62 protein-coding genes and 2 pseudogenes (2 of these 64 running past the window's edge) are annotated in these 54,826 nt (G+C 53.9%); 53 read left to right on the plus strand and 11 right to left on the minus strand.

The annotated features are described in order from the left end of the window. Window positions 1-356: the end of a dihydrolipoyl dehydrogenase gene (gene lpdA / locus NSQ51_RS05130; RefSeq protein ID WP_049624544.1), read on the plus strand. Its footprint begins 1,057 nt before the window's first position; the window shows 356 of its 1,413 coding nt (coding positions 1,058-1,413); the start codon falls outside the window, past its left edge; it ends in the stop codon at window positions 354-356. Window positions 357-490: 134 nt separating this feature from the next. Further along, window positions 491-733 (plus strand): hypothetical protein, encoded by a 243-nt coding sequence (locus tag NSQ51_RS05135; RefSeq protein WP_049624556.1) that lies wholly within the window; start codon window positions 491-493, stop codon window positions 731-733. Between the two features lie 65 nt (window positions 734-798). On the opposite strand, the pseudogene NSQ51_RS05140 reads toward NSQ51_RS05135, so the two are convergent. Then, a pseudogene (locus tag NSQ51_RS05140) lies at window positions 799-1,179 on the minus strand (DUF1885 family protein). 202 nt (window positions 1,180-1,381) lie between these two features. On the opposite strand from NSQ51_RS05140, the gene NSQ51_RS05145 reads away from it, so the two are divergent. Further along, a complete protein-coding gene (locus NSQ51_RS05145) occupies window positions 1,382-1,510 on the plus strand; it encodes a GapA-binding peptide SR1P (protein ID WP_033016209.1) in 129 nt (42 codons plus the stop codon). A 111-nt stretch (window positions 1,511-1,621) separates the two neighbouring features. Here the strand turns inward: NSQ51_RS05145 and NSQ51_RS05150 are convergent, their stop codons facing one another. Then, a complete protein-coding gene (locus tag NSQ51_RS05150) occupies window positions 1,622-3,094 on the minus strand; it encodes an aminotransferase class I/II-fold pyridoxal phosphate-dependent enzyme (RefSeq protein ID WP_033016207.1) in 1,473 nt (490 codons plus the stop codon). A gap of 229 nt (window positions 3,095-3,323) precedes the next feature. Here NSQ51_RS05150 and NSQ51_RS05155 point away from each other — a divergent pair. The 5 genes and pseudogenes from NSQ51_RS05155 to NSQ51_RS05175 all read left to right on the plus strand — a co-directional run. Continuing rightward, window positions 3,324-3,515: pseudogene (locus tag NSQ51_RS05155) on the plus strand (nitronate monooxygenase); the annotation flags it as partial. Further along, window positions 3,457-3,627, plus strand: coding sequence for a hypothetical protein (locus NSQ51_RS05160; protein WP_183083996.1), 171 nt, complete (start codon window positions 3,457-3,459; stop codon window positions 3,625-3,627). The pseudogene NSQ51_RS05155 and the gene NSQ51_RS05160, both read left to right, overlap by 59 nt. Before the next feature lie 16 nt (window positions 3,628-3,643). After that, on the plus strand, window positions 3,644-3,952 hold the full coding sequence (locus tag NSQ51_RS05165; RefSeq protein WP_033008499.1) for a UPF0223 family protein: 309 nt from the start codon (window positions 3,644-3,646) through the stop codon (window positions 3,950-3,952). Window positions 3,953-4,039: 87 nt separating this feature from the next. Continuing rightward, window positions 4,040-4,255: a hypothetical protein gene (locus tag NSQ51_RS05170; RefSeq protein WP_171697956.1), complete on the plus strand. Its 216-nt coding sequence runs from the start codon at window positions 4,040-4,042 to the stop codon at window positions 4,253-4,255. Window positions 4,256-4,355: 100 nt separating this feature from the next. Continuing rightward, window positions 4,356-5,150, plus strand: a complete 795-nt coding sequence (locus tag NSQ51_RS05175; protein ID WP_033016203.1) for an inositol monophosphatase family protein — start codon at window positions 4,356-4,358, stop codon at window positions 5,148-5,150. A gap of 72 nt (window positions 5,151-5,222) precedes the next feature. Here NSQ51_RS05175 and NSQ51_RS05180 read toward each other — a convergent pair whose 3' ends face one another. Next, the gene (locus NSQ51_RS05180) at window positions 5,223-5,396 is read right to left on the minus strand and encodes a DUF5325 family protein (protein ID WP_160315647.1); all 174 of its coding nucleotides are present in this window, start codon (window positions 5,394-5,396) and stop codon (window positions 5,223-5,225) included. A 155-nt stretch (window positions 5,397-5,551) separates the two neighbouring features. Here NSQ51_RS05180 and typA point away from each other — a divergent pair, with 155 nt between their 5' ends. From typA to NSQ51_RS05195, 3 genes are all read left to right on the plus strand, one after another. Then, window positions 5,552-7,396, plus strand: a complete 1,845-nt coding sequence (gene typA / locus NSQ51_RS05185) for a translational GTPase TypA (RefSeq protein WP_049624546.1) — start codon at window positions 5,552-5,554, stop codon at window positions 7,394-7,396. 134 nt (window positions 7,397-7,530) lie between these two features. Beyond that, window positions 7,531-7,839 (plus strand): YlaH-like family protein, encoded by a 309-nt coding sequence (locus NSQ51_RS05190; protein WP_033008502.1) that lies wholly within the window; start codon window positions 7,531-7,533, stop codon window positions 7,837-7,839. Beyond that, the gene (locus NSQ51_RS05195) at window positions 7,836-8,120 is read left to right on the plus strand and encodes a hypothetical protein (RefSeq protein WP_033008503.1); all 285 of its coding nucleotides are present in this window, start codon (window positions 7,836-7,838) and stop codon (window positions 8,118-8,120) included. The genes NSQ51_RS05190 and NSQ51_RS05195 overlap by 4 nt, the downstream gene beginning before the upstream one ends. Before the next feature lie 57 nt (window positions 8,121-8,177). Here NSQ51_RS05195 and NSQ51_RS05200 read toward each other — a convergent pair whose 3' ends face one another. Next, window positions 8,178-8,378: a YlaI family protein gene (locus tag NSQ51_RS05200; RefSeq protein WP_033016199.1), complete on the minus strand. Its 201-nt coding sequence runs from the start codon at window positions 8,376-8,378 to the stop codon at window positions 8,178-8,180. A gap of 215 nt (window positions 8,379-8,593) precedes the next feature. After that, the gene (locus NSQ51_RS05205; RefSeq protein ID WP_033016198.1) at window positions 8,594-9,190 is read right to left on the minus strand and encodes a YhcN/YlaJ family sporulation lipoprotein; all 597 of its coding nucleotides are present in this window, start codon (window positions 9,188-9,190) and stop codon (window positions 8,594-8,596) included. Window positions 9,191-9,324: 134 nt separating this feature from the next. Here NSQ51_RS05205 and NSQ51_RS05210 point away from each other — a divergent pair, with 134 nt between their 5' ends. Next, window positions 9,325-10,656, plus strand: a complete 1,332-nt coding sequence (locus NSQ51_RS05210) for a PhoH family protein (RefSeq protein WP_049624547.1) — start codon at window positions 9,325-9,327, stop codon at window positions 10,654-10,656. A 118-nt stretch (window positions 10,657-10,774) separates the two neighbouring features. Here NSQ51_RS05210 and NSQ51_RS05215 read toward each other — a convergent pair whose 3' ends face one another. Continuing rightward, entirely contained in the window at window positions 10,775-11,281 is a 507-nt protein-coding gene (locus tag NSQ51_RS05215; protein WP_049624548.1) for a hypothetical protein, read from the minus strand. 169 nt (window positions 11,282-11,450) lie between these two features. On the opposite strand from NSQ51_RS05215, the gene NSQ51_RS05220 reads away from it, so the two are divergent. From NSQ51_RS05220 to pyc, 3 genes are all read left to right on the plus strand, one after another. Continuing rightward, entirely contained in the window at window positions 11,451-11,738 is a 288-nt protein-coding gene (locus tag NSQ51_RS05220; protein ID WP_033008511.1) for a YlaN family protein, read from the plus strand. 121 nt (window positions 11,739-11,859) lie between these two features. Continuing rightward, a complete protein-coding gene (locus tag NSQ51_RS05225) occupies window positions 11,860-13,071 on the plus strand; it encodes an FtsW/RodA/SpoVE family cell cycle protein (RefSeq protein ID WP_033016195.1) in 1,212 nt (403 codons plus the stop codon). A gap of 59 nt (window positions 13,072-13,130) precedes the next feature. Continuing rightward, entirely contained in the window at window positions 13,131-16,574 is a 3,444-nt protein-coding gene (gene pyc, locus NSQ51_RS05230) for a pyruvate carboxylase (RefSeq protein ID WP_049624549.1), read from the plus strand. Window positions 16,575-16,626: 52 nt separating this feature from the next. On the opposite strand, the gene NSQ51_RS05235 is transcribed toward pyc, so the two are convergent. Continuing rightward, window positions 16,627-17,586, minus strand: coding sequence for a heme A synthase (locus tag NSQ51_RS05235; protein ID WP_049624550.1), 960 nt, complete (start codon window positions 17,584-17,586; stop codon window positions 16,627-16,629). Between the two features lie 391 nt (window positions 17,587-17,977). Here NSQ51_RS05235 and cyoE point away from each other — a divergent pair, with 391 nt between their 5' ends. From cyoE to NSQ51_RS05275, 8 genes are all read left to right on the plus strand, one after another. After that, window positions 17,978-18,907, plus strand: coding sequence for a heme o synthase (gene cyoE / locus NSQ51_RS05240; RefSeq protein ID WP_033016191.1), 930 nt, complete (start codon window positions 17,978-17,980; stop codon window positions 18,905-18,907). A gap of 83 nt (window positions 18,908-18,990) precedes the next feature. Beyond that, window positions 18,991-20,061: a cytochrome c oxidase subunit II gene (coxB, locus tag NSQ51_RS05245; protein ID WP_033016190.1), complete on the plus strand. Its 1,071-nt coding sequence runs from the start codon at window positions 18,991-18,993 to the stop codon at window positions 20,059-20,061. A gap of 22 nt (window positions 20,062-20,083) precedes the next feature. After that, entirely contained in the window at window positions 20,084-21,955 is a 1,872-nt protein-coding gene (ctaD, locus tag NSQ51_RS05250) for a cytochrome c oxidase subunit I (protein WP_033016189.1), read from the plus strand. Further along, window positions 21,955-22,575: a cytochrome c oxidase subunit III gene (ctaE, locus tag NSQ51_RS05255; RefSeq protein WP_033016188.1), complete on the plus strand. Its 621-nt coding sequence runs from the start codon at window positions 21,955-21,957 to the stop codon at window positions 22,573-22,575. Before ctaD ends, ctaE begins: the two co-directional genes overlap by 1 nt. Window positions 22,576-22,579: 4 nt before the next feature. Continuing rightward, a complete protein-coding gene (gene ctaF / locus NSQ51_RS05260; protein ID WP_033016187.1) occupies window positions 22,580-22,912 on the plus strand; it encodes a cytochrome c oxidase subunit IVB in 333 nt (110 codons plus the stop codon). A gap of 101 nt (window positions 22,913-23,013) precedes the next feature. Next, window positions 23,014-23,916 carry a cytochrome c oxidase assembly factor CtaG gene (ctaG, locus tag NSQ51_RS05265; protein ID WP_033016186.1) on the plus strand — a complete coding sequence of 301 codons (903 nt, stop codon included), beginning with the start codon at window positions 23,014-23,016 and terminating at the stop codon, window positions 23,914-23,916. Between the two features lie 49 nt (window positions 23,917-23,965). Beyond that, a complete protein-coding gene (locus tag NSQ51_RS05270) occupies window positions 23,966-24,421 on the plus strand; it encodes a DUF420 domain-containing protein (RefSeq protein WP_033010275.1) in 456 nt (151 codons plus the stop codon). Window positions 24,422-24,496: 75 nt separating this feature from the next. Beyond that, a complete protein-coding gene (locus NSQ51_RS05275; RefSeq protein WP_033016185.1) occupies window positions 24,497-24,790 on the plus strand; it encodes an Asp23/Gls24 family envelope stress response protein in 294 nt (97 codons plus the stop codon). Window positions 24,791-24,826: 36 nt separating this feature from the next. On the opposite strand, the gene NSQ51_RS05280 is transcribed toward NSQ51_RS05275, so the two are convergent. Further along, window positions 24,827-25,186 carry a YugN family protein gene (locus tag NSQ51_RS05280; protein ID WP_033016183.1) on the minus strand — a complete coding sequence of 120 codons (360 nt, stop codon included), beginning with the start codon at window positions 25,184-25,186 and terminating at the stop codon, window positions 24,827-24,829. Between the two features lie 175 nt (window positions 25,187-25,361). Here NSQ51_RS05280 and NSQ51_RS05285 point away from each other — a divergent pair, with 175 nt between their 5' ends. The 7 genes from NSQ51_RS05285 (at window position 25,362) to NSQ51_RS05315 (ending at window position 28,922) form a co-directional block, all read left to right on the plus strand. Next, window positions 25,362-25,787: a CBS domain-containing protein gene (locus NSQ51_RS05285; protein WP_033010272.1), complete on the plus strand. Its 426-nt coding sequence runs from the start codon at window positions 25,362-25,364 to the stop codon at window positions 25,785-25,787. Window positions 25,788-25,912: 125 nt separating this feature from the next. Then, entirely contained in the window at window positions 25,913-26,920 is a 1,008-nt protein-coding gene (locus NSQ51_RS05290; protein ID WP_033016182.1) for a CAP domain-containing protein, read from the plus strand. An 81-nt stretch (window positions 26,921-27,001) separates the two neighbouring features. Continuing rightward, the gene (locus NSQ51_RS05295) at window positions 27,002-27,385 is read left to right on the plus strand and encodes a YlbD family protein (protein ID WP_033010270.1); all 384 of its coding nucleotides are present in this window, start codon (window positions 27,002-27,004) and stop codon (window positions 27,383-27,385) included. Between the two features lie 12 nt (window positions 27,386-27,397). Beyond that, a complete protein-coding gene (locus tag NSQ51_RS05300) occupies window positions 27,398-27,631 on the plus strand; it encodes a YlbE-like family protein (protein WP_033010269.1) in 234 nt (77 codons plus the stop codon). A gap of 40 nt (window positions 27,632-27,671) precedes the next feature. Continuing rightward, window positions 27,672-28,043: a hypothetical protein gene (locus NSQ51_RS05305; protein ID WP_033010268.1), complete on the plus strand. Its 372-nt coding sequence runs from the start codon at window positions 27,672-27,674 to the stop codon at window positions 28,041-28,043. Between the two features lie 145 nt (window positions 28,044-28,188). Further along, window positions 28,189-28,635, plus strand: coding sequence for a YlbF family regulator (locus tag NSQ51_RS05310; RefSeq protein ID WP_049624347.1), 447 nt, complete (start codon window positions 28,189-28,191; stop codon window positions 28,633-28,635). Window positions 28,636-28,652: 17 nt separating this feature from the next. After that, window positions 28,653-28,922: a YlbG family protein gene (locus tag NSQ51_RS05315; protein WP_033016181.1), complete on the plus strand. Its 270-nt coding sequence runs from the start codon at window positions 28,653-28,655 to the stop codon at window positions 28,920-28,922. A 37-nt stretch (window positions 28,923-28,959) separates the two neighbouring features. On the opposite strand, the gene NSQ51_RS05320 is transcribed toward NSQ51_RS05315, so the two are convergent. Then, the gene (locus NSQ51_RS05320) at window positions 28,960-29,349 is read right to left on the minus strand and encodes a methylthioribose kinase (RefSeq protein WP_121649920.1); all 390 of its coding nucleotides are present in this window, start codon (window positions 29,347-29,349) and stop codon (window positions 28,960-28,962) included. A gap of 358 nt (window positions 29,350-29,707) precedes the next feature. On the opposite strand from NSQ51_RS05320, the gene rsmD reads away from it, so the two are divergent. Next, entirely contained in the window at window positions 29,708-30,316 is a 609-nt protein-coding gene (gene rsmD, locus NSQ51_RS05325; protein WP_033016180.1) for a 16S rRNA (guanine(966)-N(2))-methyltransferase RsmD, read from the plus strand. Continuing rightward, entirely contained in the window at window positions 30,282-30,776 is a 495-nt protein-coding gene (gene coaD / locus NSQ51_RS05330) for a pantetheine-phosphate adenylyltransferase (RefSeq protein WP_033010262.1), read from the plus strand. Before rsmD ends, coaD begins: the two co-directional genes overlap by 35 nt. A gap of 139 nt (window positions 30,777-30,915) precedes the next feature. Here coaD and ylbJ read toward each other — a convergent pair whose 3' ends face one another. Beyond that, complete coding sequence (ylbJ, locus tag NSQ51_RS05335) at window positions 30,916-32,151, minus strand: sporulation integral membrane protein YlbJ (protein WP_033016179.1); 1,236 nt, start codon at window positions 32,149-32,151, stop codon at window positions 30,916-30,918. 133 nt (window positions 32,152-32,284) lie between these two features. On the opposite strand from ylbJ, the gene NSQ51_RS05340 reads away from it, so the two are divergent. Beyond that, window positions 32,285-33,073: a patatin-like phospholipase family protein gene (locus tag NSQ51_RS05340; protein ID WP_049624348.1), complete on the plus strand. Its 789-nt coding sequence runs from the start codon at window positions 32,285-32,287 to the stop codon at window positions 33,071-33,073. Continuing rightward, window positions 33,070-34,089, plus strand: a complete 1,020-nt coding sequence (locus NSQ51_RS05345; protein WP_033016176.1) for a SepM family pheromone-processing serine protease — start codon at window positions 33,070-33,072, stop codon at window positions 34,087-34,089. The genes NSQ51_RS05340 and NSQ51_RS05345 overlap by 4 nt, the downstream gene beginning before the upstream one ends. Here NSQ51_RS05345 and NSQ51_RS05350 read toward each other — a convergent pair. Further along, complete coding sequence (locus tag NSQ51_RS05350; RefSeq protein ID WP_033016174.1) at window positions 34,062-35,282, minus strand: nucleotidyltransferase; 1,221 nt, start codon at window positions 35,280-35,282, stop codon at window positions 34,062-34,064. The two genes, NSQ51_RS05345 and NSQ51_RS05350, sit on opposite strands and share 28 nt — an antisense overlap. A 327-nt stretch (window positions 35,283-35,609) precedes the next feature. Here NSQ51_RS05350 and NSQ51_RS05355 point away from each other — a divergent pair, with 327 nt between their 5' ends. The 19 genes from NSQ51_RS05355 to NSQ51_RS05445 all read left to right on the plus strand — a co-directional run. Beyond that, window positions 35,610-36,158, plus strand: coding sequence for a YceD family protein (locus NSQ51_RS05355; RefSeq protein ID WP_033016171.1), 549 nt, complete (start codon window positions 35,610-35,612; stop codon window positions 36,156-36,158). Window positions 36,159-36,296: 138 nt separating this feature from the next. After that, window positions 36,297-36,470, plus strand: a complete 174-nt coding sequence (gene rpmF / locus NSQ51_RS05360; RefSeq protein WP_011230605.1) for a 50S ribosomal protein L32 — start codon at window positions 36,297-36,299, stop codon at window positions 36,468-36,470. A 158-nt stretch (window positions 36,471-36,628) separates the two neighbouring features. Beyond that, complete coding sequence (locus tag NSQ51_RS05365; protein WP_053532298.1) at window positions 36,629-37,384, plus strand: enoyl-CoA hydratase/isomerase family protein; 756 nt, start codon at window positions 36,629-36,631, stop codon at window positions 37,382-37,384. 70 nt (window positions 37,385-37,454) lie between these two features. Next, window positions 37,455-38,030, plus strand: a complete 576-nt coding sequence (locus NSQ51_RS05370) for an RsfA family transcriptional regulator (protein WP_033016169.1) — start codon at window positions 37,455-37,457, stop codon at window positions 38,028-38,030. A gap of 99 nt (window positions 38,031-38,129) precedes the next feature. Beyond that, the gene (locus NSQ51_RS05375; RefSeq protein WP_049624350.1) at window positions 38,130-39,020 is read left to right on the plus strand and encodes a 2-dehydropantoate 2-reductase; all 891 of its coding nucleotides are present in this window, start codon (window positions 38,130-38,132) and stop codon (window positions 39,018-39,020) included. Then, complete coding sequence (locus NSQ51_RS05380) at window positions 39,013-39,399, plus strand: DUF3397 domain-containing protein (RefSeq protein WP_033010250.1); 387 nt, start codon at window positions 39,013-39,015, stop codon at window positions 39,397-39,399. The genes NSQ51_RS05375 and NSQ51_RS05380 overlap by 8 nt, the downstream gene beginning before the upstream one ends. Window positions 39,400-39,472: 73 nt before the next feature. Then, a complete protein-coding gene (gene bshC, locus NSQ51_RS05385) occupies window positions 39,473-41,101 on the plus strand; it encodes a bacillithiol biosynthesis cysteine-adding enzyme BshC (protein WP_049624351.1) in 1,629 nt (542 codons plus the stop codon). A gap of 261 nt (window positions 41,102-41,362) precedes the next feature. Continuing rightward, complete coding sequence (gene rsmH / locus NSQ51_RS05390) at window positions 41,363-42,304, plus strand: 16S rRNA (cytosine(1402)-N(4))-methyltransferase RsmH (RefSeq protein WP_033016164.1); 942 nt, start codon at window positions 41,363-41,365, stop codon at window positions 42,302-42,304. A gap of 35 nt (window positions 42,305-42,339) precedes the next feature. After that, complete coding sequence (ftsL, locus tag NSQ51_RS05395; RefSeq protein ID WP_049624352.1) at window positions 42,340-42,696, plus strand: cell division protein FtsL; 357 nt, start codon at window positions 42,340-42,342, stop codon at window positions 42,694-42,696. Between the two features lie 6 nt (window positions 42,697-42,702). Next, window positions 42,703-44,898, plus strand: a complete 2,196-nt coding sequence (locus tag NSQ51_RS05400; protein WP_049624353.1) for a PASTA domain-containing penicillin-binding protein — start codon at window positions 42,703-42,705, stop codon at window positions 44,896-44,898. A 72-nt stretch (window positions 44,899-44,970) separates the two neighbouring features. Then, window positions 44,971-46,905 carry a stage V sporulation protein D gene (locus tag NSQ51_RS05405; protein ID WP_033016155.1) on the plus strand — a complete coding sequence of 645 codons (1,935 nt, stop codon included), beginning with the start codon at window positions 44,971-44,973 and terminating at the stop codon, window positions 46,903-46,905. 110 nt (window positions 46,906-47,015) lie between these two features. Then, window positions 47,016-48,485, plus strand: a complete 1,470-nt coding sequence (locus NSQ51_RS05410; protein ID WP_033011329.1) for a UDP-N-acetylmuramoyl-L-alanyl-D-glutamate--2,6-diaminopimelate ligase — start codon at window positions 47,016-47,018, stop codon at window positions 48,483-48,485. Further along, window positions 48,482-48,943, plus strand: a complete 462-nt coding sequence (locus tag NSQ51_RS05415) for a hypothetical protein (protein ID WP_033016154.1) — start codon at window positions 48,482-48,484, stop codon at window positions 48,941-48,943. The genes NSQ51_RS05410 and NSQ51_RS05415 overlap by 4 nt, the downstream gene beginning before the upstream one ends. After that, on the plus strand, window positions 48,928-49,902 hold the full coding sequence (mraY, locus tag NSQ51_RS05420; protein WP_033016152.1) for a phospho-N-acetylmuramoyl-pentapeptide-transferase: 975 nt from the start codon (window positions 48,928-48,930) through the stop codon (window positions 49,900-49,902). Before NSQ51_RS05415 ends, mraY begins: the two co-directional genes overlap by 16 nt. Next, the gene (murD, locus tag NSQ51_RS05425) at window positions 49,903-51,258 is read left to right on the plus strand and encodes a UDP-N-acetylmuramoyl-L-alanine--D-glutamate ligase (RefSeq protein WP_121649919.1); all 1,356 of its coding nucleotides are present in this window, start codon (window positions 49,903-49,905) and stop codon (window positions 51,256-51,258) included. Between the two features lie 52 nt (window positions 51,259-51,310). After that, a complete protein-coding gene (spoVE, locus tag NSQ51_RS05430) occupies window positions 51,311-52,411 on the plus strand; it encodes a stage V sporulation protein E (protein WP_033016150.1) in 1,101 nt (366 codons plus the stop codon). A 208-nt stretch (window positions 52,412-52,619) separates the two neighbouring features. Further along, window positions 52,620-53,405 (plus strand): cell division protein DivIB, encoded by a 786-nt coding sequence (divIB, locus tag NSQ51_RS05435; protein WP_080985645.1) that lies wholly within the window; start codon window positions 52,620-52,622, stop codon window positions 53,403-53,405. Continuing rightward, window positions 53,386-54,090, plus strand: coding sequence for a DUF881 domain-containing protein (locus NSQ51_RS05440; RefSeq protein WP_049624354.1), 705 nt, complete (start codon window positions 53,386-53,388; stop codon window positions 54,088-54,090). The genes divIB and NSQ51_RS05440 overlap by 20 nt, the downstream gene beginning before the upstream one ends. Before the next feature lie 28 nt (window positions 54,091-54,118). Then, a protein-coding gene (locus tag NSQ51_RS05445; RefSeq protein ID WP_033016142.1) for a DUF881 domain-containing protein crosses the window boundary here: on the plus strand, window positions 54,119-54,826 show its 5' portion. 9 nt of this gene lie beyond the right edge of the window; only the first 708 of its 717 coding nucleotides appear in the window; its start codon is at window positions 54,119-54,121; its stop codon lies beyond the right edge, outside the window.

The following is a 54,826-nucleotide window of genomic DNA, read 5'->3' on the forward strand; positions in this document are numbered from 1 at the left end:
TCTCCGATCCGGAATGCGCGTCGGTCGGCTATTTTGAGCAGCAGGCGAAAGACGAGGGCATTGACGTCATTGCCGCGAAATTCCCGTTTGCTGCCAACGGCCGCGCCTTGGCGCTGAACGATACGGACGGCTTCTTGAAGCTCGTTGTCCGCAAAGAGGACGGCGTCGTCATTGGTGCGCAAATCATCGGTCCAAATGCTTCTGACATGATCGCCGAGCTTGGGCTCGCCATTGAAGCCGGCATGACGGCAGAAGACATCGCTTTGACGATCCATGCCCATCCGACGCTTGGCGAAATCGCCATGGAAGCGGCGGAAGTGGCGCTTGGCACACCGATTCATATCATTACGAAGTAACTGTGAAACGACCGGGCTTGGCCCGGTCGTTTTTCTTATCATGCGGGAATGGCGCATTTCTTGTCCTGTTTTTCATACTATTTTCCGCTTTCGTTTCATATCGTTATGGTAAAGAAAAGCGGGAGATGGAAATGATGAAAGCGTATGTCGCCTTTTTGCTGCAAATGATGATTTGGAGCAGTTTTTCCTTGATCGAGTGGCTGTCGGGGCGGGACCGGCCGTTTTTCCGCGGCTTGATGTTGTGCGTCTTCATGTACATAGCGTTTTTACTGGCGCGCCAGCTCGGCTTGGCGACGCGCAAAGCGCTCCTTACAACAGCTGCCACGGCGGCGGTGTATTTTACCGGCCAGCATTTCATATGGCAATATATTCCATGATCTGCCCCTTGGGTGCGGAAGCGGCGCGGTTCGGCGAACAAAAAACAGCGGTCCCATGCCGCTGTTTACGCGCGGCCGAACGACATCGTCCGGCCGCTGAATAAACGCAGTTCGCCGCCAAGCGTTTTGGCCATCCATTTGCTGAATTCGTTTGCTTTTCCTTTGTCCCCGTGCGTTGCTCCCGGCGCCAATGCCAGCTCAATCCTTGTTTCTTCTCCGGTTGTCCGCACGGCAATGGCCATCCCTTTGTATAAGCGGCCGTCGCCTTGCAAATAAAGAACGTGGTCGCGTTCATGCACCGTGTATGGAAAGGCTGCCTGCTCGTACGCCCATCCAAGCTACTCCCCCGTTTTGCGCAGCGCGGCTCGGTAACGTTCGAGCAACTGTTTGATTTCCTCGATGCTGATCGATTTTCCCCTCCCCGGCAGCTTTAGGCTTGCATTCAACGCCCTTCTCTCCTTTCGCCATCTTTTTGTCTCTCTCGTCTTCTTTGTACCATGTTTTTCCGGACTGCGGTGAAAAAGTTTGGTGTCATAAAAGAGCCGTCATAATCCTAAATGTGACATACAAATTTAGATTTACAATCTAAATATGATATATTATTATAAAACCAACAACAACATTTATCATCATAAAGGGGGTTTGGGGATGGGCACGATCGTATGCCAAACGTGTGAAGCGACAATTGCGTATTTTGAAGATGAAAAAGTGACAACGCTTTACGGGAAATGCGATTGCTGCGGTCATGACCGCGAGGACGGAGAAGAAAAAGAATAAGGCGGGCAAACAAACGGGGGAAGGAACGGATAGGCGCGCATGTGGGGCAAAGCACATGCGCGCCGTTGATTTTGGCCCAAAAAAACAAGCCGGGAAAACCGGCTTGTGCATTCAACGAATCGGCTTATATTCTTTGATGACGCGCAACGTCTGCAGCGTATCGTCCTCAGGGCCTTGCACCGGCAGGCCGGCGGCCAAGTTTGTCTCGATATACTTCAAATTTTCCTCCGTAATGATTTCACCGGGAATAAAAATCGGGATGCCCGGCGGATACACCATCACAAATTCCGCGATGATCCGTCCGGCTGACTCGTGAAACGGCACGACTTCTGTTTCTGCATAAAAGGCGTCGCGCGGCGTCAAGGCTAAGGCCGGGATATCCGGAAGCAGCACTTTCGGTTTGACTCCTTTTTCCGCCTGATGGCTGAACTCGTCCGACAGGCGGCGGAGGGCCGAAACGAGCAGCCCGGCTTCCCGCTCGCTGTCGCCTGGAGTGATGATGCACAAAATGTTATACAAATCCGAAAGCTCCACTTCGATGTTATACGTTTCGCGGAGCCATTGTTCGACATCATGGCCGGTCAAGCCGAGCTCCTTGACAGAGATGATCAGCTTCGTTGGATCGTAGTCGTACGTCGCTTCCGTGCCTAAAATTTCTTCACCGACGCAGTACAAATATGGAATTTCGTTGATTTGCCGCCGTGTCCATTCCGCGAGGCGGATCGCCTTGTCAATGAGCTCCCGCCCTTTCGTCGCCAGCTGTTTGCGGGCGACATCGAGCGAAGCGAGCAACAAATACGACGTCGACGTCGTCGTCAACATGCTTAAGATCGCTTGCACGTGCTTCGCGGAGACGAGCCCTTCGCGCACATTTAAAATCGAGCTTTGCGTCAGCGATCCGCCGAGCTTATGGACGCTTGTCGCCGCCATATCGGCCCCGGCTTGCATCGCGGAGAGCGGCAAGTCCTCATGAAAATGAATGTGCACGCCGTGCGCTTCGTCGACAAGCACCGGAACGTTGTACGAGTGGGCGATCTCGACGATTTTTTTCAAATCGCCGGCAATGCCAAAATACGTCGGGTTGATGACGAGCACCCCTTTGGCATCCGGGTGTTGGTGGAGCGCTTTTTCCACTGCCTGTGGCGTAATGCCGTGGGAAATACCGAGCTCCTTGTCAATTTCTGGATGGATGAAAATCGGCGTCGCCCCAGAAAAGACGATTGCAGACATGACCGATTTATGGACGTTGCGCGGCACAATAATTTTATCGCCCGGTCCGGCGACCGACATGACCATCGTCATGATCGCCCCGCTCGTCCCTTGCACTGAGAAAAACGTGTAATCGGCGCCGAACGCTTCGGCGGCGAGCTCCTGTGCACGTTTGATCATCCCTTTCGGATGATGCAAATCGTCGAGCGGACTGATGTTGATTAAATCGATCGCCAAGGCGTTTTCTCCGATGAAGGAGCGAAACTCCGGATCCATGCCGGCCCCTTTTTTATGGCCGGGGATGTGAAATTGAACCGGATTTTTTTTCATATGCTCCAACAGTCCGGTAAACAATGGTGTTTCGAGTTGTGACAATGGTTCCCCACACCTCTTTACCTTAAAAATAAAACAAATGCATTATAGCATTTATTTGTTCGTTTGCAAAGAAGAAAAGAATGTTGCACCAAAAAAGGAGAATGGCGATCAAAACAAGAAGTAAAAGAAGGATAACATCAAAAAGGGGAATGAATCGATGGAATGGAACACGAGAGTGACCGAGTTGCTCGGCATTACATATCCAATCATTCAAGGGGGATGAGCCTATCTGGCGTACGCCGACTTGGACGCCGCCGTCTCCAACGCCGGCGGGCTCGGCCAAATTACGGCGATGTCGCTTGAAAGCCCGGAGCGCTTGCGCGAGGAAATCCGCAAAGTGAAAGAAAAGACGGACTGGCCGTTTGGAGTTAATTTTGCCATCGGCCAGCACGGCCGCCCGTTCGCTCATATGCTTGAGGCTCGCTTGGGCCGGACAGGCGATTGGGCTCATTCACGACATTCCGTCGGTCGCTGAACTGTTTGCCCGCATGATCGGCGAGGCGGAACAAATTCGGCGCCGTTGGGCAAACTAACAGCGGAGGTGAAACAATGGGCTATTCGTACCCGTTTTCGTATGATTGGTCGACGCAAGAAATCATCGATGTCATTAAATTTTTTACGGCGGTCGAAACGGCGTATGAGCGGGGGATGAAACGCGAAGAATTAATGGAGATATACCGCCGTTTCAAAGAGATCGTCCCGTCCAAAAGCGAGGAAAACCGGTTGTACGCCGAGTTTGAAAAGGAAAGCGGCTATTCATCGTACGCGGTCATCAAGCAGGTGAAAGAGGCAAAAAACGGCGACTGGATTCACATCGGGCCAAGCGGGCGAAACGCGGTAGGTAAACGCACAAATTAGTTGCATACACCCCTTTTTCCACATAATATTAAAATATAAAACAAAACGAAGCAGTACATTCCGTGAGGGGCGCCGGAAGTTTAGCTGATGATCGAGAAAGGGGTGCGGACGAAGATGAAAAAAACCGCCAATTCGCTGAAACGGCCAGACGGAGACAAACGCATGGCGGTGTTGCGGCTCGAACTTGATTATGAATTGGCGACGCTGTATGAAGCCATGATGGAAAACGATGAAGAAAAGAAAAGAGAATGCAAACGGCGGCTTGAAAAGCTGCGCCAAGAACTGATGCGCCTTCAAGTATGACCATTTTTAAGGCGAACCATCTTTGCGGTTCGTTTTTTTCTTGAGCGGTGCCCACCCCTTTCCGGCTGCTGCGTACATAATAAAAGCGGGAGGAATAGACATGGAAGGAAAATGGGAAGAGATCGACCAGTATGCCCGGCAATGGATTGCAGAAGCGGGACAGCGCATCCGCGCCTCGTTTGCGGAGCCGCTGACTGTGGAAACGAAGGAAAACCGCAACGACTTGGTGACGAACGTCGACCGCGGCATTGAGCAGTTTTTCGCCGAGCACATCCGCCGCCAATTTCCCGGCCATCGCCTGTTGGGCGAAGAAGGGTTCGGCGATGAGCTGGCCGCATTGGACGGCGTTGTATGGGTCATTGACCCGATTGACGGAACGATGAACTTTGTCCATCAGCGGCGCCACTTTGCCGTGTCGGTCGGCATTTTCGAAGATGGCGTCGGCCAGCTTGGCTATGTGTATGACGTTGTCTTTGACGAGCTGTATACCGCGCAAAAAGGGAAGGGGCTGTTTTTGAACGGCGAGCCGCTCGGCCGCTTGCAGCCGGCACCGGTGGCGGAATCGATCATCGCCATTAATGGCACATGGCTCATGGAAAATAAACGTCTCGACCATCGTCCACTCGTGAGGCTGGCCAAAGATGCGCGCGGCACGCGTTCGTACGGGTCGGCGGCGCTCGAGCTCGCCTATGTCGCAGCCGGCCGCTTGGACGCCTACATTTCGCCGCGCCTGTCGCCGTGGGATTTTGCCGGCGGGATGATTTTAATTGAAGAGGCGGGCGGAATCATGACGAACCTCGACGGAAAGCCGATCGATCTGCTCAACCGCAGCTCTGTGCTTGCCGCCAAGCCGGGCGTGCATGAGGAAATTTTGTATCGCTACCTTCGGGGCTGACGAGAAGGAGGCTGCGGCAAGAAAAGGGGCTGATCCAAAATGCGAGTGCGTTTTCGGATCAGTCCCGTTTTTTTATTCGCGCATCCGCTTTTTGCGAACGAACCCGGCGCCCATAATGGTGATAAACGTGAGCGTCGAGACGGCGATGCCGGTTGCGCTTTGCCTAGCGATGAAAACGCCGATCGCCATGACGGCGGCGACAGCGAGGATGGCGAGTAGCAGCGGCACAGGTTCGATGCGTTTCATCCGCTTGACTCCTTTCTCGGAAAATGAGGCGTCTTTTTCTAGTGTACCGGAAAATACGGCTCTTCACCAAACGTTATGTTGCATCTATATATGCTTGATTTTCTATGTTTTGTGATATAATAGACGAGCAGCTTGTCTAACAGGAGTGACCAACATTGACCAAGAAACGAATGGATCTTCGCAATATTGCGATTATCGCCCACGTCGACCATGGAAAAACGACGCTCGTCGACCAACTGCTCCGGCAGTCGGGGACATTCCGCGAAAACGAACAAGTCGAGGAGCGGGCGCTTGATCGCAACGATTTGGAGCGTGAGCGCGGCATTACGATTTTAGCCAAAAATACTGCTGTGTTGTATAAAGGGACGCGCATCAACATTTTGGATACACCGGGGCACGCCGATTTCGGCGGGGAAGTGGAGCGGATCATGCGCCTTGTTGACGGCGTCTTGCTTGTCGTCGATGCGTACGAAGGCTGTATGCCGCAAACGCGGTTTGTGCTCAAAAAAGCGCTTGAGCAGCAGCTTGTGCCGATTGTCGTCGTCAACAAAATCGACCGCGAGTTTGCCCGTCCGGCGGAAGTCGTCGATGAAGTGATCGACTTGTTTATTGAACTCGGCGCTTCGGAGGAGCAGCTTGAGTTTCCGGTCGTGTACACATCGGCGCTGCGCGGAACATCAAGCCTTGACCCGGACCGGCAAGGCGGGGACATGACCGCCTTGTTTGAGACGATCATCGAGCATATTCCGGCGCCGGCGGACAATCACGATGAACCGTTGCAATTCCAGGTGGCCCTGCTCGATTATAACGAATACGTGGGCCGCATCGGCATCGGGCGCATTTTCCGCGGCACGATGAAAACCGGCCAGCAAGTCGCCTTATTGAAGCGCGACGGCACCGTGAGACAGTTCCGCGTCACAAAGTTGTTCGGCTTTATTGGCTTAAAGCGGATCGAGATTGAAGAAGCCCACGCCGGCGACATCGTGGCTGTTGCGGGAATGGAAGACATTAACGTCGGCGAGACCGTTTGTCCGCCGGACCGCCAGGAACCGTTGCCGCCGCTTCATATTGATGAGCCGACGCTGAAAATGACCTTTCTTGTCAACAACAGCCCGTTTGCCGGGCGCGAAGGCAAATATGTGACGGCACGGAAGTTGGAAGAGCGGCTGCTCACCCAGCTTGAGACCGATGTCAGCCTGCGCGTCGAGCCGACCGATTCGCCGGATGCATGGATCGTTTCCGGACGCGGCGAGCTTCATTTAGCCATTCTAATTGAAAGCATGCGCCGAGAAGGGTATGAACTGCAAGTATCGAAGCCGGAAGTCATTGTCAAAGAGATCGATGGCGTTTTGTGCGAACCGATTGAACGAGTCGTGATCGACGTTCCGGAAGAGTATACCGGCGCCGTTATGGAATCGCTTGGCAGCCGCAAAGGCGAACTCGCCGATATGGTGCATGGAGACAACGGACAAGTGCGTCTCGTCTTTCTTGTGCCGTCGCGCGGGTTGATCGGCTATCGAAGCGAATTTATGTCGCTGACGCGTGGGTATGGCATTTTAAACCATTCATTTGACCATTACGCTCCCATGCAGCCTGGCGCGATCGGAGGCCGCCGCCAAGGGGTGCTCGTCTCGATGGAAACCGGCAAGGCGACAGCGTACAGCATTATGCAGCTTGAGGACCGCGGCACGATTTTTGTCGAGCCGGGCACAGAAGTGTACGAAGGAATGATCGTCGGCGAGCACAACCGGGAAAACGACCTTGTCGTCAACATTTGCCGCGAGAAGCATGTTACGAATGTGCGCTCATCGACGAAAGAGCAGACGGTGACGATGAAAAAGCCGCGCCTGCTGACGTTGGAAGAGGCGCTTGAGTATTTGAACGACGATGAATATTGCGAAGTGACGCCGGTTTCCATTCGTTTGCGCAAAAAAATCTTAAGCAAAAGCGAGCGCGAAAAAGCGGAGAAGAGAAAGAAAGCGGCGCAACAGGCAAAATAGAAGCGGCATGCCTTTGGCTAACCGGGAAAGCCCTGGATGCGCCGGCGTGTGCATGCTTCTGCCGCGCGGCGCTTGAGAGGAAACAAAACAAGGCTGCGTTTTGGCGGGCATTCGGGTGGACGGGAGGGAACAATATGAACGTGCTGGAACGGCTGACGTTTTTCGCCTCTCTTTATGACGTTGACGGCAATCCCGAGCGCGGCATGTGGCTGCTGTACGCCACGGTTTTGCTGCTGGCGGCGCTTGTTTACCGTCTCGGTTTTGCCCGCCGGCTGCCGCTGTTGAAAAGCGCCGTCATTTACGTCTTGCTGGCGCTCGGCTGCACAGTGTTAACGTTTTTCGCTGTTTTTTTGCCTGTGGCGGAAGGATTGGCGGTCGCCGCGCTCGTATTGCTCATTTATAAAATCCGCCTCAGGCAGGCGAAAGAGGGAGAAAAGCCATGAAATCGGTGCAAGACGCTCTTTACAACTGGCTGACAATCGAAATTGTCGCCGCCGCCCGCCCGCACGATGAGGCGGCGCGCGACACGGCGTCGTTTTTTCTGGCTATCTTGGAAAACAACTTCGGCGTGACGGCGGTGAAGGCCGCCAAAGACGAAGCGAGCGGGCGGTACGTTGTTGAATATAGGTGCGGCGGGGAAACAAAGACGGCTCATTTCCCTGTGGAGCTGGCGGAAGCGATATGGCGGCAGATCGAAGCCGAGCCTGAGAAGTACGGATCATAAAGAAAAAGAAGCAAAACCGGCACTGGAAAGCGGCCGCTTCTCAGTGCCGGTTTTTGGTTACCAATCCTCATCGGTGCGGTTGCCGCGATAGAAGCGGAATTTTCCTGTCGCCAGCCGCATCCGTGTTTTTTCCGCAATGCGGTCATGACATTGACGGCACATGTACGTATGGATCGGACGGTTGCGAAGCCGTTTGGCGAGCGGCGATTCATCGTCGATCGTGTCAATTTGTTCGCAAAGCACGCATTTGATTCTCATGGTTCACCTCAACAACTATATCAATGCACGTTGAAGCTTTAACGTTTTTTATTTTTCGACTGGCGGGCGGCCGAACAACACCGCCTTCTAGACAAATTGATTTGTCCGGAAGGCGGCTCGTTGTTCGGTTCTCTGTCACGCTAAAGCTTCTCCGGCTGTCATTAAGATCGAAAATGCCCCTCCCGATCCATTATACCACAGCGCAGCAGAATCGTTTAGCGGTTTAAGTGGTGGTTGGACTGCTTTTCTTGATGTTCGTTCAACTGCCGTTCCTCTTGGTTGTTCAACTGCCCGTCGTTTTCTTCGGTCGGATTTGGCGTCGTTTCAAACAGGTCGCTTGGCACTTCCGGCATCACCCGTCCAACGATGTCGGCGATTTCGTTCATGAATGCCTGCACAGGCCGCCCCTCATCAATTTGCCGGCCGATGTTGCGCACGCGCGTGTAAAGGTCCGGATCGGCGATAATAATTGCGTTGGCGCCGTACGGGTCTTTTTGTAGCGCTTCTGCAACGGAATATTTGATCGTGCCGACGCGTGAGGCGTCGACATTGGCGCCGACGTCAATGCCGACGATGGCGTACTTGCCCACAACGATCGCGGTAGCATCGTGAACGTTCGGCACACGGTTCGCGATCTCCGCAATCCGGCGGGCGATCTCCTGGCCCGATTTATTTTCTACCTGCTCATCAACCGTATTTCTGACGCGCACAAGCGAACGGTCCCCATCGTTTGCTTCATTGCTGTTTCCAACATTGCATCCGCCTAAAAGAAGAAGGGAGAAGGCGGCCAGCCATCCGAGTGTTTTCTTCATCTTTGTCCACCTCTGCTTTTTTGACTTTATTTTGCAAAAATCCTTCTATCTTTATACATTTTTTCATATGCTATACCACAGCCATTCCCATCCGGTATACAAGGCGGAAAACGGACGCTAGGGGGAAGCGGAATTTGGGAAAGAAAATCTATGTGCTTGATACAAACGTCCTCTTGCAAGACCCGTATTCAATTTTTTCGTTCGAGGACAACGAGGTCGTCATTCCGGCTGTCGTCCTGGAGGAAGTGGATTCGAAAAAGCGGTATATGGATGAGGTCGGGAGAAACGCCCGCCAGGTGTCGAAGCTGATCGACCGCCTGCGCGAGAACGGCAAGCTGCACGAGAAAATTCCGCTTGAAAACGGAGGGGTGCTGCGCATTGAACTGAACCACCGTTCATTCCATCAGCTTCAGGAAATTTTTGTCGAAAAAACGAACGACAACCGCATTTTGGCGGTGGCGAAAAACTTATCGCTTGAGGAACAAGCGAAAGAGGACGGACGTTCGGTCATTTTGGTGAGCAAAGATGCGCTCGTGCGCGTGAAAGCGGATGCCATCGGGCTGCAGGCCGAAGACTTCTTAAGCGACCGCGTCGTTGACATCGACCATATTTACACCGGGTTTTTGGAACTGTACATAGGGAGAGATCACCTGCAACGGTTTTATGATAAAGGGGAGCTCGTGTTGGCCGATATCGCTGATCACCCGTTTTACCCGAATCAGTTTATTATTATGAAAGACGCATTCGGCAGTTCCGCTTCGGCGATTGGCATCGTCGACCAAAACGGCAAAAAGGTGAAGAAGCTGATTTTTCATCATGAGCATATATGGGGCATTCGCCCGCGCAACGTGCAGCAAACGATGGCGTTTGAGCTGCTTATGCGCGACGATATTCCGCTCGTGACGTTAATCGGCAAGGCTGGAACCGGGAAAACGCTGCTCGCGCTTGCTGCCGGGCTCATGCAGACTGAAGACTTGCGCACGTACAAAAAGCTGCTTGTCGCGCGCCCGATCGTGCCGATGGGGAAAGACCTCGGCTTTTTGCCCGGGGAAAAGGAAGAAAAGCTGCGCCCGTGGATGCAGCCGATTTTTGACAACCTTGAGTATTTGTTCAACACGAAAAAGCCGGGGGAATTGGACGCCATTTTAGCCGGCATGAGCTCGATTGAAGTCGAGGCGCTCACCTACATTCGCGGCCGCAGCCTGCCGGAGCAGTTCATCATTATTGATGAGGCGCAAAACTTGACAAAGCATGAAGTGAAGACGATTTTGACGCGTGTCGGCGAAAAAAGCAAAATCATTTTAATGGGCGATCCGGAACAGATCGACCATCCATATTTGGATGAATACAACAACGGCTTGACGTATGTGGTCGAGAAATTCAAAGACCAAAAAATCGCCGGTCATATCCGCCTTGTCAAAGGAGAGCGTTCCGAGCTCGCCCAGCTCGCTGCCGACTTGCTTTAGCCCTCGTCTTCCAACCGGCCGCTTGGGAGGCTGCCAATCCTGCGTCACGCGAACGAACAGGAATGGCGGCCCCTCACGGCCGACCGAAAACCGGACGTCCTCTTGACGGAGCGTCTGGTCAGCGGACGATGAGCTGGCGCACATGGGTAATCGGCGCTTCGCGGTTCGAGCCGTCGCCGAAATAAATGTGCACCGGACCGTCATCGCGCAGCGGCTTTCCGTTTTTAGAAAAAGCAAAAATCAAATCGTGTGCTTTGTCGAGCGGGATCACCGTTTCCCCGCTTTCCGTCACGACGACAAGTTCAGAAGCGTCTTCGTGCGGTTCAGCGTTTTGCAAAAACGGAGCAAACGGCATGCCGAACGAACCGGTGATGATTTTCTCCTTCAAAAAACGCCGCTCGGTTTTCAATGTGGGCGGAAAGACGGCCCCCTCCTGAATTTCCCGGTCCCAAAACACCGACCGCTTTTTGATTTCTTCTTCCTCTTGCCCTGCCCCGGCTTGATCCGGTTTCGGATGCGAAAAATACGTGTCCAAATCGACTTTTCGGTCATCGAAAATCCAGACGCCAGGGTCGAGCGTAATCGTAAAGTTGACCTTTCCCGTCAGCATGATAATATCGCTCATCAAGACACCCTCTCCTCTGCATGTTGCCGCTGTTTTTAGTTTAGTATAATAATAAATAAAGCGTTTGTCATGTTCCAAGCCGGATTGCTGTCAATGGTTTCAACTTGCAAAATGGCTTGTTTCACGTTAAGATTTAAAGAAGGATAGGGGAGAGAACGGAGGGATCGATGTGACGGACGAATCGATGGGCTATCGCGAAAAGGCGTACGCGCTGCTGCAAGCCGATGCGGAAAAAATTATTCAGCTCATCCGCGTGCAAATGGATCATTTGACGATGCCGCAATGTCCGCTCTATGAGGAAGTGTTGGACACGCAAATGTTCGGCTTGTCGCGGGAAATCGACTTTGCGGTGCGCCTCGGGCTTGTGGAGGCCAAAGACGGAAAGGCGCTCCTTGACCGGCTTGAGCGCGAGCTTTCCGCGTTGCATGAAGCAGTGACAAAAAAGCGCGTACGATAACGATACATGGCAACTCAAACGATTGGCCTGCCGTCGTTTGAGTTTTTCTGTTTTTGGGCAGGAAATCGGCGCGCTGCTGCGAATGATTTATGTACATACGTGCAAACAGGGAAGAGGGACGATGGATCGACAATTATGGAAGAAAGTGTTGAAATGTTACGATTATCCGCTCATGGCCGCGGTCATTATGCTGTCGTTGTTCGGCCTGATTATGGTGTACAGCGCGAGCATGGTGACGGCCGTCATCCGTTTTGAGGTGCCGAGCGACTATTTTTATGAGCGGCAAAAGCATTGGCTCATCGCCGCGCTCGCTGCCTTTGCCATGATGGCTATTATTCCGTATAAAGTGTGGCGAAAAGAACGATTCGTGAAATTCGTTTTCTTCGCTTCCCCGCTGATGCTGATCGCGGTTGCGTTCCTTGGCCATACGGCCAACAATGCGACAAGCTGGTTTCGCGTTGGGGCGCTTTCCATCCAGCCGGCGGAGCTGGCCAAGCTCGGCCTGATTTTGTACTTGTCGGCGGCGTTTGCCAACAAGCGGAAACGGCTGGCTGAGCCGGTGAAAAGCAATTTATTCCCCATTTACTATACGCTGTTTATTTGTGCGTTGATCGCCATTCAGCCGGACTTCGGCACGGCGTTTATCGTTTTTGTCATCGCGGTGTGCATCATTCTTTCGTCTGGACTGCGCCTTACGTTGCTTTTCAAGCAGCTGCTCTTTTTCGCTTTGATCGCCGTGATGCTGTCGCCGCTTTGGCTTCCGTTCATGGGCAAAAAGATTTTTTCAAGAGAACGGTTGTCGCGCCTTTACAGTTTTTTGGATCCGTTTCAATATGCGGATACGGACGGCTATCAGCTCGTCAATTCGTATTTGGCGATCGGGATCGGCGGGCTGAAAGGGCTTGGGCTCGGAAAAGGCATCCAAAAGTACGGCTATTTGCCGGAGTCGCACACCGACTTTATTATGGCCGTCATTGCCGAAGAGCTCGGTTTGTTCGGCGTCATGTTCACGCTTGGGCTATTGGCGTTTATCGTGCTGCGCGGATTGTGGATCGCCCGCCGCTCGACTGATGCGTTCGGCAGCTTGCTCGCCATCGGCATTTCCGTCATGATCGGCTTCCAGACGTTTATTAACGTCGGCGGAGTCGTCGGGCTCATTCCCATCACCGGGGTGCCGCTGCCGCTCGTCAGCTACGGGGGGACATCGCTCGTCCTGATAATGGCCTCGCTCGGCTTACTGGTGAACATTTCGATGTTTACGAAGTATGAACAGCGATACAAAAAAAGCGAAAAACAAGCCGTGAACGCGTCAAAAAAAGGTCTGACTTTCTAGAAAGTGTATTTACAAAACGGCAAAACTTTTATAGTTTAATTTAGAAAGGAGGAGAGACGATGAGGACAAGACGAATTCACAAAGTACTTGTAGCCAACCGCGGGGAGATCGCCATTCGCGTCTTCCGCGCCTGCACGGAGCTCGGCATCCGCACTGTAGCCATTTACTCGAAGGAAGATGTTGGTTCGTACCACCGCTATAAGGCGGATGAAGCGTATTTGGTCGGCGAAGGGAAAAAGCCGATTGAAGCGTATTTGGACATCGAGGGCATCATCGAAATCGCCAAAGCTCACGACGTTGATGCCATCCATCCGGGGTATGGGTTTTTGTCGGAAAATATCCAATTTGCGAAACGGTGCCGCGAGGAAGGGATTATTTTCATCGGCCCAAACGAGGATCACCTCGACATGTTTGGCGACAAGGTAAAAGCGCGCCATGCGGCCATGAAAGTGGGCATTCCGGTCATCCCGGGCAGCGACGGACCGGTCGGCGGCCTTGAGGATGTCGTCCGCTTTGCCGAAACGCACGGATATCCGTTCATCATCAAGGCGGCGCTGGGCGGCGGCGGACGCGGCATGCGCATCGTCCGTTCCAAGTCTGAAGTGAAAGAAGCGTTTGAACGCGCCAAATCAGAGGCGAAGGCGGCATTTGGCAGCGATGACGTCTATGTCGAAAAGCTAATCGAAAAGCCAAAGCACATTGAAGTGCAAATTTTGGGCGACCATGAAGGAAACATTGTCCATCTTTACGAACGTGACTGCTCGGTGCAGCGCCGCCACCAAAAAGTCGTTGAGGTTGCGCCGAGCGTCTCGCTGTCGGACGAGCTGCGCCAGCGCATTTGTGAAGCGGCGGTCAAACTGATGAAAAGCGTCGGCTACGTCAACGCCGGTACGGTTGAGTTCCTTGTCTCAGGCGATGAATTTTATTTCATTGAGGTCAATCCGCGCATCCAAGTCGAGCATACGATCACCGAAATGACCACGGGGATTGACATCGTCCAGTCGCAAATTTTAATCGCCGACGGCTTTTCACTCCACAGCCCGGAAGTCGGCATTCCAAAGCAGGAAGACATCCGCATTAACGGCTATGCGATTCAGTCGCGGGTGACGACTGAGGACCCGCTCAACAACTTTATGCCGGATACGGGAAAAATTATGGCGTACCGCTCAGGCGGCGGTTTTGGCGTGCGCTTGGACGCCGGCAATGCCTTCCAAGGAGCGGTTATTACGCCGTATTACGATTCGCTGCTCGTGAAAGTGTCGACATGGGCGTTGACGTTTGAGCAGGCGGCCAGAAAAATGCTGCGCAACTTGCGCGAATTCCGCATTCGCGGCATTAAAACGAACATCCCGTTTTTGGAAAATGTCGTGCAGCATCCGAAGTTTTTGTCAGGGGAATATGATACATCGTTCATTGACACAACGCCGGAATTGTTTGTGTTTCCGCGTCGGAAAGACCGCGGGACGAAAATGCTCACCTACATCGGCACGGTGACGGTCAACGGCTTCCCTGGAATCGGCAAAAAGAAAAAGCCGGTGTTTGACAAGCCGCGCGTGCCGAAATTGAGCGAAACCGAACCGATCCCGGCCGGAACGAAGCAAATGTTGGACGAACGCGGCGCCGAGGGGCTCATTCGCTGGATTCAAGAACAGCCGCGCGTCCTGCTCACTGATACGACGTTCCGCGACGCCCATCAGTCGCTGTTGGCGACGCGCGTGCGCACGATCGACATGCTGCGCATCGCCGAACCGACGGCGCGCTTGCTGCCGAATTTGTTCTCGCTTGAGATGTGGGGCGGAGCGACGTTTGATGTGGCGTACCGCTTTTTGAAAGAAGATCCGTGGGATCGGCTGCTCAAGCTGCGCGAGCGCATCCCGAACGTGCTGTTCCAAATGCTGCTTCGTTCGGCCAACGCCGTGGGGTATAAAAACTATCCCGACAACGTCATCCGCGAGTTCGTCGACAAATCAGCGCAAGCCGGCATCGATGTCTTCCGCATTTTTGACAGCTTAAACTGGGTGAAAGGAATGACGGTGGCGATCGATGCCGTCCGGCAAAGTGGTAAAATCGCCGAGGCCGCCATTTGCTACACCGGCGACATTTTGGACCCGAGCCGGCCGAAGTACAACTTGGACTATTACAAGTCGCTCGCCAAAGAGCTCGAGCAAGCCGGAGCGCACATTTTGGGCATTAAAGATATGGCAGGGCTTTTGAAGCCGCAGGCGGCGTACGTACTCATTTCCGCGCTTAAGGAAACGGTCGATATTCCGATCCATTTGCATACGCACGATACGAGCGGCAACGGCATTTACACGTACGCCAAAGCGATTGAAGCGGGTGTGGACATTGTTGATGTCGCCGTCAGCTCGATGGCCGGCTTGACGTCGCAGCCGAGCGCTAATACGCTCTACTATGCGTTGGAAGGAACAGAGCGGGCGCCGGAAGTTGACATTTATGGCTTGGAGCAGTTGGCCCGCTATTGGGAAGATGTGCGCAAGTTTTATCAGGAGTTTGAAAGCGGCATGAACGCCCCGCATACGGAAGTATACATGCACGAGATGCCGGGCGGCCAATACAGCAATTTGCAGCAGCAAGCGAAAGCGGTCGGCCTCGGCGACCGCTGGGATGAAGTGAAAGAAATGTACCGCCGTGTGAACGACTTGTTCGGCGATATCGTCAAAGTGACGCCATCATCGAAAGTCGTCGGCGACATGGCGCTGTATATGGTGCAAAACAACTTGACCGAACAAGACATTTTTGAGCGCGGCGAAACGCTCAACTTCCCGGATTCGGTCGTCGAGTTTTTCGAAGGCTATTTAGGCCAGCCGCACGGCGGATTTCCGAAAGAGCTGCAGCGCATCATTTTGAAAGGGCGCGAACCGATCACCGTCCGCCCGGGTGAGCTGCTTGAGCCGGTTGACTTCGAGCAAATCAAGCGGGAGCTGCATGACAAGCTCGGCCGCGAAGTGACCGACTTTGACGCCATTGCCTATGCGCTTTATCCGAAAGTGTTTTTAGAATATGCGGACACGGTCGAAAAATACGGCGATATTTCCGTGCTCGATACACCGACGTTCCTGTACGGCATGCGCCTCGGCGAGGAAATTGAAGTGGAGATTGAACGCGGCAAAACGCTCATCGTCAAGCTCGTGTCGATCGGCCAACCGCAGGCCGATGGCACGCGCGTCGTCTACTTCGAGCTGAACGGCCAGCCGCGCGAAGTCATCATCCGCGATGAGAGCATCAAAGCGGCCGTTGCTGAGCGCATCAAGGCCGACCGGACGAATCCGAACCATATTGCGGCGACGATGCCGGGTACGGTTGTGAAAGTGCTTGTCGAAAAAGGGGAGAAAGTGGATAAAGGCGACCATTTGATGGTCACGGAAGCGATGAAAATGGAAACGACGGTGCAGGCGCCGTTTGCTGGCATTGTCAAAGACATTTACGTCAAAAGCGGCGATGCCATTCAGGCGGGCGACTTGCTGATTGAGCTATCCAAATAATGAAAAAGGGATGTCCGCGTTTTTGTGGGCATCCCTTTTTCTCTGCAGCGGATTACCGCCATTTCAGCACGGTTGGCGCTGTTTCCTCGGGCGGGTGAGCCATCGTTTTTCCCGGCGCACGGCGGGTGCGCAGCGCCAAGAGCAGCAAGTAGCTGAGCACGCCGAACAGGCAGGAGATAAAAAACGCGTGCGCCAGAGCCACGTATAAGTTCAACTGAGTGAACACAACGAGCGCCCCAGTTGTCATCTGGGCGAGGACGAGAAAAAGAGCAATGATCCATCCATAGTAGATAACCGGTTGGCTTCGGTAATGACGGATGGCGTGCAGCGCCGCGATGGCGATCCAGATGACGATCAGCCCCGCCGCCAGCCGATGGCCCATTTGCACCCATTCGTGAAACTGCACCGGGAAAGGACGCGTTTTCGCGCACAGCGGCCAGCTTGGACAGGCGAGGCTGGTGTTCGTATGGCGGACGAGCGCCCCGGTATAGACGACAATGTACGAGTAAATAATGATCCCGTAAATATGAACGCGCATCGGCCTGTCAAGCGTAAGCGAGACGGCGGAAAACGTTTTGTCCGCTTCAAAAATGAGCAGCGTCAACAGCAGCACAGCGGCAAATGAGATGAGCGAAATGCCGAAATGCAGGGCCAACACAAAATCGGACTGCCCCCAGACGACCGCGGCGGCGCCGATTAATCCTTGCAGGACGAGAAAAACGAATGAGACGACTGCCAAAAACTTTGTCTCCCGCATATGGCCGATGACCCGCCATGCCCAAACGGAAAGAATGAGCACCATGATGCCGGCAAGCCCGGAGACAAGTCGATGGCTCAGCTCAATGACCAGTTCAGGCGTAATGTCATCCGGCACCCACTGGCCGTTGCACAGCGGCCATGATCGGCCGCACCCCATGCCGGAGCCGGTTTTCGTCACGAGCGCTCCGCCGATCAGCACAAACAGCATGACCACGGTTGTCGCGGCCGCAAACCATTTTAATGAACGTTGCAAAATCTTCACCTTCTTGTATTGAGGAATTATGATTTTGTCCATATTTAGTAAAAAGTGGTGCAGTTGATAACGGCCAACGATGTTCCAAACCAAATCTATTTTACACGATGACCACCGGAAACACAAAATGACGTTTGCATATTGAATAAGTCGATTAAGTTTACTAGAAATATTAATGGGATAGGCAAACGGGCCGGTTTCGCCTAACGGATTCAAAAATTTGACACAAATTATTCAAAAAAAGTTCACATGATGAGAAAAAAATGTGATTTAATATATAGAGAAATAAACCTGCCTAGTTCTTTTGTTTTTTTGTTTTCGTATTTCGGGCATTGGAGCCAAGATCACGGCGTCTGCCCGCCGGGCGGCGCAATGAGGAGGAACAGGAGACATGGCCGAATTGAAAGCGGTGCACCAGGATGCGGCCGATGCCGGTCATCGCTCGCATGTGAGCGTCAAGACAGTTTGGAGAGAGTTATCGTCTGTTGTGAAAATCGGAATCGTCAATTCGAATTTGATTACGACGTTCGCCGGGATGTGGCTGGCGTTTTATTTTACTGGGGAACACTTTTTGGAGAACCTGCATCTTGTTTTTTTCACGCTGTTTGGGGCAGCGCTTGTCATCGCAGGTTCATGCGCCATTAACAACTACATTGACCGCGACATCGATCAATATATGGAGCGGACGAAAGTGCGGCCGACGGTAACTGGAACGATGGAGCCGCGGCGCGTACTTTGGCTCGGAGTTGCCCTGGTCGCCGTCGGCACGATGAGCTTGCTCATAACAACGGTTACGGCAGCGGTGGTCGGGCTCATTGGCATGGTGACGTACGTCTTTTTCTATACGCTTTGGACGAAGCGCCATTATACGCTCAACACTGTCGTCGGCAGCATTTCCGGCGCCGTGCCGCCGGTGATCGGCTGGACCGCGGTTGACCCAAGTTTCCATGTCGTCCCGCTTGTTCTCTTTTTGATCATGTTTTTATGGCAGCCGCCGCATTTTTTGGCGTTGGCGATGAAGAGGTGCGAGGAGTACCGGGCTGCCGGCATTCCGATGCTGCCGGTCGTTCACGGCTTCGCCATGACAAAACGGCAAATCATCGTCTGGGTGGCCTGTTTGCTGCCGCTGCCGTTTTATTTGTTCTCGCTCGGCGCGCCGTTTTTAACGGTCGCGACGCTGCTGAACATCGGCTGGCTGTTTTTGGGGCTGTGGGGCTTGAAAATGAAAGATGACTTAAAGTGGGCGAAATGGATGTTCGTCTATTCGCTCAACTATTTGACAATTCTATTCGTGGCGATGGTGATCGCCACCTTATGGTAAACGTTTGAAATTCTTTCATCTCTTTCATCATGAAAGAATTTGTATATATTTCTACATCAAAGAAAGAGGGGTTTGATTAGGCTATGAACAAAGGGCTGCGTAACTGGCGCTTACTTTCTTTGTTTGGAATGATGGCGCTGTTGCTCGCCGGCTGCGGCAAGCCGTTTTTGTCGACGCTCCAGCCTGCCGGCGAAGTAGCGGACATGCAGTACTCGCTCATGTTGCTGAGCACGTCGATCATGGTGCTCGTCATTGTCGTTGTAGCGATTATTTTCGTCTATGTTGTCATCCGCTTCCGGCGGCGCAAGGGGGAAGAAAACAAAATTCCGAAGCAAGTGGAAGGAAGCCATAAACTAGAAATTATTTGGACTGTCATTCCAATCATCCTCTTGCTGATTTTGGCGGTGCCGACGGTATCGGCGACGTTTAAGCTGGCGGATGTCAAGCCGATGAATGACAAGAACCGTGATAAAGACACGGTTGTGGTCAACGTGCGCGCCAACTTGTATTGGTGGGAGTTTGAGTACCCGGATTACGGCATTATTACGAGCCAAGATTTAGTCGTGCCGACGAATGAAAAAGTGTATTTCAACTTGGTCGCGTCGGATGTCAAACACTCGTTCTGGATTCCGGCGGTCGGTGGAAAAATGGATACAAATACGGACAACAAAAACCAGTTCTGGCTTGTCTTTGACCAAGAAGCGACAGATAAAGCCGGCGGCGTCTTTTACGGCAAATGTGCGGAGCTTTGCGGGCCGTCGCATGCCTTGATGGATTTCAAAGTGCGTCCGTTGCCGCGCACGGAGTTTGATGCTTGGGTCGAAAAAATGCAAAATGCAAAAAAACCGGTTGTGACGGATCCGGTTGCCAAACAAGGCGAGGCGATTTTCAACAAAAGCTGTATCGGCTGCCATGCCGTGTCGCCGGTAGACAAGCGTCCGGAACAGGCACGCACAGCGCCGAACTTGGCGAACTTTGGCGATCGCGAACGAATTGCCGGCATTTTAGAACACAATGAAGAAAACTTGAAAAGATGGCTGCGTGATCCCGAAAGCATAAAGCCTGGAAACAAAATGACAGGTACATATGGCGAACTGACAGAAGAGCAGATTGATGCGTTGACGAAATATTTAATGAGCTTAAAAGTGGAATAAGGTATAAAAGGGAGGTTTCACTGTGAGTACGATCACTCGCAAAAAGGGTGTCGGCGCCGTTTTATGGGATTACTTGACAACAGTCGATCATAAAAAAATCGCCCATCTGTATCTAATCGCCGGAGGATTTTTCTTCCTGCTTGGCGGTCTTGAGGCGCTGTTCATCCGCATTCAGCTCGCGAAGCCGAACAACGATTTCCTTGTCGGCGGCTTGTATAACCAAGTGCTGACGATGCATGGAACGACGATGATTTTCTTGGCTGCGATGCCGCTTGTTTTCGCCTTTATGAACGCAGTCGTGCCGCTGCAGATCGGCGCGCGCGACGTTGCGTTCCCGTTCTTGAACGCGCTCGGATTTTGGCTCTTTTTCTTCGGCGGCCTGTTTTTAAACTGTTCGTGGTTTTTAGGAGGCGCGCCGGACGCCGGTTGGACGTCGTACGCATCGCTAGCGCTCGATTCGAAAGCGCACCACGGTGTCGACTTTTACACGCTCGGATTGCAAATTTCCGGTATTGGAACGTTGATAGGCGGGATTAACTTCCTTGTCACGATCATCAACATGCGCGCTCCGGGCATGACGTTTATGCGCATGCCGATGTTCACATGGGCGACGTTTGTAACGTCGGCGCTTATCTTGTTTGCATTCCCGCCGCTGACGGTTGCTTTGATTTTCATGATGATGGACCGGTTGTTTGGCGGCAACTTCTTTAACCCCGCTGCCGGTGGTAATACGATTATCTGGGAGCACTTATTCTGGGTGTTTGGACATCCGGAAGTTTACATTCTTGTTTTGCCGGCATTCGGTATTTTCTCGGAAATTTTCGCGACGTTCTCGCGCAAACGCCTATTCGGTTATTCGTCAATGGTGTTTGCGACCGTGCTCATCGCGTTCTTAGGCTTCATGGTGTGGGCGCACCATATGTTCACCGTCGGGATGGGACCGATTGCGAACGCCATCTTTTCTGTCGCAACGATGACGATTGCGGTGCCGACCGGGGTGAAAATTTTTAACTGGCTGTTTACGATGTGGGGCGGAAGCATCAAATTTACGACGCCAATGCATTATGCGGTGGCGTTTATTCCGTCGTTCGTCATGGGCGGGGTGACCGGGGTCATGTTGGCGTCGGCGGCGGCGGATTATCAATACCATGACAGCTATTTTGTTGTTGCGCACTTCCATTACGTCATTGTCGGTGGGGTTGTGTTCGCTTTGCTTGCCGGCACGCATTATTGGTGGCCGAAAATGTTTGGCCGCATGCTGAATGAAACGCTCGGCAAAATGACGTTCTGGCTGTTCTTTATCGGTTTCCATTTGACATTCTTTATCCAGCACTTCCTCGGCTTGATGGGGATGCCGCGCCGCGTCTTTACGTATTTGCCGAACCAAGGATGGGAAACCGGCAACTTGATCAGCACGGTTGGGGCATTCTTTATGGCAGCCGCGACGGTTATTTTACTTATTAACATTGTGATTACGACGGTAAAAGGCGAAAAAGCGGCGGGGGATGCATGGGGCGACGGCCGCACGCTCGAATGGGCGATCGCTTCGCCGCCGCCGGTGTACAACTTCGCTCAAACGCCGCTCGTCCGCGGGCTTGATGCTTTCTGGCTCGAAAAAATGGAAGGCAAAAAAGAATTGACGCCGGCTGAACCGCTTGGTGACATTCATATGCCCAATTCGTCGTTCTTGCCGTTTGTCATTTCGTTTGGACTGTTTGTTGCAGCATTCGGCTTTACGTACCATAATGACGCCGGATGGGGCTTGCCGGTCGGCATTCTCGGCCTGCTGATCACACTCGGTTCGATGTTGCTGCGTTCGGTGATCGATGACCATGGCTTCCATATCCATAAAGAAGAAGTGCTTGAGCTTGAGAAGAAGGGGGCGAACGCCTGATGCATGCGGAAGAAAAACTGACAGCCGAGACGTTTCCGGCGGCGCCGGAACGCGCCACCCTTGAAGGGAAAAACAAGTTTCTCGGTTTTTGGCTGTTTTTAGGCGGAGAGACGGTGCTGTTCGCCTCTCTCTTTGCCACCTATTTGGCGCTCAAAGACAAAACGAACGGCGGCCCTTCGGCAGAGGAGCTGTTCCAAATGCCGATCGTATTTATGGCGACCATGCTGCTGCTAACCAGCAGCTTGACGAGCGTGTATGCCATTTATCATATGAAAAACTTTGATTTTAAAAAGATGCAGCTCTGGTTTGGCATTACCGTTTTGCTTGGCGCCGGCTTTTTGGGCTTGGAAATTTACGAGTTCAATGAATATGTGCATGAAGGCCATAAGTTTACGACGAGCGCCTTCGCGTCCGCCTTTTACACGCTCGTCGGCACGCACGGCGCCCACGTTGCGTTTGGATTGCTTTGGATTTTAACATTGATGATTCGCAATGCCAAGCGCGGGTTAAACTTATATAATGCCCCGAAGTTTTACGTCGCGAGCCTTTATTGGCACTTTATCGACGTCGTCTGGGTGTTCATTTTTACCGTCGTATATTTAATGGGAATGGTGGGGTGAACGTATGGCGAACCAAACGAACTCCGGAAATGAACGCGTCGATTTGGCATACCGTCGCCGCAAAAATGCGGAAGAGATGCGCCATCAACTGATTGCATTCGTTTTGATGATTTTGTTGACGCTCATTGCCTTCGCCGCCGTTGGTTACGAAGAGTTTTCCCATTGGTTTGTCGTTCCGTTTATTTTGTTGCTTGCCGCTGTGCAAGTGGCGTTCCAGCTTTATTATTTCATGCATATGAGCCATAAAGGCCACGAATTCCCGGCGATGTTTATTTACGGCGGTGTGGCGGTTATGCTTCTACTTGTTTGGGCGTTTACAACAGTTATTTGGTGGTAAGAAAAGGGGGAATCGGTTTTGCGCCGGTTTCCCCTTTTTCAATAGCCTTGGCGCGGCGTCGTGTAGTATAATGGGAAAGGACAAATCAGGAGGGGATTCGTATGTTTCAATCGCTGCAAATGTTTGGCCCCGTCGCCCTTTGGAGTCCGTTTTTTTTGCTTGTGTTAGCGGCGGTTGCGTTGCTGTACATTGGGATCACCGGGCCATGGCGGCAGCGCTTTGGCCTTGATGATCCGGTTCCGGGCAAACAGAAGGCGTACTTTTTGGTCGGCATCGCGCTCCTTTACGTATGCAAAGGTTCGCCGCTTGATCTGCTCGGCCATTTATCGTTTACTGCTCATATGGTGCAAATGGCGGTGCTGTATTTGATCGTGCCGCAATGTTTCATTTTAGGCATTCCGGCGCCGCTGTATGAGCGCCTCTTCCGTTTCGCCGCGGTGCGCCGCCCGTTTCAGCTGCTGACGAAGCCGGTCATCGCTCTACTGCTGTTTAACGGCTTGTTTTCGCTTTACCATGTGCCGATGATTTTTGACACCGTTAAAATGAATATGATTTTGCACGCTGTCGTCACTACGGTCATTTTTGTCGCCGCGTTTTGCATGTGGTGGCCGCTTGTCAACAAGCTGCCTGATTGGCAAACGTTGTCGGGATTGAAAAAAATGGGCTACATTTTCGCCAATGGTATGCTGTTGACGCCGGCTTGCGCGCTGATCATTTTTACGGACACGCCGCTTTATGCGACGTACACCGACCCGAAGGCATGGATGGCTTCTTTGGCGCTTTGCGTGCCGCAAGGGACTTTGGCGTCGCTTGATTTGACAGGCCCGCAAATGTTCTTGTCGATGTCGCCGTTTCATGACCAACAGCTCGGCGGGGTATTGATGAAAATTATTCAAGAAATCGTATACGGGATCATGCTGTTCGTTGTTTTCAGCGAATGGTATCGGAAAGAGCGGGAAAAAGAACCGAACATGGGTATGGAGCCGCGGCCGACGAAATTGTAAACCGGTGTTGGCTGCAAGGGGATGAGTTGAAAGGAAAGGGAGAGAACGGATGGCGATTTTACCGACGATCAGCACAAGTTGCATCGTGATCAGCGCTTTGCTTGTTGCTTACGGCTGGTATTTGATCAGCCGCAAACGGACGGAAGCGCATAAAAAGGTGATGTTGGCCGCCGCCGTCTTTGCGCTGTTGTTTTTTATCATTTACATGTCGCGGACGTTGTTTATTGGCAATACGAGCTTCGGCGGACCGGAGAATGTCAAAGTCTATTATACGGTGTTTCTTATTTTCCATATCATGTTGGCGACAGTGGGAGCCGTATTTGGCCTTGTGACGATCTGGACGGGGCTGAAAGACAGCCGCTCCCGCCATCGCCGGCTTGGGCCGGTGACGAGCATTATTTGGTTCGGCAGCGCTTCGACGGGGGTCATCGTGTATTTGCTTCTTTACGTCCTGTACCCGGGTGGGCAGACGACCTCGCTGATTAAAGCAGTGCTCGGATTTTAGAGGCAAGTGGCATCGGCCGGCCGGATCGCATAACATAACAAAAATAGCTCATACGCTGCGGGGGGGGGGAGTGCGGTGAAGACGTTCCGGCATCGGAAGCGGAGCGCCGTAGAAGCGACGCTGTTGACGATTGTCATGATGTGTGTGCGGGAATGGGAAGACGTTGTAATGGACGATTGCGAAATATTTGTAGCTGTTTCACAAGAGGACCGCTGCCGCATCAGCGTGAAGCTATCCGTCCGGTATGGGGCGTCGGTACTCGCGGTTTGCCGGCAGCTGCAGCAGCAAATTGCTGAGGAGATCGCCGCGATGACGCCATACAGCGCCGAGTCGGTCGATGTGACGGTCAAACGGCTTGTCGCGACGTAAAAACGCATGAGAAAAGAGCTCTCATGCGTTTTTTCTTTACTCTTTCGTCTTTTCAATTTCGCGTTTGACTTGCTCCAATACTTTTTGGCATTGGCCGACAAGGGAAGATGGAAAATGCTCATCTTCGCCATATTCAACGCCATGCGGATAGTAATGTTTCCCTAAAATCGGTGTGAGCAGTTTAATGAGTGCATAGCGCGAGTCGACATCCCCTTCGATCGCGTACCCTTGAACACGCAAATAGTATGTTCCCTCTTTAATCACGTATTTCCGGTCGTATGTGACCCGTTCGTAATCCCACTGCGCCGCGCGTACAAAACCGTGGCGCGCCATGATGTCATCAAGGAGGGACAGTTCAACCGTTTGATTTTCAAGACCGCTATTGTCAAATTTCATGTTTCTTCCTCCTAACAACGCAGGTATGTAAAGCGCCAAAAAGGAAATCGTCCCCTCATTTATAATAGTACGAAAACGGTTTGCATTTCAACGAATTGTTTGCCATTGTTTCTGTTTTGCTTGCATTTTTTCTCGCTGCCGGATGCACAATAAAAGCAGAAAGGAGAGACGGACAATGCAAACGGTTCGGGACATCATGTCGACGGATGTACAATATTGCACCCCGCTTGACAACATGTATGAAGTGGCTGTAAAAATGCGTGAATTTAATGTTGGCGCCATTCCGATCGTCGATCAAGGCCGCCTCGTCGGAATGATTACGGACCGCGATTTAGTCGTGCGCGGCATCGCGGAAAAACATCCGGGTTCAACGGCGGTGACCGAAGTGATGAGCCGCGAGCTGGTGACGGTGTCGCCGGACGATTCCGTGCAAAAAGCGGCGGACATCATGGCGCGCCATCAAATTCGCCGTCTCCCGGTCGTTGAAGGCGGCCGTTTAGTCGGCATCGTTGCCCTCGGCGACTTGGCGACGAACCGTTATTCGGATGAGAGCGCCGGCCGTGCGCTTAGCGAGATTTCTGAACAACATCGCGTCCATTGACTGAATACGGACAGACATTGTTTCTTGAAGGGAAGGGCGGTCTTTTTGGACGCCCCTTTTTTTTGCCTGTGAAAAACGGCTATAATGGCAATAAGGAGATTGTTGCAGAAAGCGGGAGTTGCCGTGTGAAATGGTTTTTTCTTTTTTTGTTCTTATTGATCGGGTTTTACTATTTTGTGCCGAGTCCGCCGCCGCAAAGCCCTCCGGAGCAGCCCAAAACAAATGGATACACGCTGAAAGAACCGAAAGCAACCGCCGGCGTCGCTGTGTTGATCGGCCGGCCGGCGCAAGAGGCGGAAAAGCAGTTCGGCGCGCCGGATCGAATTGATCCGTCAGCTTATGGCTACGATTGGTGGGTGTACAGCCGCCGCCCTGAATCGTATTTCCAAATCGGGGTGCTTGGCGGCAAAATCGTCACGGCTTTAGTCGGCGGGGAAAAGGTGAACGTCGAGCCGTTTGCGATTGGCCAGCGTCTGCAGACGATTTTCCAAACGATGCCCGTCCTGTCCAACATTAAGATTACACTAAACAGCGGGACGTACCGGTTTGAGCTGTCGGAACAAGATTATTCCTCAAGACCGGTCGTTAAAGTGGGAGAGGCGTATGCCCAGCTGTACATCGACCGGTTTACCGGCCGTGTGGCCGCTGTTCGCCTCATGGACGCAGAAACGTTTGTGAAACTGCGGCCGTATGAGCTTGTGTACCGCGGCCGCCTGCCCGCGGCTACCCCGTTGTCAGAGAAAGAACAGCGGCAGGTCGATGCGGCCAATGCGAAGCAAATTTTTGACTGGACGAACTTGATCCGCCGCCGTCATGAGCTCCCCCCCCTTGTCTGGGACAGCAAAGCCGCCATGGCTGCCGCCAAGCATAGCCAGGATATGCATGACCACCAGTTCTTCTCTCATGAATCGCCGCAATACGGCGATTTATCCAAACGGCTTGGCGCCTTGGGCGTTTCATTTCAGCTCGCTGGGGAAAATATTGCCGCTCATCAAGTAGATGGCGTCGAGGCGACGGTTGGGTGGCTGAACAGCCAAAAGCACCGGGAAATTATGCTGAATGCGGAATTTACCCACCTTGGCGTCGGCGTTTATGCCGATTATTATACGCAAAATTTCCTGACGCCGCTATGAAAATTTGGGCGCACCTTTGCCTGCTGGGAGCGATATGATATGGCAGATAGGCATGAGTGGATGAAAGGGATGAAAACGGTTATGGCCAAGCCTCTGCATCCTTCCGTTGAACAGTTCAAACAGTTTGTCAAAAAACACCCGAAACTCATTCAAGAGGTGCGCAGCGGCAAAAAGACGTGGAAGCAAGTGTATGAGGACTGGTACTTGTTCGGAGAGGATGACGACATATGGGAACCGTACCGAGACGCAGGCGGCAAGGAGAAAAGAGAGGAAAAGGGAGCAAGCAAATGGCTTGATAAGCTCGCGGCGATGCTTGGACAGCTTGACGCGGCAGAAGTGCAAAAACACTTGGCAAGCGTCCAACAGGCCCTCGCTGCGATCCAGGGCATTCTGTCTGAATTTCAAGGAGCCAGTCCGCAACGGCCCAACAAAGAGGAGCATCCGTTTTCGTTTCGCCAAGACTAAAGGGTGGTAGCAATGAGAAGAGATGTATGGCAATATGTGCAGGCAAACCCGATGTTGCGCGCGTTTGTTCGTGAACAGCCGCGCTGGTACCGGCTGCTCGCTCGCCGTCCGCACGAGCTGTCGGCGCTCCAGTTGGCCGCCTTGCGCCATTACGGGCAGACGATCCCCGATAAAGTAGAAAAAATTTCCCAATCGTTGCAGATGGCCTCTCTCATGTGGCAAATGTTTAAAGCGCTGCGCGACTAATTTGGCGGCAAACGGCAAAGACTAGCTCTGAAAGGGAGTGATGCCTTTGCCGAAATGGCTTGTATGGTTCGGGTGTGTGGTGCTGTTATGGGCGTATGCCGGCGGACGGCCGGAGACGGCAGCGGCCGCTGTTCATGCGCCGACAGCGAATCACCCATGGCATGTCAAATATGAAGTGAAAGGGCATGACGTGCTCGTGGAATGTTTGGCCGCGCAATTTCCGTTTCGCAAAGGAGAGGGGGGCGGCCATATCAACGTGTATCTCAATGGACAGAAAATGACGGAAGTGTATACGGCCGCCTTTATCGTGCGCGGCCTGCCAAGCGGAAAGCATATGATCCGCCTTGAGCTCGTCTATAACGATGGAAAGATGACCGGCATGATGCATGAATTTGAAGTGACGATCCCGTAAAGCTCGACAGGAGACAAGGCTATCCGGCAGAGTCTCTTTCTGCCTTCGGATAGTCTTTTTTTGCGCTCTTCTTTTCCTTCATGATCTCCTCCCTTTCCATTTTCCTTTTATTCATGGTATGATGAAAGATGGAGGTGCTATATTTGTGAGGATCGCTACTCTCGAGCGCATCGAGATTTTGGATAAAGCAGAATCGTTGGCGAAAATGGTTATTGAGTCGGAGGTGGCGGATGAATACCGCCGCGCGTTTCGGCGGCTCAAACAAGACCGCCGCGCTCAGCAGCTGATCGCCCGTTTCGTCAAGCTGAAAGAGCGGTATGAGGAGGTGCAGCGCTTCGGCAAATACCATCCCGATTACCGCAACGTGATGAAAGAAGTGCGTGAGGCGAAACGGGAGCTTGATTTGCATGAGACGGTGGCCGCCTTTAAAGAGTCGGAAAAAGCGCTGCAACAGCTGCTTGATGACATTAGCGTGTTGATCGGCAAGGCTGTCTCGGAACATGTCAAAGTGCCGACCGGGAACCCGTACTTCCTGTCAGCCGGCTGTTCCGGCGGCTGCAGATCCGGCGGAGGCTGCGGCTGCCGAGCATAGAAAAAGGGGAAAGGACTATGTTTCCAAAACGGCAAGGGATTATCGTTTGGCTTCATTCATTGAAATACGGGAAGCAGCTGCGCAAATTCGGCAACATTCACTATATTTCAAAGCGGCTGAAATATGCCGTTCTGTACTGCGACATGGAGCAAGTCGACCATGTGATGAAAAAACTGGCGGCGCTCCCGTTCGTCAAACTCGTTGAGCCGTCGTATCGTCCGTTTTTAAAGCTGGAGTTTGAATCGAAAGGGGAGAAAGAGAAAGACTCCCCGTATCCGCTTGGATGAAAGAAAAGAGCGGGCCTTAGCCCTGCTCTTTTTTTGGCTATTGGAGCGGCGGGATGAAGCGGTTCATTCGCATAATGCCGATTAAGTGCTGATAATATAAGTCGAGTTCCGCGAACATCGTTGACGGCTTGACGTCGAGATGGATGACGCCAAAGCCAAGCTCTTTCGCGGTTTCCGCAAACAAATCGTACCGTTTGTTCGGTTTGACGGAGGGATCGGGAACACCTTCACGGCAAATGTAAAGCGGTTGAAAGTCGCCCGGGTCGGTTGGGTGGAGCACAACAACCAAGGAGACGACCGCCTGGCCTTTTTTCACCGTATGGAAAGCAAAAAAGCCGGATAAACGGTGGTGGTTGGCGCGCGCCAGCTCCATCAGCTCATATATATCGGAATAGCCTTCGCCAAGTTCGATAAAACGCTGGATCATGTACGGTCCTCCTTGCGATCATCGTCCATTCATAACTTTACCGGCCCATTGCAGAAATTGCAATCAAAAAAAAACCTTGCGGACAAACGATCCGCAAGGCCCTTTCCAATTCCTTGCCTCCGCGCGGGGCGGAACAGGGAACGGAAAGAAAAAGAAAAGGGAGAGGAGAAACCGGAGGAAGAACTTATGGGGAAACGTAAGTCTTCTCCGTCATTGGCAACAACGCCATCTACGGTGTTGCCATTACTCATTATGGACGGTTTTCTGATTTCTATACACGCGGCTATGAAAAATTCTCAAGTTTGACTATAATAAACATGATAAGACGACCATGAAAACAACGAATTAGGTGAACGCAATGAGAGTCATTTCCGGAACATGCAAAGGTCGGCATCTGCAAGCGGTTCCAGGATTGTCGACGCGGCCGACGACCGACAAGGTGAAAGAAGCGGTTTTTAATATGATCGGTCCGTATTTCGCCGGCGGCATCGGCCTCGATTTGTTCGCCGGAAGCGGCGGCTTGGGCATCGAAGCGCTTAGCCGCGGGCTTGAGCGCGTCATTTTCGTCGATCATGACGGAAAGGCCGTGCAGACGGTCCGAAAAAACGTTGCCGCCTGTGGACTTGAGCGCCGGGCGGAAATTTACCGCAACGACGCCGAGCGGGCGTTGAGGGCGGTGGCGAAGCGAGGCCTGCGCTTTTCCGTCATCTTTCTCGATCCTCCGTACAAGGAGAAAAAGTGGCCGGCGCTGTTATCGTTTATCGACAATCACGATTTGTTGGAGGACGATGGCGTTGTCGTTGCCGAACATTTGGCTGAGGTCGAGCTGCCGGAAGAAGTCGGCCGCTTGAAGCAGTGGAAGCGGGAAACATACGGCATCACCGGCGTCACTATTTACCGCCGGACTGACGAACAGAAAGGGGACGAACGCGATGGCGAGCATTGCCGTTTGCCCGGGGAGCTTTGATCCGGTGACATACGGGCATTTGGATATTATCAAACGGGGGGCAAAAGTATTTGACAAAGTTTATGTGGCGGTGTTAAACAATTCCTCGAAAAAGCCGCTGTTTACGGTTGAGGAGCGGATGGAGCTGCTGCGCGAGGTGACGCGGACGCTAGAAAACGTGCATGTCGAATCGTTTCACGGCCTGCTTGTTGACTATGCCCGCAGCAAAAACGCCAACGCCATTTTGCGCGGTTTGCGCGCGGTGTCTGACTTCGAGTATGAAATGCAAATTACATCGATGAACCGCGTCTTGGACGAGAACATTGAAACGTTTTTTATGATGACGAACAGCCAGTATGCGTTTTTGAGTTCAAGCATCGTCAAGGAGGTCGCTAAATATAACGGCGACATCTCCGAACTTGTGCCGCCGGTTGTCGAGGCGGCCCTGAAGCGGAAATTCGCCTCGATGGCCGCCGATTGACGGCTAGGAAAAGGCTGTTCTGTCCAAGGGCGGAACCGATCCGCCGATCCCTTATTTTGCCGGCGGAGAAGCGGGATGCAAAAGCATCGAGAGCCGCCCCGGCGGCCGGATGGCGCCGCGGGGCCGGCAGCGCGGGCAGTCACAAGCGTCCGCGCGTTTTGTTGCTTGCGTTGGCGGCGAGCCATATATAAAGGCACAGAAACAGCATCGTGGCCAGTGGCCCATAGTGCTGCAGCCATTGCCATCTTTCGTGCCAGACGCTCTCTGCGGCGGCGTGCCAAAACACCGGAATATTGCCGGTTTCGTTGCCTGCCGCCCGAAGGTACAACGGCTCCCAAAGCAAATATGTAAATGAAGCCGCAAAAACTCCATGCAGAAAACGGGCGATGAAAAACGGTTGAAAGCGGATGTTGGCCTCAGCGAGAATGCTGGCCACTTGCGCTTGAACGGAAAAGCCACCGAAAGCCAAGACGAAGCTGACGGCCACCGCCTTTTCCAGCAGCTCGGCTTCATCTGTCTGGCTGATCATTTGGCTGCCGAGCGTAATTTCAAACAACCCGGAAAAAATCGGAATATCAAGCTGCTCCGGAAGCTGGACGAGCCGGAGCAGCTGGCGCAGCAAGGGGGCGAGCTGCTCGGTCAAGTGCATCATATACAACAATTGGTTGACGACGGAAAAGAGAATAATAAAGCCGCCGATCATCAACAACGTTTGAACGGAAGAGTGGACGGCATCGCCGAGCAGCTTGCCAAGCGGCTGTTCATTCTTCAGCCGCGTTTTGTGGAGCGTGCGCAGCGCATACGGGAGCGAAAACGAGCGCGGCCGCCGCTTCGGCTGCCCCCGTTCTTTCCGGATGCCGTGAAAGCGCATCACTAGTCCGACGGCAATGTTCCCTAAATAATGGGAGACGGCCAGCAACAAACCAAGCTGCGGATTGTTAAAAAACCCAGCTGAAACAGCCCCAAATATAAATAGCGGGTTGGAAGAATTGGTGAACGAGGAGAGCCGCTCGGCCTCGATGGTCGACAGTTGTTTTTCTTGATACAGGCGGGCGGTCAGCTTCGCCCCCGACGGGTAGCCGGATGCCATCCCCATCGCCCAGGCAAACCCGCCGACGCCTGGGACGCGAAAAAGCGGGCGCATCAGCGGCTCCAGCAAGACGCCGAGAAAGCTAACGACGCCAAAGCTGATGAGCAGCTCCGAGACAATGAAAAACGGCAGGAGCGACGGGAACACGACTTCCCACCACATATTTAACCCGCGAATGGATGCTTGGAGCGACTGTTTTGGATAACAAATGAGCGAAAAGGCGAATAACGTCACAGCGGAAGCGAGCAGCGCCGTTTTTAGTTTCGCTCTCCAGTTTCGCTTCAATGTTCTCCCCCCTTTTTTTGCCGTGCGGCCTTGCGCGGTACAACCTCATATAACCTAATATACGAGCATAGGGGGGCGGTTTAGACCATAAAATGAAAGCGAGGGAGCGCCGTAGCAAAGGGGGGGGAGAATCGTGCCGCCGAAGATCGGATTGGCGCTCGGGTCAGGGGGCGCGCGCGGATTTGCTCACCTCGGCGTATTGAAAGTGCTACAGGAGGAAGGAATCCCTATTTCTTATTTGGCGGGCAGCAGCATCGGCGCGCTTGTGGCTGTCCTTTATGCGAGCGGCCACGGCCTCAGCCGCCTTTATCGGCTCGCCAAGTCGTTCCGGCGCAACGATTTTCTCGATTGGACGGTGCCGAAAATGGGGCTGATCGCCGGTGAGCGCATCACCGAATTCATTCGTTTGTTGACGAAAGGGAGGCGGATTGAAGAGCTTTCTCCGCCGGTGGCGGTCATCGCCGCTGATTTGCAGACGGGGGAAAAAGTCGTGTTTCGGCAAGGGGATGCGGCCCAAGCTGTGCGGGCGAGCATCTCGATCCCCGGCATTTTTGTGCCCGCGGCGGTGGACGGGCGGCTGCTTGTTGATGGCGGTGTCGTGGACCGCGTGCCGGTATCGGTCGTTCGGGCGATGGGGGCCGATCTTGTCATCGCGGTCGATGTCGTCCCGTTGAACAAAGAGGCGGAAATTGCCTCGCTTGTGGATGTCATTTGGAAGAGCCTTGATATTTTGCAAGCCGAGCTCGTCGCCCATCGGGAACTCGCCTCGGACGTGATGATCCGGCCGCGCGTAGAGCAATACAGCTCGCGGGCGTTCACCCATATCGAAGACATTATTGCCCGCGGCGAAGAGGAAGCGCGGAAACAAGCCGGGGCGATCCGCCAAGCGATTGAACAGTGGAAGGAGCCAAAGCACCAATGAAGAAACGAACGTATATAGCGGCGTTTTTCTTTGGCGCCGTCCTTGCCGTTTTGCTTATTTTTATGAAATTGCCGTATTACGTGACGATGCCGGGAAGCGCGCAAAAGTTAACGCCGCTTGTTCATGTCGAGCACGGCGACCGCGATGCGGGGGCGTTCATGTTGACGACGGTCCGCATGGGGCGGGCGAACGTCATCGCGTACTTGCTCGCCCATATCCGCCCGTTTTATGAGCTGCATCCGGTTGAAGAGATTAAACAGGAAGGGGAAAGCGACAAAGAATATACGATGCGTCAGCTAGAACTGATGGAACAGTCAAAGGAAGCGGCGATTGTCGTCGCTTACCGGCACGCTGGGAAGCCGGTTTCATATGAGCCGAAAGGTGTGTATGTGATGAACGTTCTCCCTGACATGCCGGCGGAGGGACGCTTGCAGGCCGGCGACCGCCTCGCCGCGCTCGACGGCCGGCCGTTGACAACGTCGGAGCAAATCATCGACTACATTCGGAAGAAAAAAGAGGGAGACCGCGTCCGCATCGCGTTTGTCCGCGAGGGGGAGCGGCGGGAGGTCGAGCTCCGGCTGAAGCCGTTCCCGCACCATCCAAACCAAATCGGCCTTGGGGTGACGCTCATGACCGATTATGACGTCCGCACCGACCCGCCGGTTGACGTTGACTCGGAACAGATCGGCGGTCCGTCGGCGGGGCTGATGTTTTCGCTTGAAATTTACAATCAGCTCGTTGAAGAAGATATGACGAAAGGCCATAACATTGCCGGCACCGGAACGATCGACATTCATGGACAAGTCGGCCCGATCGGCGGTGTTTCACAAAAAGTCGTGGCCGCTGACCGCGCAGGGGCGGAAGTGTTTTTCGCTCCGAATGAACATGGCTCCCCGTCATCGAACTACCGGGAGGCGGTGCAGACCGCGAAAAAAATCGGGACGAACATGAAAATCGTCCCGGTCGATACGTTTGAAGATGCGATCCGTTATTTGCGCTCCATGCCGGAAGCGTAAATGGGGATCGTTGCGTATTCTTCTTTGAGCGCGGCGCTGTACAGCGGCTCAGGAAGGGCGGCTGCATAGACGGCGGCCGCCCTTTTTTCTTGCTCGTAAAGCGGATCGCCGTTCAATTTAGCCGCTTTCGTAATCAGCGGCAGCGCCAGCTCTTTTTTCACCCGCTGCAAGTAGCGGCGGCCGGTTTCGCTCATGCCGAGCAGCCTGATGTATGTAGGATCGGATGTCTTCGTTTGTTCTTCCTTTGTGAAGTTGGTCAGCACGTGCGCGCACATTCGCTGCAGCCTTGTCCACGTGTACCGTTTCGTTTTGACGGCGGCGATGAAAGAAGCGAACGTTTCGGCAACGGTAATTTTTTCCTTCAACCGGTGCTCCACGCCTTCCTCGATTCCGGCCGTGCGACGCAGTTCCTCCTTGGTTGCCGTCAGCAGCCGATACTTCAAGAGCGGAAAATACGCTTCCCAATCATGCCAGCGCCCATACGTTTGCCGGTATTGGCGCAGCTGCTCGAGCGTCGTTGGAGGGACGTATGGCGCAATCGACGCAAGCTGCCCAGTTTGTCGCAGCGTCTTTCGCACGCTTGTGGCGCTGGCGATCGATGGATGGGAAAACGACTCGTCATGATAGCCAGCGGCGAGGCGGGGAATCGTGCGCGGCATGATGGAGAGCTTGTGCCGCCAAATGGCTTTCACGTAGGCTAATCCGAGCACGTTGTTTGGCTGCGCCAAATCAAGCGGGACGGAGCGGAGCTGATCCCACGCCTTGGCATTCGCTTTCGGAAAGCTTTGCCCACGCTGAAGTTCGGCGCGGACGAGGGCGTCAAACTCCTCTTTTTGCGCAAACAACGTCTTCGCGGCGGCTAAAAAAGCAGCAATGTCGCCGGATTCGCTCCCAAAGCAAAGCTCTTCGCAGCCGAGGGCATCGAGCAGCCGCACCGCTCCATCGGCAAATCGCTCCGCCGCCTGAACGGCGAAGGCATATGGCAGTTCAATGACGAGATCGACGCCGGCTGCCAGCGCCATTTTGGCCCGCGCCCATTTTGAAACAATGGCCGGCTCGCCGCGTTGCAGAAAATTTCCGCTCATGACGGCGACGAGGCAGTCCGCTCCTGTCTTTTCACGCGTCTCTTGCAAGTGATATCGATGGCCGTTATGAAATGGATTGTACTCGACGATCACGCCAACAGCTTTCATGGCCGCTTCCCCCCATGGAACGGACGTCGCTCGGCGCTGAAACGATGGCTCGTCATAAGCGCACCTCCTGTCTCTCATCTAGTATGGAACATGCGGCGGTAAAGATCAACCTAGGAAGGGCGTCGTGATGTTGTCGTCCGGTTTTGGCGGAACGCGTCGAGCCGCCGGAGGCATATGTGCATGCAAGTAACAGAATTTAGAAATAATGGAAGTATGCCTTTCCTGTTGCCTCTTCTTTTTTCAGGCGTCCGGATGGTTGTAAAGAAAAAACATTGACAAAAATAGAAACGGAACGTATAATTTTATTCGTTGCCTTGAGGTGATTGTATGAAATGGACGGTTCAACAGCTTCACCGTTTTCAGCACAAGGAAATGGCGATTGACGAGACGGTTGACGTGTCTGATTTGAAACAAATCGACACGTTGATCCGTGATATTTCGCTTGTCCGCGTTCAAGGGAAAGCGGACGTCGGTTCGACAAAGTTTACATTTCATTTGACGCTGTCAGGAACGATGGTATTGCCGTGTTCGCGGACGCTCGTCGACGTGACACACCCGTTTTCCATCAAGACGACGGAAACGTTTTTTGTTGATGGCGGCGACGTCGCTGAAACGGATGAAGACACCCATATCGTAACTGGAAACACGGTTGATTTAAACCCAATTATTCGCGAGCTCATCCTGCTTGAAATCCCGTTGCAGCTCATCGCCGACAACCCGGGGGCTGACGGGGCGCCGCAACACGGGGAAGGATGGGACGTTCTCACGGAAGAACAATGGGAAAAAACGCTGGAAGAGCGGGCGGCGAACAAGGTCGACCCTCGTCTGGCAGGATTGGCTAAGTTTTTTGATGGAACGAAAGAAACTGATGGCTGACCGGCGTTGCCGGCCGATGGCGCCGACCAGAACGCGCACCGTCCGGCAGCTGCCTTGCCTGCCGGCGGACTGCCTTGAACAAGCGGCTGCCCGTCGGCAGCGATACGCTGAATGTGCCGGACAAGGAGGTGGAAAACGATGGCAGTACCTTTTAGAAGAACATCGAAAACGAGAAAACGACTGCGCCGTACACACTTTAAACTGCAAGTGCCGGGCATGGTGCAATGCCCGAACTGCGGCGAATGGAAATTGGCGCACCGCGTCTGCAAAGCATGCGGTACGTACAAAGGAAGAGATGTCGTCAACAAATAATGGCCGACATCAAGCGACAGGCTGTCCGAAAAGCGGGCAGCCTTTTTTATTGGCAGTGAACAATCGACAACGTACGTCCACGCGTTTGTTTTTTTCGCTGCTGGCAGGAAAAAAGGGGGGACGATGACCAATTGTCATAAAATAAAGGAGGAGTGCTGATGGAAGCGATGATGGAGCAGCGTGACGGCGTCGCCTTGTTTACGATTTGCCGTCCCGAAAAACGGAATGCAGTCAATTTTGTAGTGATGGAGGCGCTTGAGGGAGCGCTGAGCGAGGCGGAAGCGGATGAGCGGGTCAAAATATTTGCCATCACGGGCGCTGGTGATGAGGCTTTTTGCTCGGGCGGCGATTTACACGAGTTTGGGCCTTTGCGCGGCGCTGAGGCGAAACAGATGCTGACGCGCATGGGGGAGGTGCTCTACCGGCTGCTGACGTTTCCGAAACCGACGGCCGCGCTCGTCAATGGCGCCGCGATGGGAGGGGGCTGCGAGCTGGCGACGGCCTGCGATTTCCGTTTTGTCAAAGAAGGAAGCCGAATCGGGTTCATTCAAGGGCGGCTCGGCATCACAACCGGCTGGGGCGGCGCCTCGATGCTGTTCGGCAAACTGCCGTACGCGCGGGCCCTCGATCTATTGCTGCGCGCTGAACCGATGACAGCGGAAGATATGGAAGCGTGCGGGTGGGCTGATGCGGTCTTGGCGGCTGACCACTGGCGCGAGCAATGGCAGGCGCGGCTCACCCTTTATGCCGCGCGGTCGCTCGCTGTTTTAGAAGCCTATAAGGCGGCAGCGGGCGAAAAATGGCGAACAGTTTGGTTTCGTGAGCAATTTTTCGCTGAAATCGACCGTTGCGCCGCACTATGGGGGTCGGTTGAACATGAACAGGCGTTGCATCCTTTTTTTCGCAAGCAGTAATTTTTTCCTTCTACTGTTTCTATTAGCCGCATACATATAATGACAAAGCGGCGATGAGGAGGGAAGGGAGATGACCGGAGTACGCCAGGACGCTTGGACGAAAGAGGAAGATGAACTGTTGGCCAACGTTGTGCTTCAATATATTCGCGAGGGCGGCACCCAGCTAGAAGCGTTTGCTGAGGTGGGGCGGCGCTTGTCGCGGACAGCGGCAGCGTGCGGGTTCCGCTGGAATTCGTACGTTCGCAAGCAGTATAAAGAGGAAATTGAACAGGCAAAGCAAGAACGGAAAACGCGAAAAAAAGAGGCGGCATCGGTAAAAGAAGGAGGGGGACAAACGGAGATGGAAGCGGCAGCAGAGAGCAAACTGTCATGGACGGAAGTGCTCGCTTTTTTGCAAGCGGAAGGACAAAAAGCGCGCGACGCCCGGCGGACAGCGGATGAAAATCGGGCGTTAAAAAACGATATGGAGCAGCTGCAACAAATGGTGACAAAGTTGCAAATGGAAAAGGAAGCGTTGCAAAAGCAGCTGGCGGCCGTCCAAGAGGAGTATAAAACGTTGCTCGCCATTATGGAGCGGGCGCGGAAAATAGTGGCGGGCGCCGAAAAACAAACGGAGCCGGCGGCTGAGGGCGCCGGGGAAGGATAAAAGCTGGCCTTTGGGCCGGCTTTTTTTTTTCTTAACGGATGACGGGGACATTTGCTAAAATAAGGCTAACGCAATTTGGCAGGAAGGCGGGGGAGACATGTGAACATTGGCATTGTCGGCGGCGGGGCGGTCGGCCTGCTTCTTGCCGCTTATCTCGGGCGGCGCCATAAGGTCACGGTGTATACAAGGCGCTTGTCTCAGGCGAGGCAGCTTGCTGAATGCGGTGTCGCCCTGAAAAAAGAAGGAAAAACAACGGAGACTGCCGTTCAAGCAAGGCCGTTTGCCGGGACGGAACTCGTTGAGCCGCTTGTGTTTGTGACGGTTAAACAATATGATGTGGCGGATGTCTGCTCCCAGCGTGATTCGTTCCGCCGCGTCGGCACGATTGTTTTTTTGCAAAACGGGATGAGCCATCTCGAACAGCTGTCTGTTTTTGCTGACAAAAATATCGTCGTCGGCGTTGTGGAGCACGGCGCGTTCAAGCTTGACGATCGGACGGTTGCGCACACAGGCGCCGGCAAACTGACGCTTGCCCCCTTCTATGGGTCGCCTGCTGCGGCCGCCGGGCTGGCTGGAGATCGAGAGTTTCCCATTGAATGGGCGAACGATTGGGAGCGCATTCTTGTCGACAAACTTGTCGTCAATGCGGTCATCAACCCGTTGACGGCGCTGTTGCAAGTGAAAAACGGCGAGCTTCTTGAGGTGGCGCCGTATCGGGACATGATGGCGCAGCTGTTTGATGAAGTGCGGCGGGTGTTGCCGCTTCGTGACGCCGGACGGGCGTGGGAGCGGGTCGTTCATATATGCCGGAACACGGCGGACAACTATTCGTCGATGTATATGGATGTGGCAAACGGGCGTCGGACGGAAATTGACGCCATTTTAGGCTATGTGCTGAAGCAAGGGGAAGCGCGCGGCGTTGCGTTGCCGCTCGTCCGCTTTGTGTATTGCGCGCTGAAAGGGAAGGAAGGGGGGAGCCGCGATGGGTGACTGGCTCGCGCCGGTGTTGGCGACATTCGTCACACTGCCGCTGCTGCTGTTTTGGCTCGTCTATGCGGCCATGCGCCTGTTTGGCGGGCGGAAACGGGCGGCGTTTTACGCGGCGGTCAACGCGGCGACCGCATTTTTCATCGCCGCCGTCTATTTTTTGCTTGCCGTGCTGTTCGGAAAGTCATATTTTGTCCATCTTCTTCTCTTTTTGCTCGGATTGCACGCCGCCATCGCACTCGGCTACTGGCGGAAAAAGGCGGATTTTCACCTGGCGGCGGTGTTTCGTCTATTTTGGCGGGCCAGTTTTCTCATTTTTGCGTCCCTTTACGCCGGCCTGCTCGTCTATGGCATGATGGCGCGCATCGCTGCCGTCCTTTGAGCAATCATTTTTTTCTCTTGGCGCCGAACGTGCTATACTCATGAAAGAATACATAAGAAAGGGAGTTTTCGCCATGGAGGTTCACGAAATTCCGCTGCCGGCGGCGACAAAGCTGGCGGCCGATTACATAACCGGCGCGTTTCCGGCTGAGAAAGGGTTTGACTACGTTTGGGCTGATGATCAGGCGTTTCGCCGCCGGTTGTCTCATTTGCAAAAACGGACATACGACCGGAGCGGGCTTGCCGATTATTTAGACGCCTATCACCGTCGGTTCTCGGCAAGCAGGGCGACGATGCACAATATCGACAAGCTGCGGCAGGAGAACAGCGTCGTTGTTGTCGGCGGACAGCAAGCCGGGCTGTTGACCGGTCCGCTTTATACGATCTATAAAATCATCACTATCATCCAGCTCGCCAAAGAACAGGAACGGAAGCTTGGCGTGCCGGTCGTGCCGCTGTTTTGGATCGCCGGCGAGGATCATGACATCGCGGAAATCGACCATGTGTATGTGGTAGAGGGCGGCGAAGTGAGGAAAGCGCTATATCCGCACAAGCGGAAGGAAAGGCGGATGGCAGCCGACGTCCCGCTTGATCATGAGCTTGCCGGCGCGTGGATCGAACGTGTCGTGAAAACGTACGGGGAGACGGACGCGACGAACGAACTGCTTTCCTTTCTCAAGACATGTTTGGATGAGGCGCGCACGTTTGTCGACTTTTTTGCGGCGATTGTCTTGCGCCTGTTTGCTGCTGACGGATTGGTTGTCTTGAATGCCGGCGATGCGGCGGTGCGCCTTCTTGAGCGCCGTTTTTTCGCCGCGCTCATTGACTGCCATCGCAGCGTGACATCGGCCGTGTTGGCGCAGCAAGAGGCGCTGCGCGCGCTCGGGTATGCGCCGCTCATTGAGATAGCGCCCAACGCGGCCAACTTGTTTTATTACAACGGCCATGAGCGCCTGCTTTTGCACTATGACGAAGAGCGCGGCGCGTTCCGCGACAAGGCCGGGCATATCGTCTTTGCGAAACAGCAGCTGCTTGAGCTTGCCGAGACGAAGCCGCACTGTTTAAGCAACAATGTTGTCACTCGTCCGCTTATGCAAGAGTATTTGCTGCCGACGCTCGCTTTTGTCGCCGGCCCGGGAGAAATCGCCTATTGGGCGGAGTTGAAGGAGGCGTTTTCGCTGTTCGGATTCGAAATGCCGCCGCTGGCGCCGCGCCTGCAGGCGACGATCGTCGGCCGTTCGCTGCAAACCGATCTCGCTGATCTCGGTCTCGAAGCCGCCGACGTATTGGCCGGGCGGCTCGAAGCGGCCAAGGAGCGATGGCGGAAGGAGACGGCTGAAGTTCCGCTTGCCAAGGCGTTTGCGAAAGCGAAAGCCGACATCGAGGCGGCGCATCAGCCGCTGCGCGCGCTTGGCATGGAGATTGACCGCGGATTGGAAGGATTGGTGGCGAAAAATGCCGCCATCATTGAGTCACAAATCGAGTTTCTTCAGCAAACGTTGGAGCGGGCGCTTTTGCGCAAACATGAGATGACATGGCGCAAGTTTTGGCGCGTCGAAACGGCGCTGCGGCCGAACGGAGCGCCTCAGGAACGGGTTTGGAACGTGTTTTACTACGTGAATCGTTACGGATTTGATTTTGTAAAAAAACTTTCGCTGATCGACGCCCCTGGAAACGGAATGCATAAAATTGTATATATATAAAGCTTTTTCAAAGAAAAAGTCGAAAAGAAAAATCCTGTTTCGAGCAGGATTTTTTTTTTGTGGAATGAAATAGTAACAAAACAATCGCTATGGGTTTGGAAATAAAAGTAAAAGGAGGTTGGAACTAATGGCTCCATCTGGGGATGTCCGACAAAAATAAACAAAAAGGGACGTTTTTTTTACAAAAAAAGCTAAAATTTTGTCCGTCTTTGCGATATAATTAAGGAAGCAGCGTTTGGAAGCAGCAAAGGTGGTGGACATGTGTTTGAACATACAACGGTGCTGTTAAAAGAAGCGGTTGACGGACTGAACATCCGCCCGGACGGCGTCTATGTCGATTGTACGTTGGGCGGCGGCGGCCATAGCGACTATTTGCTTTCCCGCCTCTCAAAGCGCGGAAAGCTGTTTGCCTTCGATCAAGACGAAACCGCCATTTCGTATGCGCGTGAACGGCTCGCCCGTTATGGCCAGCAAGTGCAGTTTGTGCACCGCAACTTCCGGTTTTTGCAAGAGGAGCTTTCCGCCCGCGGCGTCGCTGCCGTCGACGGCGTGCTGTTTGATTTGGGCGTTTCATCGCCGCAGCTCGATGAGCCGGAGCGCGGCTTCAGCTACCAGCACGACGCGCCGCTTGACATGAGGATGGACCGCAAGCAACAGCTGACGGCGGCGGAGATCGTCAACCGTTGGCCATATGAGGAGCTTGTGCGCATTTTTTTTCGGTACGGCGAAGAAAAATTTTCAAAGCAAGTAGCGCGCAAAATCGAGGAGGTGCGGCGCGAGAAGCCGATTGAAACGACCGGGGAGCTCGTTGAGGTCATTAAGGAGGCGATTCCAGCGCCGGCGCGCCGCAGCGGCGGACATCCGGCCAAACGCATTTTCCAGGCGCTCCGCATCGCAGTCAACGATGAGCTCGAGGCGTTTCGCGAAGCGCTTGAGCAGGCGATTGACTTGTTGGCGCCGGGAGGACGGGTGAGCGTCATTACGTTTCATTCGCTCGAAGACCGCATTTGCAAGGAGACGTTTAAAAAAGCAAGCGAGAACCCGCCATTGCCTCCAGGGCTTCCAGTTCTCCCCAATGACTACCGTCCTGTGTTGAAAATTATTACAAAAAAACCGGTCGTTCCTTCTGCTGAAGAGGTGGAACGGAACCGCCGCGCCCGTTCAGCCAAACTCCGCATTGCTGAAAAACTACCGCGCGGCTGAGAAAATAGGTGAGGAGAAACAGGAGGGAAACGCTTGTGAACCATTTGGCAGTCAAAGTAGCACGCGAACAAAAGCATCCGGCCGCGCCGCCGAGCCAGAAGCCGCAGCGAAAACGGCGCCTTCGGCTGACGCTGGCTGAGAAGCTGTTGATCGTTTCGTTTTTGCTGTTTGTCTTTTACGCGGCGGTCCATACCGTCTCAACCCAAGTGCAAATTTATGAGCTTAATAAAGATGTCCAAAAGTTGGAATCGGCCATTGATGAACAAAAGAAAGAAAATAATGACTTGTACGTCGAAGTGCAGCGGCTGAGCTCGTACGAGCGTATTTTGCAAAAGGCGAAAGAGCTCGGTTTGTCGCTCAACGAAAACCACATCAAAGTCGTACAGGACTGATGGGCGATGGAGGCAAAAAAGCATCGCAACACCCATCGCGGGGCGTTTATTTTGTTTTGCGTGTTCAGCTTTGCCTTTTTTCTTTTGTTTGCCCGCTTTGTGCAAGTGCAGTGGACGGGAAAAGCAGAAGGCGAAGCGCTGGCGGAGATCGCGCAGCAGCAGCATAAGCAGACGCGCACGATTGAAGCGAAACGCGGGACGATTTTTGACCGCAACGGCGCCATTTTAGCCCAAGACGTGCCGTCGTATACAGTCGCCGCCATTGTGGACCCGGATGATCCGCGCCGTGTCGCCGATCCAGAGGAAACAGCGGAAAAGCTCGCTCCGCTGCTTGGCATGGACGTCGAGCAAATGGAGCGCATTTTGACCAAAAAGGCGAAACAAGTCGAGTTCGGCTCCTATGGCCGCAATATCAGCTTCGAGCTGAAGCGGAAAATTGAAGCGCTCCATTTGCCGGGCATCATCTTTACCCGCGACACTGCCCGGTTTTACCCGAATGGCGTGTTCGCCTCGCACGTCATCGGCTACGCGCAAAAAAATGCGAAAAACGAAACGGTCGGCAAAATGGGAGTAGAAAAATCGCTTGACCGTTATTTGCGCGAAAAAGACGGCTATGTGTCGTTTGCCAGCGATGCGAAGGGGTTCCGTCTGCCGGAGGCGAGAGAGCGCACGATTGCAAAGCCGGACAACGGCGCGAACGTGTATTTAACGATTGACGCGAAAATCCAGACGTTTTTGGAAGACGCCATGAACGGCGTAGAAAAGCAGTACAAGCCGAAAAAGATCATCGCCATCGTGGCTGATCCGAAAACAGGAAAAATTTTAGCGATGGCGACTCGCCCGAGTTTTGACCCGAACAAACGCGATATTGCGAACTTTTTAAATGACGCTATTTCCTACCCGTATGAGCCGGGGTCGACGATGAAGGTGTTTACGCTTGCTGCCGCCATTAATGAAGGAGTGTACAACGGCAATGAAACGTACCGTTCCGGCTCATACAAAGTCGGGCCGAACACCATCCGCGACCATAACGATGTCGGTTGGGGGACGATTACGTTCAATGAAGGGGTGCAGCGCTCTTCGAACGTCGCTTTTTCCATTTTGGTGAAAGAAAAGCTCGGGGAAGACCGGTTTTTGCAGTATTTGCATCGTTTCCATTTCGATCAGAAAACGGGCATTGATTTGCCGAATGAGGCGACAGGGCAAATTCGTTACCGTTATCCGATCGAACGGATTACGACCGGGTTCGGGCAAGGGACGTCAGTGACCCCGATTCAGCAAATCCAGGCGGCGACAGCGATCGCCAACGACGGAAAAATGATGAAGCCGTACGTCATTGAAAAGGTGGTCGATCCAGACAGCGGCAAAGTCGTTCTCGACCACGAGCCGACTGTCGTCGGTGAACCGATTACGGCTGAAACGGCGCGGAAGGTGAGGGAAATTTTGGAAACGGTTGTCACCTCAGAGCACGGCACCGGCCGCCCGTACCAAATTGACGGCTACCGCGTCGCCGGCAAAACGGGGACGGCGCAAATTCCATCCGCTTCCGGCGGCTATTTGACCGGACGGGAAAATTATATTTTCTCGTTTTTAGGCATGGCGCCGGCGGATGATCCGCGCCTTCTCATGTATGTAGCTGTTCAGCAGCCGCGGTTGGATGTGACGGAAACCGGAGCGGCGCCTGTTTCGCAAATTTTTACAACGGTGATGAAAAGCAGCCTGCAATATTTGCATATTGAACCGAGCAAAGAAAAATCGGTGGAAACGAAACTAGCGGCGCAACGCGCGCTCGATTCGCTGGTCGGCGAGGCAGCCGTCACGGCGGCGGAGCAGTTGAAGAAAAACGGCTATGTGCCGGTCGTCATCGGCACCGGCCGGTACGTTGAGCGGCAGCTTCCGCGCGGCGGAGATCGTCTTCTTCCCGGCGAGCGGGTCGTGTTGAAAACGGATGGAGCGGCGACGATGCCGGACTTGCGCGGGTTTTCGCTGCGGGACGCCATGAAAGTGGCTCATATACTCGGCCTGCGGCCAAGCACGAAAGGAACCGGCTATGTCGTCAGCCAAAACATCCGCCCGGGAGCGCGAGTGCGGCAAGGGGATTATTTGATCGTCGAACTGGCTCCGCCGCGCCAGTGGGAAGAAATGGCGGCAAAGAAAGAACAAGAGGCGGCTGAACGGAAAGAGACCGGGCCTCACGAGTGATTTTTTGCCGTTCTATAACGGAGCGTACAAGCATATAGTGGAACGAGCCCATCATGAAGGAGGTTCCGCCATATGCGCGTATCGTACGTGACCGTGCGCAAACGGTTGACGATCGTCTTTTTGATCGGCGTTTTGGTTTTTGCCATTATCGATCTCCGTCTCGGCTATGTCCAATTTTGGCTCGGCGATCTATTAGCGGAACGGGCGAAAGGGCTGTGGGGTCGGAACATCCCATTTGAGCCGAAGCGCGGCGAAATTTTGGACCGCAACGGCGTCCCGCTGGCGACGAATATGAGCGCGCCGACGGTGTATGTCATCCCGCGGCAAGTGAAAAATCCGGCGGAAGCGGCAGAAAAGCTGGCGGCGGTTTTGGGCGCTTCGGTCGAATCCGTTTATAAACAAATGACAAAAAACACCTCGATCGTCCGCTTGAAAGAAGGGCGGAAAATTTCCGACGAGAAAGCGGCGGACGTGCGCGCGCTCGATTTGGACGGGGTGTACATTGCTGAAGACACGAAGCGCTACTATCCGTTTGGCAGCTACTTATCGCATGTGCTTGGCTTTACTGGCATTGACAACCAAGGGCTCACAGGGCTTGAACTGTATTATGACAAAGAACTGAGCGGAGAACGCGGTTCGGTGCAGTTTTACTCCGATGCAAAAGGGCGGCGCATGCCCGATATGGCGGATGACTATACGCCGCCGACCGACGGCTTGAACTTGGTGCTCACGATTGACTCACGCATTCAGACGATCATAGAGCGGGAGCTCGATATTGCTGAGGCGAAATACAATCCAGACGGCATCATCGCCATTGCCATGAACCCGAATACGGGGGAAATTTTGGCGATGGCGAGCCGGCCGACGTTTGACCCGGCCGATTACCGCAACGTCCCTCCGGAAATTTACAACCGCAATTTGCCGATTTGGAGCACGTATGAACCGGGGTCGACATTTAAAATCATTACGTTGGCTGCAGCGCTTGAGGAGCATAAAGTCAACCTCCTTAAAGACCACTTCTCTGATCCGGGCTACGCTAAAGTGGCCGGCGCTACGCTCCGCTGCTGGAAAAAGGGCGGCCATGGGGAGCAAACGTTTTTGGAAGTCGTACAAAACTCGTGCAACCCGGGATTTGTCGATTTGGGGGAGCGGCTCGGAAAGGAAACGCTGTTTCGTTATATTAAGAAGTTTGGCTTCGGTGAGAAAACCGGCATTGACCTGCAAGGGGAAGGGACTGGCATTTTGTTTGACTTAAAGCGGGTCGGGCCGGTCGAATTGGCGACGACTGCGTTCGGCCAAGGGGTGTCGGTGACGCCGATCCAGCAAGTCGCCGCCGTATCGGCCGCGATCAACGGCGGCACTCTATACACCCCGTACATCGCCAAAGAATGGATCGACCCGGAAACAGGGGAAGTCGTACGCCGCAATACACCAAAGGCGAAACGGCGCGTCATTTCCGAGGAAACGTCGAAACAAGTCCGCTATGCGCTTGAGAGCGTTGTCGCCCAAGGCACAGGGAAAAAGGCGTATGTCGAAGGCTACCGCGTCGGCGGGAAAACCGGAACGGCGCAAAAAGCGCAAGGCGGCCGCTATTTGCAAAACAACCATATCGTGTCGTTCATCGGTTTTGCGCCGGCGGACGACCCGCAGCTCGTCGTGTACGTCGCTGTTGACAATCCGAAAGGCACGGTCCAATTCGGCGGCACGGTTGCGGCGCCGATCGTTGGCAAGGTTATAGAAGACAGCCTGCGGGTGATGGGTGTGAAGCCGCGCAAAGACCAACTTGAGAAGGAACGGGGATGGGATGAGCCGAGAGTCATTGAGGTGCCGAATTTGATCGGAATGACAAAAAAAGATTTGCAAGAACAGTTTTTTGACTTAAAATTAGATGTTAGTGGCGAGGGCGATGTCATTGTCGAACAATCGCCGGAGCCCGGGGTGAAAGTAAAAGAAGGCTCGACGATTCGCATTTATTTGGCGAAACGCGAAGCGGCAGAGGAGCGGTAAACGATCTTGCAAGGGACGGCCGATGCGATGACTCATCGGGTTGGTTGCGCCCCTTTTTCCGCTGTCCGCTCATAGGGCGAGCTATTTATAAGCGAAAGGGATGACTAAGGATGAAATTGCAAACGTTGCTGTCGCGCTTGCCCGGTTTTTGGGTGCATCGCGGGGGCAATCCGGATATTGTCGCGCTCGAAATGGATTCGCGCCATGTCACGCCCGGTTCGCTGTTTTTTTGCCTTAAAGGATTTACGGTGGACGGGCATGACTTTGCGGAACAAGCGGTGGCGCGCGGAGCAGCGGCGGTCGTGGCTGAGCGCCCGCTCGCGGTGGACGCGCCGCTTGTCCTTGTGCCGGACAGCCGGCGGGCGATGGCGATTTTGGCTGATGCGTTTTACGGGCACCCGACCCATCGACTTCATTTAATTGGCGTGACGGGCACAAACGGAAAAACGACGACGACTCATATCATTGACCAGATCGCGAGAAAGGCCGGCAAAAAAACGGGGCTGATCGGCACGGTCGGGATCAAAATCGGCGCCCGTTCTTACCCGGCGGCGAATACGACGCCGGAGTCGCTCGTCTTGCAACGCACGTTTAAACAGATGATCGACGAGGGCGTGGAGTTTGCGGCCATGGAAGTGTCGTCGCATGCCCTTCACCAAGGACGGGTGCATGGCTGCGATTACGATGTGGCCGTGTTTACGAACTTGACGCAAGATCATCTTGACTATCACGGAACGATGGACGAGTATCGGAACGCCAAAGGGCTGTTGTTTGCCCAGCTCGGCAACCGCTACGACGAGCGGCGGCCGAAATTTGCCGTTTTGAATCATGATGATCCTGTTTCGCAATATTATAAACATATGACAGCAGCACCAATCATCACTTACGGTATTCGCACGAAGAGCGATGTGATGGCGGAAGAGATTGCCATGACCCCGTCCGGCATGGCCTTTCGGCTGTGCACGCCGCACGGATCGGCGGTGGTGGAAACGAAGCTCGTCGGCTTGTTCAACGTCTATAACATGCTTGCGGCGGCCGCTGCCTGCCTTGCCTCCGGGTTTTCGCTTGAAACGATTGCGGCGGCTTTAAGGGATGTCGAGCCGGTGTCCGGGCGGTTTGAAACGGTCGATGAAGGGCAAAATTTTACTATCATTGTAGATTATGCCCATACGCCGGACAGTTTGGAAAACGCGCTGAAAACGGTGCGCCAATTTGCGAAGCGGAACGTCTATGTCGTCATTGGCTGCGGCGGCGACCGCGACCGGACGAAGCGGCCGCTTATGGCGCAGGTGGCGGTGCGCCACGCGGATGTCGCCGTGTTCACCTCCGACAATCCGCGCTCGGAAGACCCGCAGCAAATTTTGCGGGATATGGAAGCGGGGGTAAGTGATCAAGATGGAAGGTACGTGACGATTCCTGACCGGGAAGAGGCGATCCGCTACGCCATCCGGCAGGCGCAAGAAGGAGATGTTGTGTTGATTGCCGGTAAGGGGCATGAAACGTACCAAATCATCGGCGGCAATGTGATTGAGTTTGACGATCGCGCTGTCGCCCGAGCGGCGGTGAGGGAGAGAACATGACGATGGTTACGTACGGAATGGTGCAGAAAATTGCGAACGAAGCGAGCGGCATTGTGGACGAAACGATTCGTTTTCACGCGGTGTTTGTCAATCCGGCCGAACAGGTGAAAAAAGGGCTGTTCGTGCCGCTTGAAGATGCGGCGGAAACGCTGAAAACGGCCATCGAGCACGGGGCGATCGCTTCGTTTTGGCCGATCGGAGAGCCATTGCCGCGCTACATTCCTAATCAGTTTCCGCTCTTTTTCGTCCCGTCGCCGCTTGCGGCGGCCGCCGCGCTGCTTGAGCGGTATTTGCGGGAAGGCGGCCGGGGAACGGAATTTTCGTTTTCGTTCCCGGAAGAAGGCGAGGAGTATGTCCCTGCTGATGAAGCAATCCCCCTCCGGCTCGCCGAGTTGCAGAAACGGTGGCTGGACGCGCGGCAGGCAAAAGGATGTGACGATTCATGCCAGAACAAATAATTGTCATTGCGATGGCTGTTTCCTTTTTGGTCACCGTCATTTTGTCGCCGCTGTTCATCCCGTTTTTGCGGCGGTTAAAATTTGGGCAAAGCATTCGCGAGGAAGGGCCGAAGTCGCATCAAAAAAAATCGGGCACCCCGACAATGGGCGGCATTATGATTTTGCTTTCGATCGTGGCGACAACGTTATGGATGACATCGAGATTGTCCGTCCTGTCGGTGGAAACATATTTATTGCTGCTTGTTACGGTTGGCTACGGGGTGCTCGGCTTTTTGGACGATATGATCAAAGTGGTGATGAAGCGGAACCTGGGGTTGACGAGCCGGCAAAAATTTATCGGCCAGCTCATCATTGCCGTTGTTTTCTTTTTTGTCTACCGGCAAAGCGGCTTTTCGACGGAAGTACATATCCCCGGGACCGGCTGGTCGTTTGACCTTGGCTGGGCTTATGGGGTGCTGCTTTTGCTCATGCTTGTCGGCGGCTCCAACGCTGTCAACTTGACCGACGGGCTCGATGGGCTTTTGGCCGGCACGGCGGCGATCGCCTTTGGCGCGTATGCCGTGTTGGCTTGGAATCAAGGTCAGTACGATGTGGCGGTGTTTTGCGTCGCCGTTGTCGGCGCTGTGCTCGGCTTTTTAGTGTTTAATGCCCATCCGGCAAAAGTATTTATGGGGGATACCGGATCGCTCGCGCTTGGCGGGGCGATCGCTGCGGTCGCTGTCTTAACGAAACTCGAGCTGCTGCTGATCATTATTGGTGGCGTCTTTGTCATTGAAACGCTGTCTGTCATCATTCAAGTCGCCTCGTTCAAAACGACCGGCAGGCGCGTTTTCCGCATGAGCCCGCTCCATCATCATTATGAGCTCGTCGGTTGGTCGGAATGGCGCGTTGTCGTGACGTTTTGGGCCGTCGGCCTGTTGTTTGCCATGCTAGGAATTTATATCGAGGTGTGGATGTAATTGAAACCGACTCTTTTCTATCAACATCGTCGTGTGCTTGTGATTGGATTGGCGAAAAGCGGGGCGGCAGCGGCCCGCCTGCTCGTTGAATTAGGGGCGGAAGTCGTCGCCAACGATCAAAAACCGTTGGCGGAAAACGCGGAGGCGAAGCAGCTTGAAGAGCTCGGCGTCCGCGTTGTTTGCGGCGGCCATCCGCTCGAACTGCTCGATGAGCCGTTTGACCTCGTCGTGAAAAATCCGGGCATCCCGTATACGAATCCGTTAGTGAAAAAAGCGCTTGAAAAAGGGCTTCCGGTCGTGACCGAGGTGGAGCTGGCTTATCACATTTCCGAAGCGTCGTTTATCGGCATTACCGGATCGAACGGGAAAACGACGACAACGACATTGATTTATGAAATGTTAAAGGCGGATGGCCAAGACCCGTTGCTTGCCGGCAATATCGGCTTAGTCGCCTGCGAGGTGGCCAAGGAAGCGAAGCCGGGCCAATGGCTCGTCACCGAACTGTCTTCGTTCCAGCTTGCCGGCATTGATCAATTCCGTCCTACGATCGCCGTCTTGCTTAACATTTTTGATGCCCATTTGGACTACCATGGCACAAGAGAAGCATACGCGGCGGCGAAGGCGAATATTTTCCGCAACCAAACAGAACAAGATTATGCGGTCGTCAACGCGGATGACCAGACCGTGATGGACATCGCCGCCTCGATTCGATCGCAAAAGGTGCTGTTTTCGGCGACGAAGCCGCTCGGTGAAGGGGCGTACGTCGACAATGGCGCCGTTTGCTGGAACGGAGAGCCGATCATCAAGACAGCAGACATTGTCCTCCCCGGCCAGCACAACGTGGAAAACATTTTGGCCGCGGTGGCGGCTGCCAAGCTGGCCGGCGCCAGCAACGCGGCGATCGTTCAAGTGTTGACGACGTTTGCCGGCGTAAAACATCGGCTTCAATATGTAGCCGAAGTCGACGGCCGGCGGTTTTACAACGACTCGAAGGCGACGAATATTTTGGCAACGCAAAAGGCGCTTTCGGCGTTTGCCGGTGAACCGGTGATTTTGCTGGCCGGCGGGCTTGACCGCGGCAATGAGTTTGACAAGCTTCTTCCGTACTTGCGGCAGGTGAAAGCGGCGGTATTGTTCGGGCAAACGGCGGAGAAAATCGGGCGCATCGCCCGGGAGGCGGGAATAGAAACGATCGAATATGTCGATAATGTGGAAAAAGCTGTCCCGGTTGCCTTCCGGCTTTCCGAGCCGGGCGATGTTATTTTGCTCTCTCCGGCCTGCGCCAGCTGGGATCAATACAAAACTTTCGAGGAGAGAGGGGACATTTTTATCGACGCCGTGCATAAGTTGAAATAGAGGGAAAGGGACAGCCCTTTCCTTCTAGTTTACAAAATAGAGGTGTTGGGCATTGCCGCGGAAAAGGTCTGCGCCGGATTTTTTGTTGATTCTTTTAACGTTTTCGCTCTTGGCCATCGGGCTTATTATGGTGTACAGCGCGAGCGCCATTTGGGCGGAATACAAGTTTCACGATTCGTTTTTCTTTGTCAAGCGCCAGCTGTTCTTTGCCATCGTCGGCATTATCGCCATGTTTTTTGTGATGAACATCGATTATTGGACGTGGCGCGACTGGTCGAAAGTGTTGCTCATCGTTTGTTTCGGGCTGCTTGTACTCGTGTTGATCCCAGGCGTCGGCATGGTGCGCAATGGATCGCGCAGCTGGATCGGCGTCGGGGCGTTTTCCATCCAGCCGTCCGAATTTATGAAGCTGGCGATGATCGCGTTTTTGGCCAAATATTTATCCGAAAACCAAAAGAAGATTACATCGTTTAAACAAGGATTGCTGCCGGCGCTGGCGCTCGTGTTTGCGGCGTTCGGCATGATTATGCTGCAGCCGGACTTAGGGACGGGCACCGTGATGGTCGGCACATGTGTGGCGATGATTTTTGTCGCCGGCGCTCGCCTCAGCCATTTTGTGGGTCTTGGGGTGTTGGGGCTTGCCGGGTTTGCCGCCCTCGTTTTATCGGCGCCGTATCGAATCAAGCGGATTACATCGTTTTTGAATCCGTGGGAAGACCCGTTGGGGAGCGGATTTCAAATCATCCAGTCGCTGTACGCCATCGGTCCGGGCGGGCTGTTTGGCCTGGGGCTCGGGCAAAGCCGGCAAAAGTTTTTTTATTTGCCGGAGCCGCAAACTGATTTTATTTTCGCCATTTTGGCCGAGGAGCTCGGTTTTATTGGCGGATCGCTCGTCCTTCTTTTATTCAGCCTTCTTCTTTGGCGCGGCGTGCGCATCGCCCTTGGCGCCCCCGATTTGTACGGCAGCTTTTTGGCGCTTGGCATCATTTCGATGATTGCCATCCAAGTGATGATCAACATCGGCGTTGTCACCGGGCTGATGCCCGTCACCGGCATTACTCTCCCGTTTTTGAGCTACGGCGGATCGTCGTTGACATTGATGCTGATGGCGATCGGCGTGCTGCTCAATATTAGCAGACACGCCCGCTATTAGGCAGGCGGCGGCGTCCGCTGTTTTTGTTTGTTCGGGCGGCTTGCCGTCAAACAGTGCCGGCAAATGTTATAAAAAACGGTCTCTCTCGCGATCTATTTGTGATATAATGAAAACAAGTGCAAAGAACAAGAAAACGGCAGCGGATGCCGTTTGTTTTTATTCGAGCGCAGCCATGGAGCTGCCCGCGGGCAGGAAAGCGGGGAAGGCAATGGAAAAGGGAAAGGTTGTTGTTCTTGAAGACCGCGTCCCAAAACTGAAAGAGCGTCGCCGCCAAAAAGCGAACCGTCGGCTGATTTTGTATTTGTCCTTCTTTTTTCTGTTTATTTTGTGCGTTCTTTACTTCCAATCGCCGTTAAGCGCCGTCAGGCATGTGGAGGTGAGCGGAAACCGCCATTTGCCGGCGGAGCGCATCATCAGCTTGAGCGGCATTACGAAGCGGACAAGCTTTTGGAAAGTGAACGAACAAAGTGTGGCAACGAGGATCGCCCGCCATCCGGAAATTAAAGAGGCAACCGTGGAAAAGAGGCTGCCGAACACGATTGTCATCCGCGTCCACGAATGGCGGCGGATCGCTTATGTCTACGACCGGCAAACATTTTTCCCGCTGCTTGAGAACGGACGGCTGTTAAAACTGGAAGCGGTGAAAACAGCCCCGAGCGATGCGCCTGTGCTCGTCGGTTGGAAAAACGGCGACGCCATCGCCGAGATGACTGGACAGCTGGCGGAACTGCCGGCGCCGGTGCTTGGCGCCATGTCGGAAATTCACTACAAGCCGAACAGTGAGTATGAAGACCGCGTCATCGTCTACATGAACGACGGGTATGAGGTAAGTGCGACGATTCATCGTTTTGCGGACAAGCTGTCGCATTATCCGGCGATTGTCGCCGAGCTTGACCGAAATGTCAAAGGGGTCATTCACCTCGAAGTCGGCAGCTACTTTGTCCCGTACGAGCCGCCGAAAAAGGAGGACGACGATGAGACAACAAGCCCATAGCCGCATCCTCCTTACTTTTATTTGCTTTTTATTCGGCGCCATGCTCGGGTTTTCCTACCAACATGCCAAAAACGATCCATCCCGCCGCGAATGGAGCGACAGCGGGTGGAAAAGGGAATACGAGTTTCGCTCGGCGCTGATCGCTTTGCAAAAGGAAAACCGGTCGTTAAAGCAACAGCTTGTCGAAAAGCAAGACGAACTGGCCGCTTGGGAAAAAAAACTGGCCGACCGGCAGACGAACGAAGCCGGGCTGGCGAAAGAGGCAGAACAGCTGCGCATGTATGTTGGAAAGGCGAGGGTGAAAGGAAAGGGTGTAGCAGTCACGCTTTCCGACTCCTCTTACATCCCCTCTGAAGCGAGTGCTACTGATTATATCGTTCACGAACAGCACGTATGGAAAATCGTTCACGAGCTGCTTATTTCCGGCGCCGAAGCGGTCGCCATTAACGGGCAGCGCATTTCCCATCGCTCCTACATTGTGTGCAACGGTCCGGTCATTGAGGTTGACGGGACGCAACATGCCGCTCCGTTTGTCATTTCGGCGATCGGCGACCCAGATGTGCTGTCGTCTGCGCTCGTCCTGCCAGGCGGCGTCGTCGACGAGCTTGTTCAAGACCATATCGATGTAAAAGTGGAAAAGCAAGAGGCGATTACGCTCGATCCGGTATTCGCGCCCAGACCGTAAAACGGGCAGGAAGGAGCGGTGAAGCGCATTGGAGCGAAAAAGACAGCTGTATTTTGCCGGGATTGCCGGCGTGTTCGGATTGATGCTGGCCGTCGGGATGCGGACGACGCTGCCTTCGGAAGAGCGCGATACGCGCGACATTTGGGAGCTGCGCGCCGATTTGACAAAGGAGCAGAAGCTTGAACAGCAGCTGCTTGAGGAGCTGGAACGCTACGAGGCGAAATTGCGCCATTACCGGCGCGAGGAGCAGGAAGACGGTGAGGCGGCGCTCGAGGAGACGGTCGCCGAGCTTAGGGAAGAAGCCGGACTGACCGAGGTGAAAGGGCGCGGCGTGGTGCTGACGATCGCGCCGTTTGCGGCTGGCGGCTACGTCGGTCCGGTCGCCCAAACGGTGTCGCCGGAGCTGTTGCAGCGGTTGGTAAATGAATTGAACAAATATGGAGCAAAGGAAATCGCCATTAGCGGCGAGCGGCTGACGAACCAGACGGCGATTCGCGATGTCAACGGGGTGACGAAAGTCGGTCGCCGGCCGCTTCAGCTGCCGGTTGAGGTGAAGGCGATCGCGGACGATGCGGACAAGCTGTATAGCGGTTTGACGGTTTCGCCGATTCGGGATGATTTCATCGTCGAAAACTTGGAGCTTTCGATTTCTAAGCCGAAACCGATGATCGCCATTCCGCCGTCAACCGAGCGGCTGGAGGTAAAATACATGGAGACGACGAGCGCCGGCAAGGAG

Origin of the sequence: Geobacillus sp. FSL K6-0789 (assembly GCF_038593135.1) — a bacterium.
Classification (GTDB): Bacteria; Bacillota; Bacilli; order Bacillales; family Anoxybacillaceae; genus Geobacillus; species Geobacillus stearothermophilus.

What these genes read in the sequence shown, in the direction of transcription:
- NSQ51_RS05135 (WP_049624556.1), top strand. Translation starts at nt 491, where the DNA reads ATGAAAGCGTATGTCGCCTTTTTGCTGCAAATGATGATTTGGAGCAGT.
- NSQ51_RS05145 (WP_033016209.1), top strand. Translation starts at nt 1,382, where the DNA reads ATGGGCACGATCGTATGCCAAACGTGTGAAGCGACAATTGCGTATTTT.
- NSQ51_RS05165 (WP_033008499.1), top strand. Translation starts at nt 3,644, where the DNA reads ATGGGCTATTCGTACCCGTTTTCGTATGATTGGTCGACGCAAGAAATC.
- NSQ51_RS05170 (WP_171697956.1), top strand. Translation starts at nt 4,040, where the DNA reads ATGATCGAGAAAGGGGTGCGGACGAAGATGAAAAAAACCGCCAATTCG.
- NSQ51_RS05175 (WP_033016203.1), top strand. Translation starts at nt 4,356, where the DNA reads ATGGAAGGAAAATGGGAAGAGATCGACCAGTATGCCCGGCAATGGATT.
- NSQ51_RS05180 (WP_160315647.1), bottom strand. Translation starts at nt 5,396, where the DNA reads ATGAAACGCATCGAACCTGTGCCGCTGCTACTCGCCATCCTCGCTGTC.
- NSQ51_RS05190 (WP_033008502.1), top strand. Translation starts at nt 7,531, where the DNA reads ATGAACGTGCTGGAACGGCTGACGTTTTTCGCCTCTCTTTATGACGTT.
- NSQ51_RS05195 (WP_033008503.1), top strand. Translation starts at nt 7,836, where the DNA reads ATGAAATCGGTGCAAGACGCTCTTTACAACTGGCTGACAATCGAAATT.
- NSQ51_RS05200 (WP_033016199.1), bottom strand. Translation starts at nt 8,378, where the DNA reads ATGAGAATCAAATGCGTGCTTTGCGAACAAATTGACACGATCGACGAT.
- NSQ51_RS05205 (WP_033016198.1), bottom strand. Translation starts at nt 9,190, where the DNA reads ATGAAGAAAACACTCGGATGGCTGGCCGCCTTCTCCCTTCTTCTTTTA.
- NSQ51_RS05215 (WP_049624548.1), bottom strand. Translation starts at nt 11,281, where the DNA reads ATGAGCGATATTATCATGCTGACGGGAAAGGTCAACTTTACGATTACG.
- NSQ51_RS05225 (WP_033016195.1), top strand. Translation starts at nt 11,860, where the DNA reads ATGGATCGACAATTATGGAAGAAAGTGTTGAAATGTTACGATTATCCG.
- pyc (WP_049624549.1), top strand. Translation starts at nt 13,131, where the DNA reads ATGAGGACAAGACGAATTCACAAAGTACTTGTAGCCAACCGCGGGGAG.
- cyoE (WP_033016191.1), top strand. Translation starts at nt 17,978, where the DNA reads ATGGCCGAATTGAAAGCGGTGCACCAGGATGCGGCCGATGCCGGTCAT.
- coxB (WP_033016190.1), top strand. Translation starts at nt 18,991, where the DNA reads ATGAACAAAGGGCTGCGTAACTGGCGCTTACTTTCTTTGTTTGGAATG.
- ctaE (WP_033016188.1), top strand. Translation starts at nt 21,955, where the DNA reads ATGCATGCGGAAGAAAAACTGACAGCCGAGACGTTTCCGGCGGCGCCG.
- ctaF (WP_033016187.1), top strand. Translation starts at nt 22,580, where the DNA reads ATGGCGAACCAAACGAACTCCGGAAATGAACGCGTCGATTTGGCATAC.
- ctaG (WP_033016186.1), top strand. Translation starts at nt 23,014, where the DNA reads ATGTTTCAATCGCTGCAAATGTTTGGCCCCGTCGCCCTTTGGAGTCCG.
- NSQ51_RS05270 (WP_033010275.1), top strand. Translation starts at nt 23,966, where the DNA reads ATGGCGATTTTACCGACGATCAGCACAAGTTGCATCGTGATCAGCGCT.
- NSQ51_RS05280 (WP_033016183.1), bottom strand. Translation starts at nt 25,186, where the DNA reads ATGAAATTTGACAATAGCGGTCTTGAAAATCAAACGGTTGAACTGTCC.
- NSQ51_RS05285 (WP_033010272.1), top strand. Translation starts at nt 25,362, where the DNA reads ATGCAAACGGTTCGGGACATCATGTCGACGGATGTACAATATTGCACC.
- NSQ51_RS05295 (WP_033010270.1), top strand. Translation starts at nt 27,002, where the DNA reads ATGGCCAAGCCTCTGCATCCTTCCGTTGAACAGTTCAAACAGTTTGTC.
- NSQ51_RS05300 (WP_033010269.1), top strand. Translation starts at nt 27,398, where the DNA reads ATGAGAAGAGATGTATGGCAATATGTGCAGGCAAACCCGATGTTGCGC.
- NSQ51_RS05305 (WP_033010268.1), top strand. Translation starts at nt 27,672, where the DNA reads ATGCCTTTGCCGAAATGGCTTGTATGGTTCGGGTGTGTGGTGCTGTTA.
- NSQ51_RS05315 (WP_033016181.1), top strand. Translation starts at nt 28,653, where the DNA reads ATGTTTCCAAAACGGCAAGGGATTATCGTTTGGCTTCATTCATTGAAA.
- NSQ51_RS05320 (WP_121649920.1), bottom strand. Translation starts at nt 29,349, where the DNA reads ATGATCCAGCGTTTTATCGAACTTGGCGAAGGCTATTCCGATATATAT.
- rsmD (WP_033016180.1), top strand. Translation starts at nt 29,708, where the DNA reads ATGAGAGTCATTTCCGGAACATGCAAAGGTCGGCATCTGCAAGCGGTT.
- coaD (WP_033010262.1), top strand. Translation starts at nt 30,282, where the DNA reads ATGGCGAGCATTGCCGTTTGCCCGGGGAGCTTTGATCCGGTGACATAC.
- NSQ51_RS05345 (WP_033016176.1), top strand. Translation starts at nt 33,070, where the DNA reads ATGAAGAAACGAACGTATATAGCGGCGTTTTTCTTTGGCGCCGTCCTT.
- NSQ51_RS05350 (WP_033016174.1), bottom strand. Translation starts at nt 35,282, where the DNA reads ATGAAAGCTGTTGGCGTGATCGTCGAGTACAATCCATTTCATAACGGC.
- NSQ51_RS05355 (WP_033016171.1), top strand. Translation starts at nt 35,610, where the DNA reads ATGAAATGGACGGTTCAACAGCTTCACCGTTTTCAGCACAAGGAAATG.
- rpmF (WP_011230605.1), top strand. Translation starts at nt 36,297, where the DNA reads ATGGCAGTACCTTTTAGAAGAACATCGAAAACGAGAAAACGACTGCGC.
- NSQ51_RS05365 (WP_053532298.1), top strand. Translation starts at nt 36,629, where the DNA reads ATGGAAGCGATGATGGAGCAGCGTGACGGCGTCGCCTTGTTTACGATT.
- NSQ51_RS05370 (WP_033016169.1), top strand. Translation starts at nt 37,455, where the DNA reads ATGACCGGAGTACGCCAGGACGCTTGGACGAAAGAGGAAGATGAACTG.
- NSQ51_RS05380 (WP_033010250.1), top strand. Translation starts at nt 39,013, where the DNA reads ATGGGTGACTGGCTCGCGCCGGTGTTGGCGACATTCGTCACACTGCCG.
- bshC (WP_049624351.1), top strand. Translation starts at nt 39,473, where the DNA reads ATGGAGGTTCACGAAATTCCGCTGCCGGCGGCGACAAAGCTGGCGGCC.
- NSQ51_RS05400 (WP_049624353.1), top strand. Translation starts at nt 42,703, where the DNA reads ATGGAGGCAAAAAAGCATCGCAACACCCATCGCGGGGCGTTTATTTTG.
- NSQ51_RS05405 (WP_033016155.1), top strand. Translation starts at nt 44,971, where the DNA reads ATGCGCGTATCGTACGTGACCGTGCGCAAACGGTTGACGATCGTCTTT.
- NSQ51_RS05410 (WP_033011329.1), top strand. Translation starts at nt 47,016, where the DNA reads ATGAAATTGCAAACGTTGCTGTCGCGCTTGCCCGGTTTTTGGGTGCAT.
- NSQ51_RS05415 (WP_033016154.1), top strand. Translation starts at nt 48,482, where the DNA reads ATGACGATGGTTACGTACGGAATGGTGCAGAAAATTGCGAACGAAGCG.
- mraY (WP_033016152.1), top strand. Translation starts at nt 48,928, where the DNA reads ATGCCAGAACAAATAATTGTCATTGCGATGGCTGTTTCCTTTTTGGTC.
- divIB (WP_080985645.1), top strand. Translation starts at nt 52,620, where the DNA reads ATGGAAAAGGGAAAGGTTGTTGTTCTTGAAGACCGCGTCCCAAAACTG.
- NSQ51_RS05440 (WP_049624354.1), top strand. Translation starts at nt 53,386, where the DNA reads ATGAGACAACAAGCCCATAGCCGCATCCTCCTTACTTTTATTTGCTTT.